Raw genomic sequence first — 56,447 nt, forward strand, 5'->3', positions numbered from 1 at the left:
AGCGCCGGTTCCGGCCCCCGGCGCAGGGGCCGGTCGTGCAGCGCCGGTTCCGGCCCCCGGCGCAGGGGCCGGTCGTGCAGCGCCGGTTCCGGCTTGTCGTGGCCGGTCGCACCCCGATCACCGCCATGGTCAGCGGTGAAGGGACGGCGACCGTGGGGCTGTCAGGCGCGCGGCGGAGCCGTATGTCGGCACGGCACGGCGCCCGTTGGGGCGGCCCCGCCGCGCGCCCTCACCGCGTCCGCTCCGTGCGTGGCATCGCCTGTAACGGGGTGCCCCGTCGCCCTCCTCGGACTGCGACATCCGACGCATATGCCTAAAGTGCGGGTAATCGCACCAGTTCACCCCAGTCCCGTCCCGTCAAGCGTCATCCGCACCCGCAGGACACCCCAGGGGGACCACGCCGTGACCCACTCTCCGTCGCCCCGCCGGCCGCAGGCCCGTATTCCCGGTCCGCAGCAGCCGCCACCGCCGTACCCCCGTATCCGCGCCGGCCTGTGGAAGCGCTGCCTCGGCGGTGGGCTCGCCCTGTGGGCGCTGACCGCGGTGGTGACGTACACGACGAAGAACACCACGCTGCTGCCGACGCTCATCCTGCTCGGCAGCTTTCTCGTCCCGGTCACCTTCGTGCTGTGGGCGTACGAGCGGCACGGCCGCGACCTCGGCGTCAGCGCGATCCTCGGCTGCTTCCTGACCGGCGGCACGCTCGGCGTGCTGGGCGCCTCCGTCATGGAGTACTACCTGGTCCACCCCTCCTGGGTGATGTTCGTGGCCGTCGGCCTGATCGAGGAGGCGGTGAAGCTCGGCGCGCTGATGTTCGTGCTGCGCCGGCTGCCCGGCATCCGGGGCATACGGGCCGGGCTGGTGCTCGGCGCCGCCGTCGGCTTCGGCTTCGCGGCCCTGGAGAGCGCCGGCTACGCCTTCAACGCGGCGGTCTCCACCGAGGGCATCGACCTGCGAGCGCTGATCGAGACGGAGATACTGCGCGGAGTGCCGGCCCCCTTCGGGCACGGCCTGTGGACGGCGATCGCCGGCGGTGCCCTGCTCTCCCGCCGCCGCCCGAACGGCCGCTTCCGCCTCACCCGCCCGGTCGTGGGCACCTGTCTCGGTGTGGCCCTGCTGCACGCCCTGTGGGACTCCACGCACGGCATCGCGATCTGGCTGGTGGCGCAACTGGCGGGTACCGGACTGGAGAGGCAGTTGTTCGCCGAGGGGTACATCCCGCGCCCCACCGCGACACAGGAGCACCTCTTCACACTGTTCTCGGTCGGACTGCTGGTACTCGTCTCGCTGCTCGGCATCGCCTGGGTCGGCTCGCTGGCGCGCCGGGACTCCTCTTGGAGAAATACCCCCTAGGGGTATAGTGTGAAAACAGTGGGGTTCCCTCGCGGGCCCCACCGGCCCCACACGCCTCCACGAGGAGAACGACATGACCGCCCAGACCGACACCCCCGGTTCCGTGACCGCCGTCTACAAGGTGACCGGCATGAGCTGCGGACACTGCGAGGGTTCCGTCTCCGCCGAGATCGCCGAACTGCCCGGCGTCAGCTCGGTGAAGGCCGTCGCGGCCAGCGGTGAGGTCACGGTCGTCTCCGCGGCCCCGCTCGACGAGGAGGCGGTCCGCACCGCCGTCGACGAGGCGGGCTTCGAGCTCGTCGGCCGTATCTGAGGTCAAGGGCACGAGCAGCACGAGCAGTACGTACGACGGAAACGCATCTCTCCGCCGGGCCGTGCCGACCAGCTGATACTGGATCCGTGCGGTCCAAATCCGTTGTCTGGAGTCCGGACATGACCAGCACCACCACCGCAGAGACACAGATAGCCGAGCCGGCCACCACCCCGGCGGCCGAGGTCGAGCTCCTCATCGGCGGTATGACCTGCGCCTCCTGTGCCGCCCGGGTCGAGAAGAAGCTCAACCGCATGGACGGCGTCACCGCCACCGTGAACTACGCGACCGAGAAGGCGAGGGTGACATACCCCGAGGGGGTACATGTCGCCGATCTGATCGCCACCGTCGTGAAGACCGGGTACACCGCCGAGGAGCCCGCGCCGCCCCAGCCGGAGCCTGAACAGGAAGCCCGGCCCGAGCGAGATCCCGAACTCGCCGCCCTCCGCCGGCGCCTGCTCGTCTCCGCCCTGCTGGCCGCGCCGGTCGTGCTGCTCGCCATGGTTCCGGCGTGGCAGTTCGACAACTGGCAGTGGCTGTCCCTGACGCTCGCCGCTCCGGTCGTCGTCTGGGGCGGCCTGCCGTTCCACCGGGCCGCCTGGACCAACGCCCGGCACGGCGCGGCCACCATGGACACCCTGGTCTCGGTCGGCACGCTGGCCGCGTTCGGCTGGTCGCTGTGGGCGCTCTTCTTCGGAGACGCGGGCATGCCCGGCATGCACGACGAGTTCCGGTTCACCGTCTCGCGGATGGACGGCGGCACGGGGGGCGGTATCGGGGGCGCGTCCACGATCTACCTCGAAGTCGCCTCCGGGGTCGTCGCGCTGATCCTGCTCGGCCGCTATCTGGAGGCCCGCTCCAAGCGGCGCGCGGGGGCCGCCCTGCGGGCGCTGATGGAGCTGGGCGCCAAGGATGTGGCGGTGCTGCGGGGCGGGCGCGAGGTGCGGGTTCCGGTGGCGTCCCTTGCGGCCGGCGACCGGTTCGTCGTACGGCCCGGGGAGAAGATCGCGACCGACGGGACCGTGGTCGAGGGTGCCTCCGCCGTGGACGCGTCCATGCTGACCGGCGAGTCCGTGCCGGTGGACGTGAGCGTCGGCGACGCCGTCACGGGCGCGACCGTCAACGCGGGCGGCCGGCTGGTCGTCGAGGCCGGCCGGGTCGGGGCCGACACCCGGCTCGCGCGGATGGCGAAGCTGGTGGAGGACGCGCAGAACGGCAAGGCCGAGGTGCAGCGGCTGGCCGACCGGATATCCGCCGTCTTCGTCCCCGCCGTCATCCTGATCGCGCTCGGCACCTTCGGGATCTGGCTGGGCTTCACCGGTGACACGGCCGCCGCGTTCACGGCCGCCGTCGCCGTCCTGATCATCGCCTGCCCGTGCGCCCTGGGCCTGGCCACGCCGACCGCGCTGATGGTCGGCACCGGGCGGGGCGCGCAGCTCGGCATCCTCATCAAGGGCCCGGAGGTGCTGGAGTCCACGCGCCGGGTCGACACCGTCGTACTCGACAAGACCGGGACGGTGACCACCGGGCGGATGAGCCTCCAGGAGGTGTACGTCGCCGAAGGCGCCGACAAGGACGAGGTGCTGCGGCTCGCGGGCGCACTCGAACACGCCTCCGAACATCCGGTGGCACGGGCGATCGCCGCGGGGGCCGAGGCGCGGGTCGGGGCCCTGCCGCCGGCCGAGCACTTCGAGAACGTACCCGGGCAGGGCGTACGCGGGCGCGTGGACGGCCGCGAGGTGGCTGTGGGGCGCCTCTTCGACGCCGTACCGGAGGAGTTGGCCGCCGCCCGTTCCCGGGCCGAGCGGGAGGGTCGTACGGCGGTCCTGGCCGGCTGGGACGGGCAGGCGCGCGGTGTCCTCGCCGTCGCCGACACGGTCAAGGAGACCAGCGCCGAGGCGGTACGCGAACTGCGCGCGCTCGGGCTGACGCCGGTGCTGCTGACCGGGGACAACCGGGCGGTGGCCGAGTCGGTCGCCCGGGCGACCGGGATCGACGAGGTCATCGCCGAGGTGCTGCCCGAGGAGAAGGTGGACGTCGTACGACGGCTGCAGCGCGAGGGGCGCACGGTCGCCATGGTCGGCGACGGCGTCAACGACGCGGCCGCACTGGCCGCCGCCGATCTGGGGCTCGCGATGGGCACGGGGACGGACGCGGCGATCGAGGCCGGCGATCTGACCCTGGTGCGCGGCGATCTGCGGGTGGCGGCGGACGCGATCCGGCTCTCCCGGCGGACTCTCGCCACCATCAAGGGCAACCTCGTGTGGGCCTTCGGCTACAACGTGGCCGCGCTCCCACTGGCCGCCGCCGGGCTGCTCAATCCGATGATCGCGGGGGCAGCGATGGCCTTCTCGTCCGTGTTCGTGGTGACCAACAGCCTGCGGCTGCGCACCTTCCGCTGAAGTTACCGCCGGTTCGCGGCAGCGGATGCGGAAGTCCCCCTGGAGTCCAACGCGCACCTCACATAAGCTCTTCACAAGGCTCGCGCATCATCCTTACGCTTGAGCTCCGATCGCCGTATCGGGGCTCTTGCGCATCTAACGGACATATGCAAGAGACCCAGATCACAGTGATGCGAACGTAACCATCGAAGGGGTTCGAAGGTCTAAGTTGGCGATGTCAGACCAGCGTCTTGGGGGGCGCTGACCTGGCATCTGAGGATGTCTTGGGGGACTTCCTCAGAGATGCGTTGCCGGGACACGTACGACGGGAAGCTTTGAGCGGCCCTCCCGTGCTGTGCGGGTCCCGGCAGATCGCACGGCATCACTGGAGCACGACATGCAGTACGACGTGTAGTACGGCGAGTTCTGCTCGTTGTGCTCAAAGCAGCGAATTCAGGCGCTGCCACACCGAGCGCCCGGCCGGATCCCGTGGGGGGAATCCGCACCGGGACACGGGAAGGCGCCCTGGTCGCCGGCCCGTGGGGGGACCGGCGCTCCAGGGCGCCTTCTGTTATGCCCGTGCGGCGGGGGCACCGACGAGACGGCGCCCCCTGACCGGTGACCGGCTGGTGTCAGCGCTCCTCGACCGGCACGAAGTCGCGCTCGACGACGCCCGTGTAGATCTGGCGCGGGCGGCCGATGCGGGAGCCCGGCTCCTTGATCATTTCCTGCCACTGGGCGATCCAGCCCGGCAGCCGGCCGAGGGCGAACAGGACCGTGAACATCTCGGTCGGGAAGCCCATGGCGCGGTAGATCAGGCCGGTGTAGAAGTCGACGTTCGGGTAGAGGTTGCGCGAGACGAAGTAGTCGTCGGAGAGCGCGTGCTCCTCCAGCTTCAGGGCGATGTCCAGCAGCTCGTCGGACTTGCCCAGGGCGGAGAGGACATCGTGGGCGGCAGCCTTGATGATCTTGGCGCGCGGGTCGAAGCTCTTGTAGACCCGGTGGCCGAAGCCCATCAGACGGACGCCGTCCTCCTTGTTCTTCACCTTGCGGATGAAGGAGTCGACATCGCCGCCGTTCGCCTGGATACCCTCCAGCATCTCCAGGACGGACTGGTTGGCGCCGCCGTGCAGGGGTCCCCAGAGGGCGGAGATACCGGCGGAGATCGACGCGAACATGTTCGCCTGCGACGAGCCGACCAGACGGACCGTCGACGTCGAACAGTTCTGCTCGTGGTCGGCGTGCAGGATCAGCAGCTTGTCGAGCGCCGAGACGACGACCGGGTCGAGCTCGTAGTCCTGCGCCGGCACCGAGAACGTCATGCGCAGGAAGTTCTCCACGTAGGAGAGGTCGTTGCGCGGGTAGACGAACGGGTGGCCGACCGACTTCTTGTACGCGTACGCGGCGATCGTCGGAAGCTTGGCGAGCAGCCGGATGGTGGAGAGATCGCGCTGCTTCGCGTCGAACGGGTTGTGGCTGTCCTGATAGAAGGTGGACAGCGCCGAGACGACCGACGACAGCATGGCCATCGGGTGGGCGTCGCGCGGGAAGCCCCGGTAGAAGTTCTTGACGTCCTCGTGCAGCAGGGTGTGCCGCGTGATCTCGTTCTTGAACGTGGTGAGCTCGTCGACGGTCGGCAGCTCACCGTTGATCAGCAGATACGCCACCTCCAGGAAGGTGGAGCGCTCCGCCAGCTGCTCGATCGGGTAGCCGCGGTACCGAAGGATGCCCGCCTCGCCGTCGAGGTAAGTAATGGCAGATTTGTAGGCGGCAGTGTTGCCGTATCCGCTGTCCAGGGTCACCAGACCGGTCTGGGCGCGGAGCTTCCCGATGTCGAAGCCCTTGTCGCCGACGGTGCTGTCAACCACCGGGTAGGTGTACTCGCCGTCGCCGTACCGCAGTACTACAGAGTTGTCGCTCACGTCTTCCCTCACCGACGTAGTGCCTCATCTTCGAGGTGCCCTGACTGTCTCTACCATCCCCCATTTGGCTCAGGAGAGTGCACTCGGGGTCGACCATTAGGCCCATCGGCGGCACTCAGTGCCGCCAACCCGCTCATCCTGCCCCGTTGTTTCCCCATCTGGAAGTGCTCTGTGACCTTCACGACTCATTTGATCGATCATTTTTTGTGATGGACCTGGAGGAGTCCTCCACGGCCCGCCTATAGGCCGTCGCGGAGCCGTCGCGGAGCCGGAAGTCCAGTGCCGTACAGCGCCGACCGGCCGACACCGTGCGCACCGCCTGACCGATCGCCTTGCGTGAACCGACGAGAACGACCAGCTGCTTGGCCCGGGTGACCGCCGTGTAGATGAGATTCCGTTGGAGCATCATCCAGGCTCCGGTGGTGACCGGGATCACCACGGCGGGATATTCACTTCCCTGCGAACGGTGGATGGTCACCGCGTAGGCATGGGCCAGTTCGTCCAGTTCGTCGAACTCGTACGGAACCTCCTCGTCCTCGTCGGTCAGCACCGTGAGGCGCTGGTCGACCGGGTCGAGCGAGGTGACCACGCCCACGGTGCCGTTGAAGACCCCGTTCTCGCCCTTCTCGTAGTTGTTGCGAATCTGGGTGACCTTGTCGCCGACCCGGAAGACCCGCCCGCCCAACCGCTTCTCGGCGAGGTCGGGCCGGCCGGGCGTGATGGCCTGCTGAAGGAGCCCGTTGAGCACGCCCGCTCCCGCCGGCCCCCGGTGCATGGGCGCGAGCACCTGCACATCCCGCCGGGGATCGAGCCCGAACTTGGCCGGAATCCGACGGGCGGCGACGTCGACGGTGAGCCGCCCCGCCTCCTCGGTCTCGTCTTCCACGAAGAGGAAGAAGTCCTTCATGCCGTCGGTGACCGGGTGCTGCCCCGCGTTGATCCGGTGCGCGTTGGTCACCACCCCCGACTGCTGGGCCTGCCGGAAGACCCGGGTGAGACGGACGGCGGGGACGGGGCTGTCCTCGGCGAGCAGATCGCGGAGCACCTCCCCCGCCCCAACGCTGGGCAACTGGTCGACGTCCCCGACGAAGAGCAGGTGCGCACCGGGAGGTACGGCCTTCACCAGCTTGTTGGCGAGGAGGAGATCGAGCATCGACGCCTCGTCGACCACGACCAGGTCGGCATCGAGCGGCCGGTCCCGGTCGTAGGCCGCGTCACCCCCGGGCTTCAGCTCCAGCAGGCGGTGCACGGTGGAGGCCTCGGCGCCGGTCAGCTCGGCGAGCCGCTTGGCGGCACGGCCGGTGGGGGCGGCGAGCACCACCTTGGCCCGCCTGGCCCGGGCCAGCTCCACGATCGACCTGACGGTGAACGACTTGCCGCAGCCAGGGCCGCCGGTCAGCACGGCGACCTTCTCGGTCAGCGCGAGCCTGACGGCGGCCTCCTGCTCGGGGGCGAGGTCGGCGCCGGTCCGGTCCTTCAGCCAGGCGAGCGCCTTGTCCCAGGCGACGTTCCGGAACGACGGCATACGGTCGTCGCCGGTCCGGAGCAGCCGCAACAGCTGTGAGGCGAGCGCCACTTCGGCCCGATGGAAGGGAACGAGGTAGACGGCGGTGACAGGTTCGGCGTCGGGGGTGGGCCCGGGCAGCTTCTCCCGTACGACACCCGGGTCCTCCCCCTCCTCGGGCGGTGCGGCCAGCTCGGCGAGGCAGTCGATGACCAGGCCGGTGTCGACCTGGAGCAGCTTGACCGCGTCCGCGATCAGCCGCTCCTCGGGGAGATAGCAGTGCCCCTGGTCGGCGGACTGGGACAGGGCGTACTGCAGCCCCGCCTTGACCCGCTCCGGACTGTCATGGGGAATCCCGACGGACTGGGCGATCTTGTCGGCGGTGAGGAACCCGATGCCCCACACGTCGGCGGCGAGCCGGTAGGGCTGGTTCTTCACGACGGAGATCGAGGCGTCCCCGTACTTCTTGTAGATGCGGACCGCAATGGACGTGGACACCTCGACGGTCTGCAGGAACAGCATCACCTCCTTGATCGCCTTCTGCTCCTCCCAGGCGTCGGCGATCTTCTTGGTGCGCTTGGGACCGAGGCCGGGGACCTCGATCAGCCGCTTCGGCTCCTCCTCGATGATCCGGAGGGTGTCCATGCCGAAGTGCTGGGTGATCCGATCGGCGAAGACCGGCCCGATGCCCTTGACGAGACCCGAGCCGAGGTAACGCCGGATGCCCTGGACGGTGGCCGGCAGCACGGTCGTGTAGTTCTCGACGGTGAACTGCTTGCCGTACTGGGGATGCGACCCCCACCGCCCCTCCATCCGCAGCGACTCCCCCACCTGGGCGCCGAGCAGCGCGCCGACGACGGTGAGGAGGTCACCGGCGCCTCTGCCGGTGTCGACACGGGCGACCGTGTACCCGTTCTCCTCATTGGCGTAGGTGATGCGTTCGAGCACGCCTTCGACGGTGGCGAGTCGTCGTTCGCCGGTGGGGGTCCCCGTCTGCTGAGCCATGAACCGACGGTACCGGTGGGGTGTGACAGTGGAGGCGGGCGGGGGAAAGGACCTGCGGGTGCGAGTCGGCCGTAGCCAGGGCCGCCTCTCCAGCCAGGGCCCACCTGACGCTCGGGCGCCGACAGGGGTCCTCCCCCCTGTTTACCTACCCGGCCCGGTGGTGGGAGGCCGCCTTCAGAGCGTCGAGGAAGGTGGTGAAGGCGGGGGTGGGGAAGGTGAGGGTGGCTCGGGTGGGGGTTTTGGAGTCGCGGATGGCGATACGGGTTGGGCTGGTGGCGATCTCCACGCAGTCATTGCCGTCACCTTCGCCGGAGTACGACGACTTTCGCCAAGTGTCCATGGGGTGCCTCACAGCTCCTTCGCCAGCTTGTGGATGAAGTCACGCGACCGATCGGGCTTGAGTGATACAGCCTCGACCCTACGGAAGCGCGTTCGATAGACGTTGAGCTGAGCCTCGGAATCGATAAAGAGTGAGCCATGGGGCGCGTCGCGCACGACCGTGTCCAGCTTGGGCACGGGGCCGCCAACATAGGTCATGGTGCTTGAAGCCGTGGCGAAGCCATCCAGGTCGAAGGGGATGACACGCAAGGTGATGTGATCAGCTTCCGAGAACTCAGCGAGTTGCACGAGTTGAGCTCGGGATACAGCACGGTCACCGACCCTGATGCGCAGGGCCGACTCATGCATCACCAACTTGTACGGGATGGTGATCTGCTGACGCCGCATGCGGTGGCGGACACGCAACTCAAGTTCATCAGGGGTTGGTTCAGGCAGCCTGGCAGAGAAGACTGCGCGCGCGTAGCCCTCGGTCTGCAGCAGGCCCGGCACATACAGGATGGCCACCTCGTGCCGGAATGAACCATTGTGATCCAACTCGGAGAGGTCGAGAAACGAGGTGGGCAACTGCCCCCGATACTCCTCCCACCAGCCCTTGGTCCGGTCAGTAGCCATCGCCACCAAGGCGTCGACCAATTCCTCGTCCGTGCACATGTAGTGGACCGCGAGTCGGCGCAGTCGCTTCTCGCTCACACCCGTGAGCCCGGCCTCGATCTGACTGATCTGAGCGGAACCCACCCCGAGCAGAGCCGCCGCCTCACGGGCCGTGAGGCCTGCCGCTTCGCGAAGCCTGCGCAACTCGACCGCCAGCCGCATCTGACGCGCCGTTGGCTGCTGTCTCAACACCATCGCACGGCTCTCCCAACACACCTGAGTACGCAACCCGTTCGGGGTCAGGTTACGCGACCGGCTTGCGAAACTTAAAAACATAGGTCTACCGTCGGTGACGCAACGCACACGCAGCGGAAGTGCACCGCTCCCTCCTGCCATGACGGCTGCGGCAATGCCACCGCGCGTGAAATTCCCCCACCAGCACCGGAGTTGATGACGCATGCCCGAAGCCTGGGAGTACACGCTCACCATCCCCAACGACCTCCGTGCCGTCACCGTCAGCCGTCACACCCTCCGGCTGGTCCTCACCGCGCACGGACTCGTCCGCTTCCTCGAGGTCGCCGAGTTGCTCGCGACCGAGCTGGTCTCCAACGCCGTACGGCATACGAAGGGCCCCGCCGCCCTACGGGTTCGCTGGTCACCTCCCGGCACCCTGCGGATCGGCGCGTGGGACGCGGACCCCGAACCGCCCGAGCCGCCCGTTCCGTTGGAGGGGCTCGGGGAGCTGGAGGAGGGGCGGGGGCTGGCGTTGGTGCGGGCATGCTCGGATCTGTGGGGCTGGCAGCCGCTGTCCAGATTCGGCAACCGGGGCAAGTACGTGTGGTTCGAACTGGCCGCGGCGTAGCCAGGCCTCAGGGCGAGGTCATTGAATTGAGGTGCTCGCGCCAGGCGGCCGTCACACTTGCCGGGATCTTCGTCGTCAGGCCGCCTTCCTTGGTGAAGGCGAGCCACCGGTTGTAGGCGCCGCCACCGCAGCCGTCGGACTGGTGTGTGAGCTCCACGTCGGTGGCGGCGTCGATCTCGGGGCTGCGGCTTCCCTTCGGGGTGACCCGGAAGCGGACCGTGCCGCTGTCAGGGTCGACGTCGGTGGGGAGGGGGAGGCTCACCCGCGTGATGGCTTCCTGCTTGAGCTCCCCCTTGACGCACTTGCCGCGTGCGCACAGCTCGTAGGAGGCACCCACGAGGTCGGTGTAGCCCCGGTGGAGGAACATCACGCCGACCCCGGACGTGACACCGACGCCGCCGCACGCTCCGGGCGTGGAGCCGCCGCCGCACGCCGAGGCCGTCACCACGACGGCGATCACGGCGGCTCCGACTCCCAGCCGCGCGGTGTGTCTCACCACTACCTGCCCCACTACTTGCCCCTCCCCGGTGGCCAGCGTCAGGTCCTACTCCGGGTCCCAGGCCAGGAGCAGGTCGAAGATACGGCGGTCGCCGTCGAGCTTCAGGGAGTCCACCGGGATACGGCCGTACAGGGCCTGGACCAGCTCGCCGGCCGTGCCCCGGAGGGAGGCGTCGGCGTGGGGCATCGTGCCGGTCTCGGGGAGGGAGGCGGTGCGGGCGCCGTCGGCGGAGAGCCAGAGGCGCCAGGAGCGGCCCTCGGTGGCGTGGTAGTCGACGGTGGCGGGCTCGTGCGGCCAGGCGTCCGTCGTCGCGCAGCAGGTGGACAGGAACTCGTCGACACCGTCGAGTGCCACCTCGTCCGGCAGTGACTGCGGTTCGCCCAGGGTGAGTTGGGCGTCGTAGGTGTGCATCGCGATCTCCTGGAGCTGGTGCCGGGCGGCGGCACCGCAGGTCTGGGGCGACTGCGAGGTCCCCCACCACGTCCAGCAACCGCGATCCGGGCCGGCCTCCCGCAGCGCGTCCAGTAGCTGCTGCGCGGATGCGGTCCACCAGTCCAGCAGGGCATCGCGCTCCTGGGGCGCAGCCGGGGCGTCCCATACGGACTTGGCCGGGGGAGCGTCGGCAGGCCCCGCGGCGGCGATGGAGGCCCACTTGCGGCGCCCCTGACCCTGGTGCCGCACCAGATCGAACAACGTCCAGTCGGGGCAGCTCGGCACCTGCACGTCGAGGCTGGCGCGGCGGCGACCGCGGCGCGGAAGGCGGCCGACCGCTCGTCGATCAGCCGCAGCAGGTCCGGGAACTCCAGAGCCTTCTCCACCCGGGCTGTCTATCACCGTGTCCCTACAACCGAACAGGGAATTTCCTGGCGCCGTGCCTCTCTTCGGGCTTCCGGAGGAGTGTCGGAAGTCTGTCGGCGGTGACCTTGATCTGTCGGTGGTCTGTCGGTGGAGGTTGCGACCTTGGGCGGGTCGGTGCTCCCCCGTGAGCACGCCGCCCCCGAGCGCAAGGAGCCTTTCATCGTGTCTTCCACATCTCAGAGCCAGCCGTGGAACGTTCACCGGCTGCCGTCCGCCGAGGGCAGGGTCTTCCTGGTCACCGGGGGTAACGCCGGGATCGGCTACTTCGTCGCGGAGCAGCTCGCCGCCACCGGCGCCCTCGTCGTGCTCGGCAGCCGGAACGCCGCGAAGGCCGACGCCGCCATGGCCTCGATCCGCTCGCGCGTCCCCGGCGCGCAGGTGCGGCACCTTCAACTGGACCTCGCCGACCTGCCGTCCCTGAAGACCGCCGTGGACAGGCTGGACCTGGATCACCTCGACGCGGTGGTCCACAACGCAGGCGTCGCGTTCGACGACCCGCCTCGCCGAGAGACCGAGGACGGCCACGAGCTGATGTTCGGCATCAACCACCTCGGCCACTTCGCACTCACCCAGTGGCTGGCCCCCCTGCTGTCCGCGGCGCCGGCGGGCCGCATCGTGACGGTGGGAAGTTTCGCGGCACGCTCCGAGCGGCTGGACCTGGACGATCTGCAGTCGACCCGGGACTACCGGCCCAAGCGCACCTACGGCCGATCGAAGCTGGCGCAGATGTGCTTCGGCTTCGAACTCGATCGCCGCCTGCTCGCCGTCGGCAGCACGGTGCTCAGTGTGGTGGCCCACCCCGGCGGCGCACTGGACTCCCTCACCCCGTCCCGCCCGCCGGTGCACGTGACAACCCCCGGCGAGCGACTGCGCGCCCTGCCCGCCGGGCTCTTGGTGCAGGGCAAGGACGCCGGGGCATGGCCCATCGTCCGTGCCGTCCTCGACCCGGAGGTGCGGGGAGGGCAGCTGTGGGGGCCGAGGGTCTTCGGCCTGCGCGGCACACCACGGCGTGAGACCGCCCTCTCCCATATGACCGACCCGGCCGTCGCCGCCCGCCTGTGGGCCGCCAGCGGTGAGCTGACCGGCACCGATCCGCACCTCGGCTTCCGGTAGGCGCGCAGCCGCGCCCAGGGCAGCCACGAGCAGGCCTGCGAACGTCTCGACCCTCACGAGTGAGACATCCCCGGCAGCGGTGATCTACGCGCTGCCGCCGGGTGTGAGAGGTCAGCTCAGCTCCGGCAGGCGCATTCGGCGGCGCTCTTGGCCGCGCTGACAGTGGTGGACGGGTCGGTTGTCTGCTCGGCCGGAGTGCAGCACGCGGTGACACCGCAGCAGGAGTCGTCCACCGCAGGCGTCGCGACGGGATCCGGGACGGTGGCGGTGGCGGTGGCCGGCTTGCCGGCGCGGACGACGGCGGAGTGCATGCCGTCGGCGACCGGGTGGGTCGGGGTGATCTCGATGTCCGTGAAGCCGGCCGCTTCCAGACCCGCGCGGTATTCGGTGAAGGACAGCGCTCCAGCGATGCAGCCGACGTAGTCGCCGCGTTCGGCGCGCTGTTCGGGGGTGAGAGTGTCGTCGGCGACGACGTCGGACACCCCGATGCGGCCGCCGGGCCTGAGGACGCGGAAGGTCTCGGCGAAGACGGCGGGCTTGTCGACGGACAGGTTGATCACGCAGTTGGAGATGACGACGTCGATCGCGTTCGCGGGAAGCGGGATCGCCTCGATCGTGCCCTTGAGGAACTCGACGTTCGTGGCGCCCGCCCTCCCCGCGTTGGCCAGGGCCAGCGCGAGCATCTCCTCGGTCATGTCCAGTCCGTACGCCTTGCCGGAAGGGCCGACGCGTCGGGCGGACAGCAGGACGTCGATGCCGCCACCGGAGCCGAGGTCCAGGACGCGCTCACCCTCGCGGAGTTCGGCGACGGCGGTGGGGTTGCCGCAGCCGAGCGAGGCAGCGACCGCCTCGGCGGGCAGAGCTTCGCGCTCGTCGGCGGCGTACAGGGCCGAGCCGAAGTTCTCGTCGACCTCGACCGGCTCGGTCCCGCAACAGGCGGTGCCACCCTCGCTGACCTTCACTGCCGCCGCCGCGTATCGCTGACGAACGGTTTCCCGAAGGCCGGTGGACTGCTCGCTCATGACTCACTCCCCAGTGGCGGGGCACGGCAAGGCCCCGGAACGGCTTGTATTGACGTCCATTGATTCAACCTTGCGCCCTGGATAGAAGAACGTCAACATAGAGGTATGTCGAAGCAAGAACTTGAGGTGATCGGCCAGGACGCCGCCTGCTGCCCGGGCCTGTCCGCCGCGCCGCTGGACGAGGACCGGGCGGCCGACCTGGCGAAGGTCTTCAAGGCCCTGGGCGATCCCGTCCGCCTGCGCCTGATGTCGATGATCGCCTCGCGTGAAGAAGGCGGCGAGGTCTGCGTGTGCGAGCTGACCCCGGCCTTCGACCTGTCCCAGCCGACGATCTCCCACCACCTCAAGCAGCTGCGACAGGCCGGACTCATCGACTGCGAGCGGCGTGGCACGTGGGTGTACTACTGGGTGCTGCCCGGCGTACTGGACCGGCTTGCCGCGTTTCTGACCACCCCGCGGAGTGCCGGAGCCGACGCGTGAAAGCCCCGCTCGGCCGCCGCGTCGCCGCGGAGGTGATCGGGACCGGGCTGCTGGTGGCGGTGGTGGTCGGCTCCGGCATCCAAGCCACCGAGCTGTCGCACGACGGCGGCGTGCAACTGCTCGCCAACTCCCTCACCACCGTGTTCGGCCTGGGCGTGTTGATCACTGTGTTCGGTCCGGTCTCCGGCGCGCACTTCAACCCGGCCGTCACCCTCGCCGTCTGGTTCACCGAACGCCACGCCCCGGACGGGTTCACACCGCGGGACGTCGCTGCGTATGTGCCTGCCCAGATCGCGGGGGCGATCGGCGGCGCGGTCCTGGCCGACGCGATGTTCGGCGAGCCGCTGGTGAGGTTCTCCACCCATGACCGCTCCGCCGGGCACCTGTGGCTGGGCGAGGTCGTCGCCACGGCCGGGTTGATCCTGCTGGTCTTCGGCCTCGCCCGGATCGGCCGCGCCGCACTCGCCCCGATCGCGGTGGCCTCCTACATCGGGGCCGCCTACTGGTTCACCTCCTCCACCTCGTTCGCGAACCCGGCGGTGACCGTCGGCCGGGCCTTCACCGACACCTTCGCCGGGATCGCACCCGTCTCCGTCGCCCCGTTCGTCGCCGCCCAGCTGCTCGGCGCTGCGCTCGGGCTCGGCACCGTGACCGCCGTCCACGGCGCGCAAGCCGCCCCGGCTCGCCCCGCGATCAGCAAACCCGAACCCGTCTCCTCCTGATCACGCCCCACGGAAGTCACCCACCATGAGCACTTCTTCCTCGCGCCCGTCGGTGCTGTTCGTCTGCGTCCACAACGCCGGCCGCTCCCAGATGGCCGCCGCCTTCCTCACCCATCTCGCGGGCGACCGCATCGAGGTCCGCTCGGCCGGCTCGGCCCCCGCCGACACCGTCAACCCGGCCGTGGTCAAGGCGATGAGCGAGGTCGGCATCGACATCTCCGCCGAGACCCCGAAGATCCTCACCGTGGAGGCCGTCCAGGCGTCCGACGTCGTGATCACCATGGGGTGCGGCGACGCCTGCCCCGTCTTCCCCGGCAAGCGGTACCTCGACTGGCAACTCGACGACCCCGCCGGGCAAGGCGTCGAGGCCGTCCGAGCCATCCGCGACACGATCGAGACGCGCGTTCGCGAACTGATCTCAGAAGTGGCGCCCGACTGACGACCGGCCCGCTTTCGCTCGACAACGCGGTTCGGGACCAGACGTCTCGCCGCAGTCGTCACGGAAGAACCGAGCATCGGCCTCCTTGGCGGACCCCGTCCGCCAAGGAGGTTCTTTTCATGCCGCCCGGGTGGCGGGATCGGCGCCGGGCGGTGAAGGTGGGCGGCGGGGGACCCAAGGCGCAGGAAGGCTGGAGATGCCCGAGATCACCACTCCGTACCCGACCGGCACCCCGTGCTGGGTCGATCTGATGGCGCAGGACCAGCAGGCCGCGCTGGACTTCTACCGTGACCTGTTCGGCTGGCAGGGCGAGGCCGGCCCGGGTGAGTACGGCGGGTACGCGGTCTGCACGCTGCGGGGCAAGCCGGTGGCCGGTATCGGTCCTTCCATGGGGCCCGAGGGGCAGCCGGAGGCGCCGACCGTGTGGACCACCTATCTGGCCAGCACCGACGCGCAGGCCACCCAGGACACGATCGTCTCGGCGGGCGGCACCCTGCTGGCCCCGGTGATGGACGTCGGCTCCCTGGGCCGGATGCTGATCGCCGCCGACCCGCAGGGCGCCGTGTTCGGGGTGTGGCAGCCGGGCGAGTTCCACGGCGCCGGGCTGGTCAACGAGCCGGGCACGCTGATCTGGAACGAGCTGAACACCAGCGACGTACCCGGCGCCACCGGCTTCTACGGCGAGGTCTTCGGGATCGAGATCCAGCCGATGGAGGGCGCCGAGGGGAACTACTGGATGCTGAACGTCGGCGGCAAGGGCGTCGGCGGCGCCACCCGGCTCGGCGATGACCGGCCCGGCGTCCCGCACTGGCTGACGTACTTCGCGGTGGACGACGTCGACTCCACCGTGGACGCCCTGGTCAAGCGGAACGGAACGGTCCTCGCACCGCCGTTCGAGATGATGGCCGGCCGGATGTCGGTGGTCGCCGACCCCCAGGGCGCGGCCTTCGCGGTCTTCAAGCCGAAGCCGATGTAAGGCGACCTTGTAAAGGACGCGGTGCTGGCCTACCCGCCCGGCGAGGTGACGGTGGGGCGGGAGGCGATCCGCGCGCTGTGGGAGAAGGTGCTGGCGGGCGGTCCTCGCTTCGAGCCGGAACAACCCCTGCCGACGTCGGTCAGCGGCGACATCGCCCTCACGTCGACCCCGCCGAAGGACGGGACCGGTGCGCGGGCGCAGGTCGTCAGGCGCCAGTCCGACGGTAGCCGGCTGCGCCTGCTCGACCAGCCCGAGTTCGCGCGGACGCCGGGCGGTTCGGGGGCGTAGCCGGAATAGCCGTGAGAGCGCCCCGCGTTGGGGGATCATGACGACGAACGCGCCGCGCCCCGAGGTACTGCGATACACCGCTTTCTCCAGCCGCCCCGAGGGTGGGAACCCCGCCGGTGTCGTACTGGACGCCAGTGGCCTGGACGACGCCGGCATGCTGGCCGTCGCCGCGGACCTCGGGTATTCGGAGTCCGCTTTCCTGACCGCCTCTTCGGAGGAACGGGCCTACACCATCCGTTACTTCAGCCCGAAGGCCGAGGTGCCGTTCTGCGGGCACGCCACCATCGCGACCGCGATCGCGCTCGCCGAGCGGATCGGCCCCGGAGAGCTGGTGTTCGCCACGCGCGCCGGCACCGTGCCGGTGGAGGTGACCGAGGCGGGCGGGACGGTCACCGCCACGCTCACCAGCGTCGAGCCGCACGTCGAGGAGATCGCCGACGCCGACCTCGCGGAGGCGCTCGCCGCGCTCCGCTGGCCGGAAGCCGACCTCGACCCGGACTTCCCGCCCCGGATCGCGTTCGCCGGTGCCCGCCATCTCGTTCTCGCGGCGGCGACGCGGGCACGCCTCGCGGACCTGGCGTACGACTTCGCACGCCTCGAAGCCCTGATGCACCGCCTGGACCTGACCACGCTCCAGTTGGTGTGGCGGGAGTCGGCCACCGTGTTCCACGTCCGCGACCCGTTCCCCGTCGGGGGCGTCGTCGAGGACCCGGCGACCGGTGCCGCTGCCGCCGCGTTCGGTGCGTACGCCCGTGAGCTGGGCCTGGTCGCCGAGGACGCCGTCCTCACCCTGCACCAGGGCGAGGACCTGGGCCGTCCCGGCGAACTCACGGTGACGCTGCACGCGGGTGACCCGCGCGTCCGCGTCAGCGGCACGGGGACTCGCATCAGCTGAAGCGACCAGTACCGGTAGCCGAGCCGCGCGCCGGAGACTCCCGGCGGCGGCGCACGATGCCGCGTACGTAGGCCAGCAGGAAGAACAGGTACACGGCGGCCACCGTGATCGCCCAGGCGAGGGAGAGCTTCCCGCCGATGATCACGGACACCTCCAGAAGCGCGACGAACAACAAGGTCGCGCCTTCGCGCACTTCGCTACGGGTCATCTTCGAGGCCCCATCTGCTCCACCTGCGCCGTCTACTCAGCCTGCGGCTCCGCCCTGCTCACCTTGCCCGCCTTGCCTGTGGGGGCTCACCGCCCGGCGGCCCGGCAAGAGTCACGATTCGATTTCGGCCACCTCCACCCCCTTGCCCCACCCCCGTGTAATCGATTCCAATCCTCGGTACGCAGTGCGTGTAATCGATTCCATGAGTTCCACGAGGAGGTGGAGCGGCGATGGCGAGCATCAAGGACGTGGCCGCCGAGGCGGGCGTTTCCGTCGCCACGGTGTCCCGTGTCCTGAACGACCATCCGTCGGTCAGCGCCGACGCCCGTGCCCGTGTGCTGGCCGCCGTCGAGACGCTGGGCTACCGCCCGAACGCCGTCGCCCGTTCGCTGCGCACCGACCAGACCCGCACCCTCGGCCTGGTCATCAGCGACGTACTCAACCCGTACTTCACGGAGCTGGCCCGCTCGGTCGAGGAAGAGGCCCGCGCGCTCGGCTACAGCGTGATCATCGGCAACGCAGACGAGCGGCCCGAGCTGCAGGACCACCACGTACGGACGCTGCTCGACCGCCGTATCGACGGACTGCTCGTCTCCCCCACCGACGGCGGCTCCCCGCTGATGCTGGAGGCGGCGCGCGGCGGGACGCCGATGGTGTTCGTCGACCGCTGGATCCCCGGCGTCGACGTGCCGGTGGTGCGGGCGGACGGACGGGCCGCCATACGGGATCTGGTCGCGCATCTGCACGGGCTGGGGCACCGGCGGCTCGCGATCATCGCGGGGCCTGCCGCCACGACCACCGGCAGTGAGCGTGTGCAGGCCTTCCGGGAGGCCCTCGCCGAGTACGGCGTACCCCTCCCCGACGCCTACACAGGCCAGGGCGACTTCCAGGTCGAGAGCGGGCGGCGGGTCACCGAGGGGTTCCTCGACCTGCCCGAGCCGCCCGAGGTCGTCTTCGCCGCCGACAACCTGATGGCGCTCGGCGCACTCGACGCCGTACGCGCGCGCGGCCTGCGGGTGCCGGACGACATCGCGCTCGCCGCGTTCGACGACATCCGGTGGTTCGTACACACCGATCCGCCGGTCACCGCGATCGCCCAGCCGACGGGCGAGTTGGGGCGTGCCGCCGTACGCGCACTGATCGACCGTATCGAGGGGCGGCCTCCGCAGTCCGTCACCCTCCCCGCCCGGCTCGTCGTACGCCGCTCGTGCGGCGCGAACCCCGGCGACAACCAGACCCCTGTGCAAAGGAGCACATCGTGAGCGACCCGGAAGAGTTGCTGCGTATCGAGGGCATACGGAAGTCCTTCCCAGGCGTGGTCGCGCTCGACGGCGTCGACTTCGATCTGCGCCGGGGCGAGGTGCACGTACTCCTCGGTGAGAACGGCGCGGGCAAGAGCACCCTCATCAAGATGCTCTCCGGCGCCTACACGCCCGACGAGGGGCGGATCCTGGCCGGCGGCGAGGAGGTGCGCATCCATGGTGCGCAGGACTCCGAGCGCCTCGGGATCGCCACCATCTACCAGGAGTTCAACCTCGTACCCGATCTCACGGTCGCCGAGAACATCTTCCTGGGCCGGCAGCCGCGCCGCCTCGGGATGATCGACCGGAAGAGGATGGAAGCCGACGCGGAGGTGCTGCTCGCGCGCGTGGGTGTGAACGTGTCGCCCCGCGCGCGGGTGCGCGAACTCGGTATCGCCCGCCTCCAGATGGTCGAGATCGCCAAGGCACTCAGCCTGAACGCGCGCGTGCTCATCATGGACGAGCCGACCGCCGTGCTCACCTCGGAGGAGGTGGAGAAGCTCTTCACGATCGTGCGGCAGCTGCGCGAGGACGGGGTCGGGATCGTCTTCATCACCCACCACCTGGAGGAGATCGCCGCGATCGGGGACCGGGTGACCGTCATCCGGGACGGGAAGTCGGTCGGGCAGGTGGCCGCCGACACCCCGGAGGACGAGCTGGTACGGCTCATGGTCGGGCGGTCCATCGAGCAGCAGTACCCGCGCGAGCGGGCCGAGACCGGTGCCGCGCTGCTGTCCGTGGAAGGGCTCACCCGGGACGGCGTCTTCCACGACGTGAGCTTCGAGGTGCACGCCGGTGAGGTCGTCGGCATCGCGGGCCTTGTGGGCGCCGGCCGTACCGAGGTCGTGCGCGCGGTGTTCGGCGCCGATCCGTACGACAAGGGAGCCGTCAAGGTCTCGGGAAGCGTGCTCAGGCGGTCCGACGTCAACGCGGCCATGGCCGCCGGGATCGGGCTCGTCCCCGAGGACCGCAAGGGGCAGGGGCTGGTCCTCGACGCCTCCGTGGAGGAGAACCTCGGCCTTGTGACCCTGCGCCGGGCGACCCGGGCCGGGATCGTCGACCTCAAGGCGCAGCATGTCGCCGCCGAGCGGATCGCCGGGCAGCTGGGCGTGCGGATGGCCGGGCTCGGTCAGCATGTGCGCACGCTCTCCGGCGGCAACCAGCAGAAGGTCGTCATCGGCAAGTGGCTCCTCGCCGATACCAAGGTGCTGATCCTCGACGAGCCGACGCGCGGTATCGACGTCGGCGCCAAGGTCGAGATCTACCAGCTGATCAACGAGCTGACGGCCGCCGGGGCCGCCGTACTGATGATCTCCAGCGATCTTCCCGAGGTCCTCGGGATGAGCGACCGGGTGCTGGTGATGGCCCAGGGGCGGATCGCGGGCGAACTGGCCGCGGACGAGGCCACCCAGGACTCCGTGATGGCACTCGCCGTCAGCAACCCCACCACAACCGACAAGGAGGCCGCTCGTGGCCACTGACACGCTCAAGAGCACATCGGGCGCCGGTGGCGGCGCCGCGGCGGTCCGCCGGCTGCTCCTCGACAACGGCGCGCTCACCGCGCTGATCGTCCTCGTCATCGCCATGTCGGCGCTGTCGGGCGACTTCCTCACCACCGACAACCTGCTGAACGTCGGCGTCCAGGCGGCCGTGACGGCCATCCTCGCCTTCGGCGCGACCTTCGTGATCGTCGCGGCGGGCATCGACCTGTCGGTCGGCTCGGTGGCGGCCCTGTCGGCCACCGTGCTGGCGTGGACCGCGACCCAGCACGGGGTCCCGGTCGTCATAGCGGTGGTGCTGGCGGTCCTGACCGGTGTCGCGGCCGGTCTCGTCAACGGCTTCCTCATCGCGTACGGCAAGCTGCCGCCGTTCATCGCGACGCTCGCGATGCTTTCGGTGGGCCGGGGTCTGGCGCTGGTGATCTCCGGGGGCTCGCCGATCGCCTTCCCGGACTCGGTCTCGCATCTCGGCGACACGCTCGGCGGCTGGCTGCCGGTACCGGTGCTGGTCATGGTCGCCATGGGGCTGATCGCCGCCTTCGTCCTCGGCCGGACGTACATCGGGCGCTCGATGTACGCGATCGGCGGCAACGAGGAGGCCGCCCGGCTGTCCGGACTGCGGGTGTCCAAGCAGAAGCTCGCCATCTACGCGCTGTCCGGGCTGTTCGCGGCCGTCGCCGGCATCGTGCTCGCCGCCCGGCTGTCCTCCGCCCAGCCGCAGGCCGCCAACGGCTACGAACTGGACGCCATCGCCGCGGTCGTGATCGGCGGTGCCTCCCTGGCCGGCGGCACCGGCAAGGCGTCCGGCACGCTGATCGGCGCGCTGATCCTCGCGGTGCTGCGCAACGGGCTCAACCTGCTCAACGTGTCCGCTTTCTGGCAGCAGGTGGTCATCGGCGTCGTCATCGCGCTCGCGGTGCTCCTCGACACCGTGCGCCGCAAGGCCGGGGCGACTCCCCTGGCCGCCGGAACCGGCGGGAACAAGGGCAAGCAGGCCGGGACCTACGCGCTCGCGGCGGTCGTCACCGTGGCGCTGGTGGCCGCGACCTCCCTCCTGCACACCGGCTCCTCCTCGAGCAACCCGAAGATCGGTCTGTCCCTGTCCACCCTCAACAACCCGTTCTTCGTGCAGATCCGCTCCGGCGCCCAGGCCGAGGCCAGGAAGCTGGGCGTGGACCTGACCGTCACGGACGCCCAGAACGACGCCTCGCAGCAGGCCAACCAACTGCAGAACTTCACCACTTCGGGACTGGGCGCGATCATCGTCAACCCGGTGGACTCGGACGCGGCGAGCAACTCCGTGAAGGCCGCCGACAAGGCCGGCATCCCGGTCGTCGCCGTCGACCGGGGCGTCAACAACGCCAAGACCGAGGCCCTGATCGCCTCCGACAACGTCACCGGCGGTGAGCTGGCCGCCAAGACGGTCGCCGGGAAGCTCGGCGGCCACGGCAAGATCGTGATCCTGCAGGGCCAGGCCGGCACCTCCGCCGCCCGCGAGCGGGCGCAGGGCTTCGCCAACGGCCTCAAGGCCTACCCCGGGATCCAGGTGGTGGCCCAGCAGCCCGCCGACTTCGACCGCACCAAGGGCCTCGACGTGATGTCGAACCTGCTCCAGGCCCACCCCGACGTCCAGGGCGTCATCGCCGCCAACGACGAGATGGCCCTCGGCGCGATCAAGGCGCTGGGCTCCAAGGCCGGCACGTCGGTGTCCGTGGTCGGCTTCGACGGCACCCCGGACGGCCTGACCGCGGTCAAGAACGGCACGCTGTACGCGTCGGTCGCCCAGCAGCCGAGCCAGCTCGGGAAGATCGCCGTGGACAACGCGCTCAAGGCCATCCAGGACAAGAAGGTCGAGTCGACGATCAAGGTACCGGTGAAGGTGGTCACCAAGGACAACGTGGCCGGCTTCTCGGGCTGAGCCACCAAGGAGGCGGCCGGGCGGTTCAATTGAGGCCCGGCCGCCTCAACTCATTCCTACAGGGAGTCAATCGATGTACGACTACGACCTCCTGGTCGTGGGATCGGCCAACGCCGACCTGGTGATCGGGGTCGACCGGCGTCCGGCCGCCGGTGAGACCGTGCTCGGCGGCGACCTCGCCACGCACCCCGGCGGCAAGGGCGCCAACCAGGCGGTCGCGGCCGCCCGGCTCGGTGCCCGCACCGCCCTGCTGGCCCGGGTCGGCGACGACGCCCACGGCAGGCTGCTGCTCGACTCACAGCGGGCCGCCGGGGTGGACACGGTGGGCCTGCTGGTGGGCGGGGCGCCGACGGGCGTCGCGCTGATCACCGTGGACCCCTCGGGAGACAACAGCATCGTGGTCTCCCCCGGCGCGAACGGCCGTCTCGCACCGGCGGACGTACGGGCCGCGGTCAGCCTCTTCCACGCCTCCCGGGCGGTCTCCGCGCAGCTGGAGATCCCGCTGGAGACGGTGGTGGAGGTGGTACGGAACCTGGCCCCCGGCAGCCGGTTCGTGCTCAACCCGTCGCCGCCGCGGCCCCTTCCGGGTGAGGTCCTCGCAGCCTGCGACCCGCTGATCGTGAACGAGCACGAGGCGAAGGTGATTCTCGGCGCGGCGTGCGTGAGCGAGGAACCGGCCGACTGGGCGCGGCTCCTGCTCGCCAAGGGCCCGAGGTCGGTGGTGGTGACGCTGGGCGCGGAGGGCGCGCTGGTCGCCGACGGTCACGGGGTCGAGTCCGTCCCGTCCGTGAAGGTGGACGCGGTGGACACCACGGGCGCCGGGGACGCGTTCACGGCGGCCCTCGCGGTACGGCTGGGGGCGGGCGCGTCGCTGGTGGAGGCGGCTCGGTTCGCGGCCCGCGTGGGGGCAGCGGCGGTGACGAGGCGGGGCGCGCAGGAGTCGTACCCGACGATGACGGAGGTCGAGGCCCTGTGAAGAGGGCGGGGATCCTCAACCGTCATCTCTCCGGCGCGCTCGCCGAGTTGGGGCACGGGCACGAGGTGCTGGTCTGCGACGCCGGGATGCCGATCCCGCGGGGGCCGCGGGTCGTGGACCTCGCCTTCCGGGCCGGGGTTCCGTCCTTCGCGGAGGTGCTGGAGGGGCTGCTGTCCGAGCTGGTCGTGGAGGGCGCGACGGCGGCGACCGAGATACGCGGGGCCAATCCGGCCGCCGCCAGGCTGCTGGACGGGCACTTTCCCGACCTGGCCCTGGTCCCGCACGAACGCCTGAAGGAACTGTCGGGGGACGCCCACCTGGTCGTCCGCACGGGCGAGGCCCGGCCGTACGCGAACGTGCTGCTGCGGTGCGGGGTGTTCTTCTAGCACATACGGAGCACCGGACTCCCCCTCTGCACCTGGGACTTTTCATCCCCGTGAAACGTGATGGCCAGCCTGTGCCCCGGTTGGCAATATCGCCCACACGTACGAACAGTCCGAGAAAGAGGGAGTTCACATGAGATCCTTCCGTTTAGCCGCGGCGCTCGCCGCCACCGCCCTGGCCGCCTTCATCGGCCTCACCCTTCCCGGCAGCGCGGCCGCCGCCGACGGGCACTCCGCCGCCCCGGCCGCCAAGCCGGCCGCCGCCGCCCCGCAGGCGGTACAGGGGAAGACCGCCTCCACCGCGGTCTCCCCGCAGGCCATCGGGGACTGCCCGAGCACCTACTTCTGCTTCTGGGCCAACTCGGGCTACGGCGACGGGCCGGGCAAGTTCTCCGGCGCCAACACCAACTGGGGTGCCTACTCGCACTCCAGCTGCTCCACCGGGACATGGAGCGACTGCGCCTCCTCGGGGTACAACCACGGCACGAGTGGCCTGGGTGTCGAGGTGTGGCGCGACATCAACTACTCCGGGCTGTCCGCCTGCCTGCCCAAGGACTGGTCCAACAGCAACTTCGCGAACCTCGTCTGGCCCGGCACCTCGACCAGCTTCAACGACTCGATCAGCAGCAACTACTGGACCTCCGGCTGCTGACCGGGCCCTGACCGGCCACTGGATGACGGGCGATCACCCATGACAGAGCTCCCGCACCGCCGTACCGGACAGGCACCGCCACATCTGCCGCCCCTGCTGATCCTCCTTGTGACCCTGGTCTGCGTCGCCGCGAGCGCGTGCAGCGGACCGGGCACGGCCGACTCGGCCGAGGCGGCGTCGGCGGTGCGGGAGTCCGGTCATGCCACCGCCGTCCTCACCAACGACGCCACCGCGCTGCGTCAGCGCTGGCAGCTCTTCGGCGCCTCGCAGATCCTCACCCGGCGCTGCATGCGTGACCGGGGACTGCGCTTCCTGGTCACGAGCGCGGGCCCGCGGCCACCCGGCGGGGCGACCACGGCCGAGTCGATCGGTTCCCGCTCGGCCCCCGGCTACGGCGTCTCCACGGCGCTGGGCGACCTGAACAACGGCCCCACGGCCCAGGACCGTTACGTCCGCTCCCTGACCACCGCCGAACAGAGCCGCTACACCGCCGCCCTCGACGGCCCCGCGGGCCAGGTGGCGCCGCTGTCGCTGCCCAGCGGGGCGAGCGGGACCTACGCCACGGGCGGCTGCACGGCCCGGGCCCGGGCCGAGTTGTACGGCACCGTACGGGCCGCCCTGGAGGACACCCTCGTACCGCAGGACGTCGACCAGCTCCTCCAGCGGTACCTGGCCACCGCCCCCGCCTACCAGAAGGCCCTGGAACGCTGGCAGCGCTGTATGGCGGACGCCGGCCAGCCGGTGAAGACGCCCGCCGCGCTGATCGATTCGCTGCGGGCCGAGGCCGTCCGGGGAGCGAGCGCCGCGAAGCTGGCTCCGGAGCAGCGCGCCGCCGCGACGGCCGATCAGCACTGTGACGGTGTGAGCGGCCTGCGCCGCACGTTCGCCAGCCAGCGTGAGGTCTTCCTGCGACAGCAGCCGGCCCGCACCCGGGCCCGCCTGGAGGAGGTCTGGCAGCACCGCCAGGATGCCCTGACGCGGGCCGCAGCCCTGCTCGGCCAGGAGGCCCGGGGCTCACTCGGGTGACGCCCCGGCGTCGCTCGCCGGTCTGAGCAGCGCGGCGCCGAGTGGCGTGAGGGTGTGCAGCACCGTGTTGTGGTGGCGGTGGCTGAAGACCAGGCCGGCCTCGCGCAGCACGGAGGTGTGGTGGGAGGCCGTGGGCACCGACACACCCAGGACCCCGGCCAGTTCGGAGGTGGTCGCGCCCAGTGCGAGGGACCGCAGCACGGCCGCGCGGGTACGGCCGAGTAGCGCGGCGAGCGAGACCTCGGGCGGGCGTTCGGGGGCGGGCGCGCGGCGGCCGTGCACGGGATAGACCAGCACCGGCTGAAGGGTGTCGTCGGCCATCGAGATCGGTGACTGCCAGCAGAAGTAGGACGGGATCAGGCGCAGCCCGCGGCCGTCCAGGCGCAGGTCCCGGTCCTCCACGTAGTCGACGTGGAGGACCGGCGGGTGCCAGCGGACGGCGGGTGACAGGCCGGCGAGCAGCCCGTCGAGCCCGGTGGCGAGGGCGTCCCGGCCCCGCAGGGCGCGTTCCGCGGCGACCGTGGCGTGAATGCGGCTCTCGTGGGGCGCGATGACCGCTTCGTGGTAGGCGCGCAGGAGTCCGACGAAGTCCTCGCGGGTGGCGCGTTCCCGGAGCCGGAGCGCCCAGTCGGGGGCGCCGGAGATCCGGTCCAGCGTCCGTATTTCGAGGTCGACCCGGTCGGACGGGGTGTCGACGATCGCCGCGAGCCCGCGGTCCAGGCCGTCGGCGGCCTCGTGCGGGGTGAGGAAGTCGGGCAGGTAGCGCGCCCGGGGCAGCACCGGGACCAGCAGCCGTCGGACGGCCGCGCCGAGCTGGGTGCCGACCATGGTGGCGCGGGTCTCCCGGTACCAGTCGGCGTACGCCCAGCGGCCCCGCGAGGTCTGTAATCGGTGCAGGCTGCAGGTGATCTCCCAGAGCGGGTCGGGGGCGCTCGCCACCCGGACACGGGCCAGATCCTGAGGCGTGAAGTGAATACGCAGCACGAGAACCGCCCCCCGAGTCGGACAAGTCGTCCCGTTCAGCAGCAGCCTGGGGCACGCGGCCCCCACGAACAACACATGAACCGGCCGGACGCCCCGAGAGGGGCCGGGCATGCTTCGAGGGGGCCCGATCCGTCGATCGAACCCCCTCGGCCTACCCCCTCCGGTCAGAACCCCCGCGATCCCCCCGGATCCCCCTCCGAAAGTCCTGACGCGAGGTACGACCGGCCGGGTGGGGGGATGGTTGTACGGAGTGCGGGAAATTTTTCCAACGTACCGTCAGTTCTCCAGCCGGACCGGCATCAGGAGCGAGAAGGCGCCCTCGTCGTCAGGTCGGCGGATCGTGACCGGTGCCGTGGGCGCGCCGAACTCCAGAATCAGTCGATCGCGGGCCCCGGCGGCCAGCGCGGCCAGCAGGAACTCACGGTTGACGGCGACGCGGTTCGGGTCTTCGTCACCGTCAGCGCAGAGGGTCACCGCGCCGCCGTCCTCCACCCTGAGCACGCTGAGGTCGTGTGCCCCGGCCTCCCCGGAGCGGACAGGACCGGTCTCCAGAGCCTCCCGGAAGGCCGCCACCTCGACGACCGTGCGGCGTTCGCCGGCCTGGGGCAGGAGACGACGGTAGTCGGGGAAGTCGTGGTCGAGACACCGACCGGCCGCCTGCCTGTCCCCGGCCTGCAGTGTCACGCGGTCACCGTCGAGAGAGAATCGCACAGGTCCCTCGCCGTCCAACAGCGCACGCATCGCGTCGGCGAGCGGAGTGGGCACGACGACCTGCACTCGGCTCCCGTCGTGCCCGGCGATACCGGCCTGCGCGACCGCCATTCGGTACCGGTCGGTGGCCACGGCATGAAGACTCTCGCCCTCGATGTCGAACAGAACCCCGCCGAGCATCGGCAGCTCGGGGTCGGTGCTCGCCGCGAAACGAACCGTGTCCAGCACGGCTGCCAGCTCCGGCGCGGCGACGGACAGGCGGACGGTGGCGATGCGGAGCGAGGTCATGACATTCTCCCGGTGATCGAGTAGTGCTCGGAGCGCGGAGAACTCACTGCGGGCATCGGACAGCCCCTGTTCGAGACGGCGCAGGTGCGCCTTGAGCAGTTTCCGGACCAGATCGGTGTCCGCGCCGGACCAACTGGCCAGCACCAGCCGGATGTCCGCCAGCGGCATCCCGGCCCGGCGCAAGCAGGCCAGCAGCCGGGCCTCTTCGAGCTGCTCGGGCTCGTACCAGCGGTAACCGCTCACCGGATCCACCCAGGCCGGGACCAGCACACCGGCACGGTCGTAGAACCGCAGGGCGCTTACGCCCAGGCCACTGTCGCGGGCCATCTCTCCGATGCTGCGCATGCCGTTCTCCACACCCGGCACTCTGGGCCCTGCACAAGGTCGAGAGTCAACCGTTCCTGCGGGAGTTTGCCAGCGTCGGCCAACTCGCCCTAAACCAAGCCGGTGGGGGCCTGGTGACCTCGCGAACGGTCTTCGAGGTCGGGGAACAGCACGAGCTGGTCACTTCGGCGCGGTCGGGTCTTGCCGCCCCGGTGGGGCGTGCCCGCTGTCCTGGGTGGGCCCGTGGCCCCGCGCGACCTGGGTAGAGACACGGCCTGGCCGGTAGCTCTCCGCCGTCCGATCCTCTGGTCGGGTGCGGTCACACCTGGCCGACGCCGGATCCTGTGTCCCAGGCCACGCCGTCCGATCGCCACAGCAGCACCGTGGTGCCGGGTGACTTTGGTCTTGGTCTGCTGCTGGAGCGGGCTCTTCCAGTACTTCTCGCCCCAGATCGAGGTGTAGGCGGGGTCGACGGCGATGACGGCCAGGTTCTGGTGGTGGGCCATGGAGCGCAGTCGTTCGCGGAAGCGTGCGGTGGGGATGCCTGCGACCGTGCGGCGGAAGGTCTTGCCCCGGCGGCCGCGTCCCATGATCTCCCGGCCGGTGGCGCGTGCGTCGGCGAAGCCCAGGTTCTCGATCACGATGGCGGCGCAGCCGTGCTCCTGAGCGAAGGCGATGAGCCGGGTGATCGCGGCCCGCAGGCGCCCATCCCGGGTGGCGGTGGGGCCGGTCAGCTCCAGCGGGATCGTGTGGGGCTCGCCGCTGGGGTTGCCGTGCGGGTCGAGGACGATGGCAGCGAGGTGGTCGGCGTTGAGGTCGACGGCGAGCAACTTCGCGCCGGACGCCCGGATCTCCTCCGGGCTGGGGGGTGTGGTGGTGAGGGTGGACCAGGAAGCGTCCAGGAACCAGCGGTCGCGGGCCGGGTCATGGACGATGTCGTAGCGCACGGCCCGGTGCGCGCCAACCCGGTCCAGCCACTCCTGACGGCGGTGGTGGAAGGTGACCGTGGGGGAAAGCCGGTAACGGCCGCGCGGGGCGTTGGCCAAATGACGCAAAGGTTCCGGTAGCACCACCGTGACCGAACCGTCCACGGGGTCAGCAGTGATGGTGTAGTTGCCATACGGAGCGCCAGACTCCCCGTCGGCGGTCAGAAACAACCGGGCAGCAGTCCACCGTTTCCGCCAGTCGACTTCGGTGAGACCGGCCTCGGCGAGGCGGTGACGAACCCTGGCCATCCGGCGGCCGCCCACTGTGACCGACGGGCGGCTCTGCTCGATCCGCTGCTCCACCACCGACAGCCGTGCTTGAAGCTTGCTCAGATGCCGCAGCTTCTGCCAGCGCTCACCCTGGTTGGCATATCCGCGCACCCGGCCATGCCTCTGCCCGCATGCCACCGCCAATCGCTGCCCGATCTTCCGGATCCGGCGCCGGAGACCGGCCCGCTCATCCATCAGGCAGCGCATCGACAGCTGGTACTGGTCCTCCGACGCCCGGGTCATCGCGCCCGCCCACCGCGACGAGGACGCCGCCGTCAGCCGCTTCTTCCGCCCAGCGCGCCCGGTCTGCTTCGCCGGGACGTTCCCGGTCCGCACCCGTGCGGCCAGATCCTGCCGCTGGAGACGGCCCAGATGCTCGCCGACCACTGTCAGGACCTTCACATCCGACGCCGTCAGGCCCTTCAGCCGGTCCCGGATCCGCGCCCCCGACGGAGCGGCCACCGTGAACGGGGCGGCCATCGCGCGCAGCTCACGCTTCCTCCCCCGCCTGCGCGCCACCAGCCACCCCTCCCTCAGCCGTATCGAACGAATCCGCCACCGCCGATCATGCGTTCCGCACACGCGCAACACCCTGAGAAGCAGCCCCGTTCACCCCAACGAGCGACACCCGGACCAACCACGACCAAGAACCGAATCAGCAGTCACCAACCCGGCCAAGGTCAGTAACCACGCGGCAACCGTGCGCCCCTGCTCTCGGCGACACGCTTGACGTCCCTCAGCGATTCGCTCAGCCGCCGGGCCAGGTAGCGGAGTTCATCACCGCTCAGCCGCTGCTCGGCGAGGAGTTCGGCCGCGTGGTCGAGCAGGTCGCCCGCCATGCCGAGGTGCATGCTCTCGATCTGGTCGGCGAGCCGGGAGACGTATCCCGTCCCGTCACCCACGAGATAACCGGGTTTGCCGTCCGCACCGGTCCAGGGAAGCAGGCGCCCGCTCATACGTAGATCTCCACATGGTCGAGATAGGGACGGACGAGCGGACTGTCCTCGCCTCGCAAGGGAGCTTCGCCCCTGCGGTACGCCGTCGGGCGGCCGACGTACGGGCACGAGTACGGATGCGTGTACGCGAGCGGTACGACCGGCCTACGGCGCCGTCGTCCGCGAGCGGGCAGGAAGAGCCGGAGCAACGGCTCGACCAGCCGGGCCAGGAGATACGTCATGCCAACCTGCCTTCTCATCTGCGGTGACTTCGCTGTGTGGCGACTCCCTCACAGAGTGGGGTCGGGGTGGCTACGCTTCTAGAGGCGGGGACTTGACAGAGCCTTTGTCAGGAACGGGAGTTGGCTGCATGAACGAGCGCCAGAAGCCTCGGACACAACGGGAGAAGTACGGAGAGGAGCTGAGGCTGCGGCGGATGACGGCCGGTCTCACTCAGGAGGAACTGGGCGAGCTGGTCGTGTGCTCGCCCACACTGATCAGCCACTTCGAGGCGGGGAGGCGGCTGCCGAAGCCGGACGACGCGCGCCGGATCGACCGAGCCCTGAAGACGGACGGGTTCTTCGAGCGGTGGCTGGAGGATCTGGAGTCGAAGTACACCGATCACTTCGCCGCGGTCGCCGAACTGGAGCAACAGGCCACACTGATCAACCAGTTCGCGCTCTCGCTGGTTCCCGGTGTACTCCAGACCGACGACTACGCGCGCGCCCTCTTCTGCGCCTACCGGCCGAACTACACCCCTGAGGAACTTGACGAGTTCGTTGTCATCCGAACAAAACGCCGCCGCATCCTCGACGGGCCGTCGCAACCTGTCGTCTGGACCTTGCTCGATGAGGCCGTCCTCCGTCGCCGTGTTGGCGGACCACAGGCCATGGCGGAACAGCTGCACAAGATCGCGGACATGGCGGAGGCAGGGCGGCTGCGCCTGCACGTTCTGCCGTACGGCGTGGGGGCACACGCTCTCATGCAAAGCCTGCTCACCCTCATGACCTTCGACGACTCCGCGCCGCTCGCCTACGTCGAGGGCTTCCTGACCGGCAACCTGATGGATGATCCGGCCCTGGTGAGCGCCTCTCAGACCGCCTACGCTCTGGCCCTGAGCGACGCGTTGTCGCACCAGGAGTCACTGGCCCTTGTCAGGGCGGCAGCAGAGGAACACGTACATGGTCAGCAGTGAGCACACCGTCCCCAACGCGTCCGCCCTCACCGGGTGGTACAAGTCCAGCTACAGCGGCGGCGACCAGGGTGAATGCCTCGAAATAGCCCGTGGCCACGCCGTCGTACCCGTCCGCGACAGCAAGGCGGGGTCCACCGGTCCGGCGCTGCTCTTCTCGTCCGACGGCTGGGCCGCGTTCGTCGGGGCCGTGCGGGACGGGCGCATCAGTAGCTGAGGCCCCGGAAGTACAGAAACGCGGACCGCAGTTCGGAATCGCGGAGGAGGTCGAGGACCTCCTCCTCCCCCGCGAACAGGGCATCGGCCGCCGGATGGCCGGACTGGTGGAACATGGCGGCCAGGACGTCGATGAGGGGGCGGTTCCAGGCGACCCGGACGATCTCCTTCGCCTTGTCACGTTGCCCCTTGTCCATGGCTATACGCCACAGTTCGATGGAGTGCCTGGCCGTCGCGTAGGCGTCCGTGCGTCCCTTGACCAGGACCGCTCTCGCGTTGAGGCCGAACACCTCGATACAGGCCCGTCCCCGGTCGGTCAGGCCCCGGTACGTTCCGAGCGGGAGCACCAGCCATAGGTGGTCCAAGGGGTCCTCGGCCGTCGGGTCGACGAGCAGGGGGCTGCCGTCGGTCGCGATGGGAAAGCGGTTCCGCTTCTGGTTGCTGTTGCAGAACGAGCAGGCGAGCAGATGGTTGAGCCAGTCGAAGGTACGCAGCGGAGCGAGGCTCTTCGGCTCGAAGTGGTCGATGTCGGTGCCCTGGCCGTCACCGCAGTACATGCAGCGTTCGCGGCCGGGAGCCATCTCCGCAAGCCCCGCGACGAGTGCGGGGCGGACCTGTCGGCGATTCGCCCAGAGTGCCTTCGCCCGGTCCTTGCGTTCCTTCTCCGTGGCCTGCTGCCGGATGTCGTCGGTGTAGTCCTTCAACCGTTCCGTCGTGGCCGCCGGCAGGACGGCACGCCGAAGGCGGATCACTCCTCCGCATCCTTCACGCCCTCAGCGATCTCCGCCGCCAGCCGCTGGAGGTGCGCGCTCACCTCATCCACGCGGGCCGACGGCGAGCTGGCGAGCCGCTCCTTCAGTTCTCGGTAGCGGGCGAGCGACTCGGAGGACGAGGCCCCGTCGTAGATCTCCGCCTCCAGTTCCACGAACTCGGCCCTCACCTGCTCGGCCCGCTCGGAGTAGGGCGTGTCGAGACCGAAGAGGTCGGAGAGCACGGCGTCGTCGCCGCTGCCGTACACCACCCGGTCGTAAAGGTCCTGGCCGACGACCTCGGGCGGGCGCGCTTCGTTTACTCCGGGCAGCCTGATCAGGCCGCCGGGATCCGCCGCCTGGCAGATGTAGGGGCTGTGCGTCGTGACGATGAACTGGATGCGGGGGAAGTGGCCGGTCAGCCAGGGGCCGATCCGGCGTTGCCAGGAGACGTGCAGATGGGCATCGATCTCGTCGATGATGACGACGCCGGGTGTCATCAGCGCGATCGATCCACCTCTGGACTCCCAGAGGTCGGACTCCCACAGGTGGTCGCCGAACACGTCGTGGAGCTGCTTGAGGATGTCTACGACAAGCGCCGCCACCGTGCGGAACCCATCGCTCATCTCCCGCAGTGGGAAGCGGCTGTCGTGCCGCTCGACCCACAGGCCCTCGGAGTCGACGTCGTTGATCCGGTAGCCGTCCGGCAGCAGTCCGTCGCGAAGCAGCGCCAGCGCGAACGCTTTCAGTCCCTGAGCGCCCCCTCTGCCTTCCAGCGCGCGCAGATGCTGCTCGATCAGCCAGGCGACCCCTTCGGCAAGTGAGGCGTCCTCATGGAAGAGACTCGCGTGCCTGGCTACGGGCCCGGACGCCAGCATCAGCCGCTGCACCTCGCCCGAGCCGCCGGCCATCCGCCGGAACGGCCCGTAGGCCGCGGAGAACCAGCCCGCTGGGTTGTCCGCCCACGGACCACGGCGGGCGATACTCGTCTGCGCCTTGGTGTACCTGATCTCGTCGAGCCCGGGCAGGGCGCCCCGGCGGATCGGAACCCGGCCTGCGAAGCCGTCGCGGGGCGTCTTCCAGCGAAGCCCGGCCCGGAAGGCGCCAGCAGGCGGGCGGCCCTGGGAGAACCGGTCGTGCTGCGCGTCCCGGCTGATCTCGACCTCGACCTGACCCGCTGTACTCTGTTCGGTCACCCAGTTCTCGAACACCGGCACCAGGCTGCGGGCCACCCCCGGCCCACTGAGCGCAAGGGCCATGGCCCGCAGCAGTGTCGTCTTGCCCGCGCCGTTGCGCCCGGCGAGCACCGTCCACCCGGCGTGACTGCCGTCGGGGCGGGTCAGGGTGAGATCGACCGCGCGGGGGCCGTGGAAGGACTTGATGTCGTTCACGAGGATCCGGCTGACGTACATGGGCGTCGGCGTCCGTTCGTTCGGGTGTCGCCCCCGATCCTAGGGCCGTGGCCTGCCCCTCGGCCCAGGAAGCGGGCAGGCCACCGACCCGTCAGTCCGCCGTGTGCGCCACGAAGCGGTGCACGGTCTCCGCGAGCACCTCGCGGCCGTCCCTGGCCCACAGCCCCTCGTTGAACAGCTCGACCTCGATGGGACCGGTGTAGCCCGCCGCCTCCACGTACCCCTTCCACTCCCGCATGTCGATCGCACCGTCGCCGATCTGGCCGCGGCCGTTGAGCACGCCCTCGGGCAACGGTGTGGTCCAGTCCGCGAGCTGGAAGGTGTGGATACGACCGCCCGCACCGGCGCGGGCGATCTGTGCGGGCGCCTGGTCGTCCCACCAGATGTGGTACGTGTCGACGGTGACGCCGACCTGGTGGGCGGGGAAGCGTTCCGCGAGGTCCAGGGCCTGGGTGAGGGTGGAGACCACACAGCGGTCGGAGGCGTACATCGGGTGCAGCGCCTCGATGGCCAGCCGGACCCCGTGCCGCTCCGCGTAGGGGCCCAGCTCCCCCAGCGCGTCCGCGATCCGCTCCCGCGCCCCGTGGAGGTCCCGGGAGCCCGCAGGCAGGCCACCGGAGACCAGTACGAGGGTGTCCGTGCCGAGGGTCGCCGCCTCCTCGACCGCCCGCCGGTTGTCGGCGAGGGCCGCCGCCCGCGCCTCGGGGTCGATCGCCGTGAGGAAGCCGCCCCGGCACAGGGTGGTGACGGTCAGGCCCGCCTCGCGGACCAGCTTGGCGGTCGCGTCGACGCCGTACGCCTGGACCGGCTCGCGCCACAGGCCGACGCCGGGCACGCCCAGCTTCAGGCAGGCGTCGGCGAGTTCGGGCAGCGACAGCTGCTTCACCGTCATCTGGTTGATCGAGAAGCGGGACAGATCGCCGGTCACTGGGTCACTCCGTACAGGGCGAGGAGGGTCTTCATCCGGTCCTCGGCCAGCTTCGGGTCCGGGAACAGGCCCAGGCCGTCGGCGAGTTCGTAGGCGCGGGCGAGGTGCGGCAGGGAACGGGCCGACTGGAGGCCGCCGACCATGGCGAAGTGTGCCTGGTGGCCGGCGAGCCAGGCCAGGAACACCACGCCCGTCTTGTAGAAGCGGGTGGGGGTCTGGAAGAGGTGGCGGGAGAGTTCCACGGTCGGGTCGAGCAGCGCGCGGAAGCCCACCGTGTCGCCCGTGTCCAGGATCCGTACCGCCTCCGCCGCCAGCGGGCCCAGCGGGTCGAAGACGCCGAGCAGGGCGTGGCTGAAACCCTGGTCGTCGCCGGCGATCAGCTCGGGGTAGTTGAAGTCGTCGCCGGTGTAGCAGCGGACGCCCTGCGGGAGGCGGCGCCTGAGGTCGATCTCCCGCTGCGCGTCCAGCAGGGAGACCTTGATGCCGTCGACCTTGTCGGGGTGGGCGGCGATGACCTCCAGGAAGGTGCCGGTCGCCGCGTCCAGGTCGCTCGACCCCCAGTAGCCGGCCAGCGCCGGGTCGAACATCGGGCCGAGCCAGTGCAGGACCACCGGCTCGGCTGCCTGGCGGAGGAGGTGGCCGTAGACGTCCAGGTAGTCCTCGGGGCCGGAGGCCGCGGCGGCGAGCGCCCGGGAGGCCATCAGGACGGCCTGGGCGCCCGACTCCTCGACGACCGCGAGCTGCTCCTCGTACGCGGCCCGGATCCCGGCGAGCGTGCCCCCGGTGATCTGGTCGGTGCCCACCCCGCAGGCGATCCGGCCGCCGACCGCCTTCGCCTCGGCGGCGCTGCGGCGGATCAGCTCGGCCGCGCCCGCCCAGTCGAGGCCCATGCCGCGCTGGGCGGTGTCCATCGCCTCGGCGACACCGAGGCCGTGGGACCACAGGTGGCGGCGGAAGGCGAGGGTGGCGTCCCAGTCGACGGCGGCGGGCGAGTCCGGGGAGACGTCGGCGAACGGGTCGGCGACGACATGGGCCGCCGAGAAGACCGTGCGGGAGGCGAAGGGGGTGCCGGGGGTGACGGCGAGCGGCTCGCCGCGCGGCTCGTAGGTCCGCAGTTCCCCTTCGGCGCCGGGCAGTTGGATGGTCACAGCGCGATCTCCGGTACGTCGATACGGCGGCCCTCCGCCGAGGACCTCAGGCCCAGCTCGGCGAGCTGCACACCGCGGGCGCCGGCCAGCAGGTCCCAGTGGTAGGGGGTGTCGGCGTAGACGTGCTTGAGGAAGAGTTCCCACTGGGCCTTGAAGCCGTTGTCGAACTCGCCGTTGTCCGGGACCTCCTGCCACTGGTCGCGGAAGACCTCGGTGGCCGGGATGTCCGGGTTCCAGACCGGCTTGGGGGTCGCGGACCGGTGCTGGGCACGGCACTTGCGCAGGCCCGCGACGGCGGAGCCCTCGGTGCCGTCGACCTGGAACTCGACCAGTTCGTCACGGTTGACGCGGACCGCCCAGGAGGAGTTGATCTGGGCGACGGCGCCGCCGTCGAGTTCGAAGATGCCGTAGGCGGCGTCGTCGGCGGTGGCGTCGTAGGGCTTGCCGGTCTCGTCCCAGCGCTGCGGGATGTGGGTGGTGGCGATGGCCTGGACGGACTTCACCCGGCCGAACAGCTCGTGCAGCACGTACTCCCAGTGCGGGAACATGTCGACGACGATGCCGCCGCCGTCCTCCGCGCGGTAGTTCCAGGACGGGCGCTGCGCGGGCTGCCAGTCGCCCTCGAAGACCCAGTAGCCGAACTCGCCGCGGATGGACAGGATCCGGCCGAAAAAGCCGCCGTCGATGAGCCGCTTCAGCTTCAGCAGGCCGGGCAGGAAGATCTTGTCCTGGACGACGCCGTGCTTGACGCCCTTCGCGTTCGCCAGCCGGGCCAGCTCCAGGGCGCCCTCCAGACCGGTCGCCGTCGGCTTCTCGGTGTAGATGTGCTTTCCGGCCACGACGGCCTGCCGGATGGCCTCCTCGCGGGCGGAGGTGACCTGGGAGTCGAAGTAGATGTCGACGGTCGGGTCGGCGAGCACGGAGTCCAGGTCGGTGGAGATGTGTTCGTCGGACAGGCCGTGCCGGTCGGCGATCCCGCGGAGCGCGTGCTCCCGGCGGCCGACGAGGATCGGTTCCGGCCACAGCACGGTGCCGTCGCCGAGGTCGAGACCGCCCTGCTCGCGCAGCGCCAGGATCGAGCGGACGAGGTGCTGGCGGTAGCCCATGCGCCCGGTCACGCCGTTCATGGCGATACGCACCGTCTTGCGTGTCACGTGAATCCCTTCGTCCGCATGCGTCTCAGCAACGCAGCAAGCGCTTTCTATATGGTCTGAAGCTAGCCTTTCACCACTGGTCTGTACAAGACCGTGATGGGGTCGAGTTGTTCGAGGGGGCGAACAACGGGAGTGAATGGCCTTATGGTCTGCACGGCAAGGGGGCTTCCTTTGATCAGGCTGTGTACGACGGCGTACGAAGAGACGCGCGACCGGAGGACGACGAGATGACGGTGACCCTGGCGGACGTGGCGGCCCGCGCCCAGGTCTCGCCCGCGACGGTGTCGCGCGTACTGAACGGCAACTACCCCGTGGCGGCGTCCACGCGGGAGCGGGTGCTGCGGGCGGTGGACGAGCTGGACTACGTCCTCAACGGGCCCGCGAGCGCGCTCGCGGCGGCCACCTCCGACCTGGTCGGCATCCTCGTCAACGACATCGCCGACCCGTTCTTCGGGATCATGGCGAGCGCCATCCAGGCCGAGATCGGCGGGCCGGGCGGGCGCGCGGGCGGCGAGCGGCTGGCGGTGGTCTGCAACACCGGGGGGTCGCCGGAGCGGGAACTGACCTATCTGACCCTGCTGCAACGGCAGCGGGCGGCGGCGGTGATACTGACCGGCGGGGCCGTGGAGGACGCGCCGCACGCGGCGGCGGTGGCGGCGAAGCTGCGGAAGCTGGTGGACGCGGGGACCCGCGTGGTGCTGTGCGGGCGGCCGCCCGCGCCGGACACCGACGCGGTGGCCCTGACCTTCGACAACCGCGGGGGCGGCCGGCAGCTGACCGAGCACCTCATCGGCCTGGGCCACCGGCGGCTGGGCTACATCGCGGGTCCGGAGGAGCGGACGACCACCCGGCACCGTCTGGAGGGCCACCGGGAGGCCCTGGCCGCGGCCGGCATCGAGGAGGACCCGCGCTGGACCGTGCACGGGCGCTACGACCGGCGGGCGGGGTACGAGGCGACGCTCGAACTACTGCGCCGCGACCCGTCGCTGACGGCGGTGGTGGCCGCGAACGACTCGGTGGCGCTGGGGGCGTGCGCCGCGCTGCGGGAGTCGGGACTGCGGATCCCGGCGGACGTGTCGGTGGCCGGCTTCGACGACCTCCCGTTCAGCATCGACGCGGTGCCTTCGCTGACGACGGTACGGCTGCCGCTGGCGGAGGCGGGGGCACGGGCCGGCCGCATCGCCATGGGCCGCGAGGAGCCCCCGCCGGGCGGCATCGCGACGGTCCGGGGGGAGCTGATGGTACGGGGGTCTTCGGGGGTGCCGCGGGGCTGAGGGGGCGGCCGGCAGGAACGGTTCCGCAGACTTCTCCCATGGCGGCCGCCGCGGCCGTCGGGTCAGCGGGGGCCGGTACCGGTCCCTACGCCGGTCTCAGCGCTTGCCCCGTACGGACCGCCCCAACAGCGGCAGCGGTGCCTCGCCCCTCTTCCGGTCGCGGTACCAGCGCTTCCCCGTGTCGTAGGCCCGTCGGGCGTGCCGTACCGGTGCCAGTTGGGCGGCGAGGTGGGCCTGGTAGCGCCAGGGGGCCTGGCGGCCCTGGCGGACCGCCATCGCGTAGGCGAAGTCGACAGGATCGCGGTCCAGGTAGTCGTCGAGGTGCTCGAACCAGGCCATGCTGGTGCGCGCCGCCGCCTGGACGGGGTGCAGTTCCGCGCGGCGGCGCTTGTCGTACTCGCGCAGCGCGGTCCGAGGATCCGGGAACTCCTTCAGGGCGGAGGCCAGTACGATCGCGTCGATCATGGCGAGCCGGGTGCCGGATCCCAGGGTGAAGTGGGTGGTGTGGGCGGAGTCGCCGGCCAGCACGACGGGCGGCCCGGCGTCGGTCCCGTCGACCCAGGTCTTGTTGCTGATGTGCGTGAACCGCTGCCACTTCGCCGGCGCACCGCGTGATCTGCTGATCAGGGAGTGGCCGTCCAGGGCGCGGTGGAAGATCTTCTCCAGCAGGGGTACGGCGTCCTCCTCGTCGATCGTGTCGAGGCCGAGGCCCTGCCAGGTCTCGGGGGAGCACTCCACGATGCAGGTGCTGATCCCCTTGAACGACGGATAGGCGTGGAACCAGATCCAGCCGGCCTCGGTCTCCTCGAAGGCGAACACGAAGCTGTCGAACTGCCGGTCGGTACCGAGCCAGATGTAGGGGTTGCGGCCGGTCTCCATGCGCGGGCCGAAGTGCTCGGCGCGGCTCTGCCGGAGCCGGCTGCCCGCACCGTCGACGGCCAGGACCAGGTCGGCGTCGGGCAGGTCGGCGGGGTCGGCGAGGCGCTCGCCCTGCCGTACGTCCACGCCGAGGGACCGGGCGCGCCGGGTCAGGACGCCGAGTAGGGCCGCGCGGCCCATGCTGTAGCCGTAGCCGCCGAAGTACGCGGTGCCGACGTACCGGTTGCCGCGCACGTGGATGTCCTGCTGCTGCCAGAGCACGGAGCCGGCGCTCACCGCCCGTGCGCTCTCGGGGTCGTTGCGGTACAGGACGTCCAGCAGATCGTTCCAGTAGACGACGCCCCAGCCGTAGGTGGCCTCCGGCGGGTCCGCCTCCACAACGATGATCTCGTGCCCGGCGTCCCGCAGCTTCGCCGAGATCGAGAAGTACAGCCCGGCCGGGCCTCCGCCCACACAGACGATCCTCATCCGGACACCGCCTCCACTGCCCCGGGGCCGGGGGCCCGCAGGGGATTTGATGCATGGATCCGGGTGCCCGTAGACGGGCACCCGGATCCATCCTTTGCTCTCAGGGAGCGTCAACCACTGTGGCCTGACTCAGTCTCCCCAGTCGCCCCCGCCCCAGCCCCAGCCATAGTCGTTGTAGCCGCCGTAGCCGCCGTGGTCTCCGCGGTCGCCGCCGTAGCCGCCGTAGCCGCCGTGGTCTCCGCGGTCGCCGCCGTAGCCGCCATGGTCGCCGCCGTAGCCGCCATGGTCGCCTCCGCCACCGTGGTCGCCTCCGCCGCCGTGGTCGCCGCCGCCACCATGGTCGCCGCCGCCACCATGTCCGCCGCCGCCGTGGCCGCCTCCGCCGCCGTCGTCCTGGTAAGTGACGACGTGGTCAGGTGCGGAGCTGGTGGCTGCGCTGGCGACTCCGGCTCCGGCGAGCGCCAGGATGGGTGCCGAGATCGCAGCGATGGCCGCCCTCTTCATACGTGTGCTGTGCGCGCGCATGGTTTCGCCCCTCTCCGAGGGTGTGGTGTTTACGGCGGCCGCAGAAGGGGCCGCCCTGCGTGCGCTACAGAGCCTGCGCGCAGCTCTGAGCGCGTCCGCCGCCCCTGATGCCGGTTCTCCGCACCGCACGGGCTCTCCGGCGGACCACGCCATATCCGAGATTGAAAACGGACATTAGTGACGTTCGTGTATAAACCTACGGCGCGGGCGACACGAAGTCAAAAGCAGTACAGAAGCCGGGCAACGAGAACAAGCAAAGCCCGCGGGACCGCCGTTCGGACCGACGCCTTCCGGCCGGACGGGGTGGCGGGATAGCCTCGGAGGCACGGCATCTCTGACTCAGTCAACCATCGGGGTCCAGCCATGACCGTCCAGGACATCCGTGCCTTCAACCGCTTCTACACCCACGTCATCGGCGCCCTCGACTACGGCCGCCACCTCTACGCCCCGTACACCCTCACCGAGGCCCGGGTGCTGTACGAGCTCGCGCACTCCGCCGACACCGACGCGGCCGACCTGCGGGCCGAGCTCGCACTGGACGCCGGGTACTTGAGCCGGATCCTCAACAAGTTCGAGGAGGCCGGGCTGATCGAGCGCTCACCCTCGGAGAAGGACCCCCGGCGCCGGCGGGTGTCGCTCACCGCGGGCGGCCTGTCCGCCGCCGAGCTGCTCGACGAGCGGGCCCGGGAGACGGTCGGCTCGCTGCTGGGGACTGTCGACCCCGGTGAGCGGCCACGGCTGGCCGAGGCCATGCGCACCATCCGTACGATCCTGGGCGACGCGCACGCCCCCGACGGCGCCGGCGAGGTCGTGCTGCGCGAACCGCACCCCGGCGACCTGGGCTGGATCGTGCAGCGCAACGCCGCGCTGTATGCCGCCGAGTACGGCTGGAACACCGACTACGAGGGCCTGGTGGCGCGGATCGTCGCCGACTACGCCGAGGACCACGACCCGCATCTGGAGCGGACCTGGATCGCCGAGTGGGCCGGGCGGCCGGTGGGCTGTGTGATGTGCGTACGGGACGACGCCCCGGGCACCGCACGGCTGCGGCTGCTGCTCGTCGAGCCGGAGGCCCGGGGGCTCGGCATCGGGGACCGGCTGGTCGGCGCCGTGATCGGCTTCGCGCGAGGGGTCGGCTACCGGGAGCTGGTGCTGTGGACCAACGACGTCCTCGCCGCCGCCCGCCGTCTCTACCAGCGGCACGGCTTCGTCCTCACCGCCGAGACACCTCACCGCTCCTTCGGCAGGGATCTGGTCGGGCAGGACTGGCGACTGGATCTGCACGGAACCGGCGAGTGAGAAGTAGGTTGGTGAGCATGAGGTTCGCCTTCTCCACCCTCGGGGTTCCCGGTCTGCCGGTGTCGGACGTGCTGGCGCTCGCCACCGCCCACGGCTATCACGGCGTCGAGCTGCGCGCCCATCCGGAGGAACCGGTGCATCCCGGCCTCGGCCCGGCCGCGCGGGCGGACGTGGCCGCCGAGTTCAAGGCGGCCGGGGTGGAGGTCCTGGGCGTCGCCGGGTACGCGCGCGTCGCGGCCCCCGGCGAGGACGCCCCGGTCCTCGACGAGGTGCGCCAACTCCTCCAGCTGGCCCACGACTTGGGCGCCCCCTTCGTCCGGGTCTTCCCCGGCGCCGATCCGGCACTGCCCACCGCCGAGTCCGACGCGATCGCCGCGCGGCGGCTCGGCACGGTCGCCGAGGACGCCTCCGCGCTCGGTGTCCGGGTCCTGCTGGAGACACACGACTCGCACCGCACCGGCGCCGACGCGATCCGCGTGCTCGGTCCGGTCGGCCACCGCATGGTCGGATCCGTCTGGGACGTCATGCACACCTGGCTGGGCGGCGAGCAGCCCGCGGAGACCTACGCGGCCCTCGCCCCGCACCTCGGCTATGTCCAGGTCAAGGACATCGCCTCGGCCGAGGACACCACACCGCTGCCGCTCGGCGCCGGGATACTGCCGCTCTCCGACTGCGTGGAGGTGCTCTCCCGGCACGGCTGGGACGGCTGGCTGTGCTGGGAGTACGAGAAGCGCTGGTACGAGGCGGCGGCCCCGCTGCCCGGCCTGCTGACGGCGGGCCGGGAGCACCTGGCACGGCTGCTCAACGAGTCGGCGTGAGCACGGTTCGTCGGCTCAGCGTGGGGCGGTGAACCTCGCCACCCGGTCTTCCAGTCGCTTACGGCACTGCGGCCACTCCGCCGCCGTGACGGAGAAGATCGCGGAGTCGCGGAGCCGGCCGTCCTCGCCCGGCACCCAGGAGCGGGACCAGTTGCGCAGGACGCCCTCGAAGCGGGCGCCGACAGCGGCGACGGCGGCACGGGAGCGCTCGTTACGGGCGTCGGTCTTGAGGTCGACGCGGGAGACACCCCAGCTGTCGAAGGCGTGCCGGAGGAGGAGGTACTTGGCTTCCGCGTTCACCCCGGTGCCCTGCGCGGAGGCGGCCAGCCAGGTGAACCCGATCTCCACCGCGTCCAGTTGGTCCTCGGCGAGCCAGCACCGGGGATCCCAGAACGCCGTCACACCCACGGCCCGCCCGGTCGCCAGGGACACCTGCGCGTACGGCGCGAGCCGACCCGTCGCCGCGCGAGCGAGCTGGGCGTCGACGTAGACGTCGACCTCCTCGGCCCGGGGGACCCACGTGAACGCGTAGCTCCCCCGGTCCTCCTCCGCCGCCACCGCCAGATCGTCCGCGTGCCGGTGCTCCAGGGGTTCCAGGCGCACCAACTCGCCCGCCAGTACCGGTCCTTGCAAGCTATAGGTCACACCCGGAGTCTCGCCTACCCGATCACGCGCCGTCGAACGGAATTCCCCACCCTGCGGCCAGCTCCCCGAACGCCTCGTGGAAGCCAGGGAACGTCTTCTTCACGCACCCGGGGTCGTCGAAGGAGATCCCCGGCATGCGCAGGCCGGTCACCGCGAGGGACATGACGATGCGGTGGTCGCCGAAGGTCCTGATCTCGGCCGGGGCCGGAGTGCCGGGCCGGATCTCGATCCAGTCCTCGCCGGTGGCGACCTCGACGCCCAGCCGGCGCAGGTTCTCCGCGCAGGCGTCGAGCAGGTCGCACTCCTTCACCCGGGTGTTGGCCACGTCCTCGATCCGCACGGGACCGTCCGCGAACGGGGCGATCGCCGCGAGGGTGGGCATGGTGTCGGAGATGTCCCGCATGTTGACGGTGAGGCCGTGGAGCCGCCCAGTGCCGCGGACGGTCGTCCGGTCCGCGGCGATGCCGCATGTCGACACAGCCCCGCGCCCCTTCCAGGGCGCTTCACTGACGTACCTTCAATCCCTCCGCTCCCGACTTCCCGAAGTCGGGAACCCGGCCTCCGCCCCGTCCGTCCAACCCTCAGGCTGTCGGAAGAGTCTCCGTGGTGCGGTGTCGGCCCTCGCTGCTGGCTGCGATCGCTGACCCACCCTCTCCGCCGCACCACGGCCGCCGGCCCGCCGCCATCGACGTGCCCCCCTCCAATGCGCCGATGGCGGCCCCTTTCTGGTCGGGGCCTGCGGTGCGTCAGCCCGAAGACGCGGGGTGTGGCACGCGCTCCCCCAGAGGGGGGACCCCCAGCCGCGTTGTCGTCACTCGCCGACGTCCCCCAGTCTTCGGCCGGGGGTGCCCCCACCGCGTCGCCCGCCGCGATGGGGGTGCCCCCGCGCGAGCTTGTTCGAGCGTGGGGGAGGCTGATGTCCACGCCTCCTCCGCCTTGCAGCCGTACGCACCACACCCCGCTCACGTCCGCCGAACGGGTGCCGTTCCTGTCCTTCAGGCTGACGCACCGGGCAGGCCCTGTGCATTCCCTTGACGGAAAGAAACTTCCCGAATATTGGTGTGCCTACGGAAGTTTCCTTCAGCCGGTTCTCCACCGGAAGGAGCGCACGTGCCCTCCAGACGCACCGTCCTCGCCGCGACCGCGGGCGTCACCGCGGGACTGACCGTCGGCCACAGCGCGTACGCCTTCGGCTCCGACGACAAGAGCTCCGACGACGCGAAGCTCCGCTCCCTCATCTCCCGTATGAGCCTTGAGGAGAAGGTCGGCCAGCTGTTCGTGATGCGGGTCTACGGCCACTCCGCCACCACCCCCGACCAGGCCGACATCGACGCCAACCTCAAGGAGATCGGCGTCCGTACCGCCGCCGAGCTGATCGCCCGGTACCGCGTCGGCGGGATCATCTACTTCACCTGGGCGCACAACACCCGGGATCCGCGGCAGATCGCCGAACTGTCCAACGGGATCCAGCGGGCCTCGCTGGAGCAGCCGCGCGGCCTCCCCGTCCTCGTCGCCACCGACCAGGAGCACGGCGCCGTCTGCCGGATCGGCAGGCCCGCCGCGCTCTTCCCGGGTGCGATGGCCATGGGAGCGGGCGGCTCACGCGCCGACGCCCGTACCCTCGGCCGGGTCTCCGGCGCGGAGTTGCGGGCGATGGGCGTCCGTCAGGACTACTCCCCCGACGCCGACGTCAACGTGAACCCGGCCAACCCCATCATCGGCGTACGGTCCTTCGGTGCCGACCCGGACGCGGTCGGCGCGCTTGTCGCCGCCGAGGTGCAGGGCTACCAGGACGCCGGGGTCGCGGCCACCGCCAAGCACTTCCCGGGGCACGGCGACACCTCCGTGGACAGCCACTTCGGCTTCCCGGTCATCACGCACAGCCGGGAGCTGTGGGAGAAGCTGGACGCGGTCCCGTTCCGGGCGGCGGTCAAGACGGGCATCGACTCGATCATGACCGCGCACATCCAGTTCCCGGCGCTGGACGGCTCCGGCGACCCGGCCACCCTCTCCCACCCCGTCCTCACCGGCATCCTGCGCGGCGAACTCGGCTACGACGGGGTCGTGGTGACCGACTCGCTGGGGATGGAGGGCGTGCGCACCAAGTACGGCGACGACCGCGTGCCCGTGCTCGCCCTGAAGGCCGGCGTCGACCAGCTCCTCAACCCGCCCACCCTGGACGTGGCCTGGAACGCCGTCCTGAAGGCCGTACAGAACGGGGAGCTGACCGAGGCGCGCCTTGACGAGTCGATCGTGCGGATCCTGCGGCTGAAGTCCCGGCTGGGGCTGCTCGACCGGCCGTACGTCAACGCCAAGGAGGTCGGCCGGGTGGTGGGCACGGCCCGGCACCTCGCCACCGCCGACCGGATCGCCGAGCGCACCACCACCCTGCTGGTCAACGAGGGCGGGCTGCTCCCGCTGTCCCGCCGCACGCACGGCAAGGTGCTGGTGGTGGGCGCCGACCCGGCCTCCCCGTCCGGTACGACGGGCCCGCCCACCGGCGTGCTCGCCTCCGCCCTCACCGAACTCGGCTTCGCCGCGAGCGCGTTGTCCACCGGTACGGCACCCTCCGCGGCGACGATCGACAAGGCGGTCGCGGCGGCGCAGGGGGTGGACGCGGTGGTGGTCGGGACGTACAACGTGACGGCGGGCAGCGGACAGCAGCGGCTGGTGGAGCAGCTCGTGGCGACCGGCCGGCCGGTGGTGGCGGTGGCCGTGCGCAATCCGTACGACATCGCCCAACTGCCCACCGTGAAGGCCTGTCTGGCGTCCTACTCCTGGACGGACGTCGAACTGCGGGCCGCGGCGCGGGTGATCGCCGGGCGGGTCGCGCCGCGCGGCAGGCTGCCGGTGCCGGTGCAGCGGGCGGACGATCCGGCGCAGGTGCTGTACCCGATCGGCCATGGGCTGACGTATGAGACGTACGTAATGGATCGGGCGTAATACCCCCAACAGGCGGAAAGCCTCCCGCACAGCTGGCGTGGGCCGTGGTCACGGGCCACGCTGGCAGGGGGTGGGTATGAGGAGCAGACGTCTTTCGGGGGTGCTGGTGACGCTCGCCGTCGCCCTGCTGTCGTCAGGGTGCCGGCCGTCCTCGCCAGGGGAGCCGGCGGGCAGCGCGCGGTCGACGGCGAGCCAGACGGTGTCCGGGTACGGTGCGCGGTTTCTCGCGGTCGGCGAGTGCAGCTCGTTCGGGACCGCCAGTTTCACCGAGGTGCCCTGCACGAGCGAACGGGCGGCGGCCCGGGTCGTCGCCCGGTACGACGGCGGCATCGCCGCCGGACCGGCGTGCCCGGCCACCACCGACTTCGTGCTGCACATCGGCGCCCAGCGCACCAGCGGCGACGAGGGCGGTGACGGAACGATCCCGCAGGGCTATGCCTGTATGCGCAACCTGGAGCCGCCGCACCCCGGGGACCCCGGCGGGGGCGGCGGACCGCGCACGATCGTCGGCGACTGTGTCTACGGCTCGGGCCACGGCCAGGTCCGGGAGACCGCCTGTGACGGCTCGGGGAAGCGGAAACCGCAGTACAAGGTGGTGCGGGCGGTGACCGCGCGGGCCCGGTGCCCGGCGTCGACGGCCCTGTACGTCCAGCTCGGCGGCGAACGGCCGGTGGGCTGCGCCCGCCACGTGTGAACGCTCCATACCGGCAAGGGTGAGGGCCCGGCGGGTGCTGCCGGTCAGCTGTCCTGTGCGGGCTCGGCGTCGGCGCCGCCGGTGAGTGCGGCCGCGGTCAACGTGAGGTGGCGGGTCAGGACCTCGGCCGCCGTGTCGGCGTCGCGGCCTTCCAGATACCCTGCCAGATGTCCAGTTTGGACCAGTCGGCCGGGACGGGACGGGACGGGCTGAAGAAGCGGTACTCCATGGAGACCTGGTTGCCGTCCACGATCTGGGTCGGCTCGCGGCGGCTCGGTGCCGTGGAGACGTTGTAGCCGCCGGTGTAGAAGACCGTCGGCCGGCTGACGTCCTTGTGCAGCACGGTGATCCGCTGCTGGAAGGTGCCGCGGTCCGGGTGGCGGTGGTCGACCGGCTGGGCGTAGTTCAGGACGAAGTAGCGGTACCCGGCGTACGGCTTCTCCTGGATCAGGCTCATGCCCGGTATCGCCAGCAGCTGGTCCTTGATGTCGGTGGCCGTCGGCTCGGCGGCGGTGGCCGCCCTCGCCGTGCTCAACGTGCCTATGAGCACCGTGAGCGCCAGCAGCCATCCGAGCGCCTTGCGCATGCGCACTCCCCTGGAATCTGTGTGACAGATGTGCGCCGGAAGCTATCGGAGCAACTGCCGTCACACCAAGGGGGATTGAGCGGACGTAAGGGCGTTCAGCACAGAATCCAGCCGGAACTCGCCGAGCTCCGGCCGACCGCACCCTTCACCCACACGCACCGATGCCCGGCGTGCACGGTCACCGGGCCCGCGTGGTACCTGTACTTGCCCTTGTCGACGACCGGACGGTTGCCGCGGGCCTGGACGCTGACGGACATCACGCGCTTGCCGCCGGACTCCTTGGGGAGCGTGATCGCGCAGACGTAACCGCCCTGCCGGTAGATGTGCACGGTGCCGGTGGCGAAGGGCAGGGTCCGCACCTCGCGTCCGGCGCAGTCGGCCGCCGTCACGGCCTGGGCCTCGGCCGGTGCCACGAGGGCGAGCGCCCCGGAGGCGGCCAGCACGGCCGCGCCGAGCGCGAGCCCCCGGCGTATGACACCTCTGTCCACAGTCGTCCCCTCCCGTACCGCAACCGCGCACCAGCCATGACCGTACTGATGTACGGACGCCCGACATATGTCGGATGGTTGCACGTCCGTCAGGAACGCGAGTCCGCCCCCCTGCGATGTGTTGATCGGCCGCGTGCCCGCTTCGAGCCGGAATCCAGGAGCAGGCGTGCCACAAGAGCGGTCAGCGGGTCGCGCCCACCGGTTCCTCCGGCTCCTCTGCCTGGCCGATGAAGGTGCGCCACAGGTCGGCGTAACGGCCGTCGCGGGCGAGGAGTTCGTCGTGGGTGCCGTCCTCGGCGACCCGGCCGTGGTCCATGACCACCACCCGGTCGGCGCGGGCGGCGGTGGTCAGCCGGTGGGCGACCACGAGCGTCGTACGACGGCCCGCCAGCCGGTCCGTCGCCAGGTTGACCTGGGCCTCCGTCGCCAGGTCCAGGGCCGCCGTCGCCTCGTCGAGGAGGAGGACGTCGGGGTCGACGAGTTCCGCGCGGGCCAGGGCGATCAGCTGGCGCTGGCCCGCCGAGAGGTTGCGGCCGCGCTCGGCCACCTCGTGGAGGTAGCCGCCCTCGAGGGTGGCGATCATCTCGTGGGCGCCGACCGCACGGGCCGCCGCCTCCACCTCGGCGTCGGTCGCGTCCGGGCGGCCGTAGGCGATGGCGTCCCGGACGGTCCCCTGGAAGAGGTACGCCTCCTGCGGAACGACCCCGAGGCGATGGCGGTACGAGGTGAGGTCCAGGGTGCGCAGATCCGTGCCGTCGACCGTCACCCGGCCGCCCGTCGGGTCGTAGAACCGTGCGACCAGCTTGACCAGCGTCGACTTGCCGGCGCCGGTCTCGCCGACGAAGGCGACCGTCTGCCCGGCGGGGATGGTCAGGTCGATGCCGCTCAGGGCCGCGTCGCCGTCTTCGGCGGCGCCGTACGCGAAGTGCACGTCCTCGAAGACGATCTCGCCCCGGAGTTCGGGCACCTCCAGCGGCTGGTCCGCCGCCCGCGTCGACGTCTGCTCGCGGAGCAGTTCCTGGATACGGCCGAGGGAGACGGTCGCCTGCTGGTAGCCGTCGAAGACCTGGGAGAGCTGCTGGACGGGCGCGAAGAACAGGTCGATGTAGAGGAGGTAGGCGACCAGCGCACCGGTGGTGAGCGTCGCCGCCTCCACCCGGTGGGCGCCCGCCACCAGCACACTCGCCGCGGCCACCGACGACAGCAGCTGGACGAACGGAAAGTAGACCGATATCAGCCACTGGCCGCGGATGCGGGCCTTGCGGTAGCTCTCGCTGCGCTCGGTGAAACGGCGGCCGCTGTCCCGCTCGCGCCGGAAGGCCTGCACGATCCGCAGGCCCGACACGGACTCCTGGAGGTCGGCGTTGACCACCGACACCCGCTCACGGGCGAGTTCGTACGCCTTCACGCTCGCCCGGCGGAAGAAGAAGGTCGCGACGATCAGCGGGGGCAGGGTGGCGAAGACGACCAGCGCGAGCTGGACGTCGATCACCAGCAGGACGACCATGATGCCGAAGAAGGTGACGACGGAGACGAAGGCGGTGACCAGCCCGGTCTGGAGGAAGCTCGACAGGGCGTCGACGTCGGTCGTCATCCGCGTCATGATCCGGCCGGTCAACTCCCGCTCGTAGTAGTCGAGTCCGAGCCGCTGGAGCTGGGCGAAGATCTTCAGCCGGAGGGAGTAGAGGACGCGTTCGCCGGTACGGCCGGTCATCCGGGTCTCGCCGACCTGGGCCGCCCACTGGGCGAGCACCGCGACCAGCCCCAGCAGCGAGGCCGCCCAGACCGCGCCGAGCGCCGTCTTGGTGACGCCCTGGTCGATGCCGTGCCGGATCAGCACGGGCAGCAGCAGGCCCATGCCCGCGTCCACGGCGACCAGGGCGAGGCTGACGAGAAGGGGGCGCCCGAAGCCGCGCAGCAGCCGGCGCAGACCGTAGGAGTCCTCGGGGCGTACGGCCCGGGCCTCGTCTATGCCGGGGGTGTCGGTGGCCGGGGGCAGCGCGTCGACCTGGGCGAGGAGTTCGGGGGTGGCCGGGGTGCCGGCGAGGGCGAGGTCCCTGGGCGTACGGTCGCCGGTCCACAGGCGCGGGGTCACTCCTCGCTCGGCGTCGAACTCCGCGTCCAGTTCGTCCCGGACGGTCGTGTCCTCCTGCGGGACGGCGGGGAGGGCGTGGCCCGGGGAGACACCGCCCAGCTCGTCGGGGTCGGTGAGCAGCCGCCGGTAGAGGGGGGACCGCTCCTGGAGTTCCTCGTGGGTGCCGATGTCGGCGAGGCGGCCGCCGTCGAGTACGGCGATGCGGTCGGCGAGGTTGAGGGTGGAGCGGCGGTGCGCGATGAGGAGGGTGGTGCGGCCGCGCATCACGTGTTTGAGCGCCTCGTGGATCTCGTGCTCCACGCGGGCGTCGACCGCCGAGGTGGCGTCGTCGAGGACGAGCAGCCGGGGGTCGGTGAGCAGGGCGCGGGCGAGGGCGACGCGCTGGCGCTGGCCGCCGGAGAGAGTGAGGCCCTGCTCGCCGACCTTGGTGCCGTAGCCCTCGGGCAGCTCGGTGATGAAACGGTCGGCCTGGGCGGCGCGGGCGGCTTCCTGGATCTCCTCGTCGGTCGCGTCGGGGCGGCCGTAGGCGATGTTGTTGCGGACCGTGTCGGAGAAGAGGAAGGAGTCCTCCGGAACCAGGCCGATGGCCGCCCGCAGCGAGTCGGAGGTCAGCTCGCGGACGTCGTGGCCGCCGACCAGGACGGCACCGTGGGTGACGTCGTAGAAGCGCGGCAGGAGCAGGGAGACCGTGGACTTGCCGGAGCCGGAGGAGCCGACGACGGCGAGGGTCTCGCCCGGCCGGATCTCGAAGCTCAGCCCCTTGAGGACCGGGCGCTCATGGTCGTACCCGAAGGACACGTCGTCGAACTCGACGGTCGCGGGCGCGTCGGCGGGCAGGGTCCTGGTCCCCTCCCGCAGGGTCGGCTCGGTGTCGATCAGCTCCAGGACGCGTTCGGTGCCGGCGCGGGCCTGCTGGCCGACGGTGAGGACGACGGCGAGCATCCGGACCGGGCCGACCAGCTGGGCGAGGTAGGAGGAGAAGGCCACGAAGGTGCCGAGGGTGATGTGACCGCGGACGGCCAGCCAGCCGCCGAGGGCCAGCATGGCGACCTGGCCGAGAGCCGGGACGGACTGCAGGGCCGGGGTGAACCTGCTGTTCAGCCGTATGGTGCGCAGCCGGCCCGCGAACAGCTTCCGCCCGACCTCCCGGAGCTTGCCGGTCTCCTGCTCCTCCTGCCCGAAGCCCTTCACCACGCGTACGCCGCTCACGGCGCCGTCGACCACGCCGGCGACGGCGGCGGCCTGGGCCTGGGCGTACCAGGTGGCGGGGTGGAGCTTGCTGCGGCTGCGCCTGGCGATCCAGTACAGGGCCGGGGCGACGGCGAGGGCGACCAGGGTGAGCGGCAGCGACAGCCAGGCCATGATCCCGAGGGAGATCAGGAAGAGAAGGACGTTGCCGATGGTCATCGGCAGCATGAAGAGCAGGCCCTGGATCAGCTGGAGGTCGCTGGTGGCGCGGCCGACCACCTGGCCGGTGGACAGCTCGTCCTGCCGCCGTCCGTCGAGCCGGGTGATGGTGTCGTACATCTCGGTCCGCAGGTCGTGCTGGACGTCGAGGGCGAGCCGTCCGCCGTAGTAACGGCGGACGTAGGTGGCCGCGTAGACGAGGACGGCGGCGCCGATCAGGGCGGCGGCCCAGGGGCCCATGGACCGGCTGTGATCGCCGATCACGTCGTCGATGATCACCTTGGTGATCAGGGGCACGAGGGCCAGTACGGCCATGCCGGCCAGCGAGGACCCGAGCGCGAGTACGACGTCCTTGGGGTGCCGCCAGGCGTACCCTGCCAGCCTGCGCGCCCAGCCCTGTCGCTCCCCCTGTTGCGCTGCCACGCGACCGCCCTCCGTTCGCCCTGCTCTTCCGCATGACAACAACGCGGACGGAACCGGATTTCATCCCTCCGCAACAAATCCGGGCCCTGGGGACGAGGGGGGCTGGAGATCCGAGGGGATCCCGTAAGCGGCGACGAGTCCTGCGGCGTCCGTCGGTCGTACTGTCGAACCCCTGCCGCGGAGGACTTCCGATGCGCAGCGTGATGTATTCGACGTGACGTATTCGATGGGCGTCTCACTTGACGGCTACGTCGTCGGGCCCGACTACGGCTTCGACTGGACGGCGCCCGACGAGGAGGTCTTCCGCTTCGTCACCGACGAGATTCGAGAGGTCGGCGTCCACCTGCTGGGGCGACGGCTGTACGAGACGATGCCGTACTGGGAGACCGCCGACCAGGATCCCTCGCTCGACGGCCCGATGCTCGAGTGGGCCGCGCTCTGGAAGCCGCTCTGCAAGGTGGTGTTCTCCACCACGCTCTCGGCGGTGCGGGGCAATGCCCGCCTGGCCTCCGGCGGCCTGGCGGAGGAGATCGAGCGGTTGCGAGCAGAGCCCGAGGAGGGCGACATCGCGATCGGCGGCGCGGCTCTCGCCGCCGAGGCGGCAGCGCTGGGCCTGATCGACGAGTACCGGGCCAGGATCTACCCGGTGCTGGTCGGCGGAGGCATTCCGTTCTTTCCCCGGCGCGAGCGCCGGGTGGACCTCGAACTCGTCGAGACCCGCACCTTCGGCTCAAAGGTCGTCCACCTCCGCTACCGCGTGGCGCGCTAGGACGGGGCTGCGTGGGCCGAACAGCTGACGGCGGCTGATAACGACTCGTCAAACCCTCCCCCGCCCGTACAACCATTCGTGCGAACTCACGCGTCAATCCGGTCATGACTCACCGGATATCCAGACGCGCCAGGGTGCTGGCGACGATTGTCGGCGGGGCCGCGTTCACCGCGGGGGTGGCCGCACCCGCCTCGGCAGCCGCTCCCACCATCAGCTGCACGTCCGCGAAGGCGGGCCTGGCCGCGAAGCTGAAGAAGGACATCACCGCGGCGATGGCGAACCGCAAGGGGACCATCGCCGTCGGACTCTACGACCGTTCCACGAAGACGACTTGCACGCTCCGCGACACCACGCACTACGACTCGGCCAGCACCGTGAAGGTGACGGTGCTCGCCACGCTGCTGTGGGACGCCAAGAAGCACAACCGCTATCTGACGACCACCGAGCAGTCGCTGGCCAAGGCCATGATCACCAAGTCGGACAACGACGCGACCAGCAAGCTGTGGAAGCAGTTGGGCCTGACGAAGATCAAGGCGTTCCTGACGGCCGCCGGGATGACCCAGACCACCCCGGGCGCCAACGGCTACTGGGGCCTCACCCAGATCGACGTGCACGACGAGCAGCGGCTGCTCGCCATGATCACCGCCAAGAACACGGTCCTGAGCGACAACTCACGGGCGTACATCCAGAAACTGATGGGGCAGGTCATCTCGTCCCAGCGCTGGGGCACCCCGTACGGCGTCCCGTCCGGGGTCTCCGTGCACGTCAAGAACGGCTGGCTGCAGCGCTCCACGCACGGCTGGCGGGTGCACAGCCTCGGCACCTTCAAGGGCGGCGGCCACGACTACATGATGTCCGTGCTCACCCACGACAACAGCACCATGAACTACGGGATCACCACGATCCAGGGCATCGCAAAGGTCGTTCACAAGGACCTGGCCGAGAGCTGACCCCGGTCCGATCTTTCATTGACGGGCCTCCCGCCCGTCACCGGATCCCCATACGGTGACGGCCATGCGCCTGCGAACCGTACTCGCCACCGTCACCGCCGGCCTGGCGGCGGCCACCTGTCTGTCCGCCGCCGGGCCGGCCGTCGCCTCGGCCAAGTCCGCCCCGGTCAACGCCTGTTCGTCCTCGGTCTCCATCGACGGCTTCTCCGACGCCCTCGACAAGACGACCTTCGACGGCACCTTCGTCGGCAACTTCTCCGCCCTCGCCCTGGACCGGCACGGCTCCCTCGCCGCCCTCTCCGACCGGTCCTCCCTCTTCGACCTCGACGCGAAGACGCTCGCGCCGAAGAAGGTCGTCCAGCTCGCCGACGAGAACGGCACCGCGCTGGACTCCGAGGGTCTGGTCGTGGACCGCGACGGCACCCGGCTCATCACCTCCGAGACCGAGCCGTCGATCCGCCGCTACTCGGTGGACGGCAAGATCCTCGACCGGCTCCCCGTGCCGTCGTCGCTGCTGGTCTCCCCGGCCGGCCGGGCCACCACCAACCAGACCTTCGAGGGCCTGACCCTCCTCAACGGTGGCCGCACCCTGCTGGCCTCCATGGAGTACGCCCTCTCCGGCGACACCGCCGGGATCGTCCGCTTCCAGACCTGGCAGCGCACCAAGGGCGACCACTTCAGGCTGTCGGCCCAGTACGCCTACCGCACCGACGACCCGATCCTCGGCGTCCCCGAGGTCCAGGCGCTGCCCGACGGCCGCCTCCTCGTCCTGGAGCGCGGCTTCACCGCCGGCGTCGGCAACACCGTCCGCCTCTTCCTGGCCGACCCGCGGCACGCCACGGACACCAGCGGCATCAAGAACCTCACCGGACAGGCCGACGTCCGCCTGGTCAAGAAGACGCTGCTCACGGACATCGCGACCTGCCCGACCCTGGGCGCCACGGCCAAGCAGCCGCAGCCCAGCCCGCTCCTCGACAACATCGAGGGCATGGTGGTCACGGGCCGCTCGAAGGGCGCGTACAAGGTCCTCCTGGTCAGCGACGACAACCAGAACGCGGCCCAGACGACACGGTTCTACCGGCTGTCGGTCCGCACACACTGAGACAGCGGCCACGGAGGGCGGTCGTATCCGAGGATCACCGGCCGCCCTCTTACCCACATCTCATCCACCCACAGCCTGCGCCCAGGATCGGCACAGCCCTCACCCATCGGCCGTCTGCATGGTGGGATGGTGACATCTGCCACCGATCCCGTCCCCCACACGCCCGTGTCCCCCGACTGGGGCCCGCCCACGGCGTCCCCCACGGCCACCCCCGCGGCTCCCCTGCCGGACAAGGCACCACGCTGGTCGCCGCCCGCGCTGATCGCGATCCTGATCCTGGCGGCGGTGCTCTACTCCTGGAACCTCTCCGGTTCCAGCCTGAACACCTTCTACAGCGGCGCCATCTGGGCCGGTACGAAGAGCTGGAAGGCCTGGTTCTTCGGCTCGCTGGACCCGGGCAACTTCCTGACCGTCGACAAACCGCCGTTCGCGACCATGGTCATGAGCCTGTCGTGCCGGATCTTCGGCTTCGGCACCTGGCAGATGATGCTGCCGCAGGTCGCGGCCGGCCTCGCCACGATCTGGATCCTGCACACGAACGTGAAGCGGATCTGGGGCCACGGCGCGGCGACCGTCGCCGCGCTGGTGCTCGCGCTCACCCCGATCACCGTCGCGATCAACCGCGACAACAACCCCGACACGATCCTGGTCTTCCTGATGGTGGCGGGCGCGGCGCTCGCGTTCCGCGCCACCCGTGACGAGAAGCTGCTCCCGCTGCTCGGCTCGGCGGCCTGCTTCGGCCTCGCCTTCAACACCAAGCTGCTCGCGGGCTGGATCGCGCTCCCGGCCGTCTTCGCGCTCTACCTGTACGCGTCGAAGGCCCCCTGGGTGAAGCGGATCGTCAACCTCGCGCTCGCCGCGGTCGTGCTGGCCGTCTCCAGCTTCTGGTGGGCGATCGCCGTCTCCCTGGTCCCGGCCTCCGACCGCCCGTACATCGGCGGCTCCACGGACGGCTCGGCCTGGGACCTGATCATGGGGTACGACGGTCTCGGCCGCGTCTTCGGCGGCGAGGGCAACGGCGGCGGGGGTGGTGGCGGCGGGGGCGGCGGGGGCGGCGGCTTCTCCGGCTCCGCCGGTCTCGGCCGGATGTTCAACGACATCCTCGGCGGCCAGATCTCCTGGCTGCTCCCCTTCTCCGCGATCGCCCTGGTCGGCGGCCTGGTGCTGTGCGGCCGCGCCCCGCGCACCGACCTCCGCCGGATGGCACTGGTCCTGTGGGGCGGCTGGACCCTGCTGCACTACGTGATCTTCGCGACCGCGCAGGGCACCATGCACCCGTACTACACGACCGCGCTGGCCCCCGGCATCGCGGCGCTGTGCGGCGGCGGTGGCGTGATGCTGCTGCACGCGTTCCGCACCGACAAACGGTGGCTCTGGGTCCTCCCGGCCGCCTTCGGCGTGACCGGCATCTGGGCGATCGTCCTCCTCCGTCGCGCCTCGGGCTGGAACACCTGGCTGTGGCCGACGATCGGCGTGCTGACGGTGGCCGGCATCGTCGGCATGATCCTCTTCAGGTCCGGCAACCGGGCCCGGCTGCTCACGGCCTCGGTGGCGGCAGCGGTGATCGCGGCGCTGGCCGGTCCGACGGCGTACGCGGCGGCGGACCCGCTCGGCGGCTCGGGCGGCGGTGGCATGGGCGGTACGAACCCGACGGCCGGTCCCTCGACGGGCAGCGGTGGCTTCGGCGGTGGCAGCGGCAACCGGGGCGGCTTCCCGGGCGGCCGGAACGCCGAGGCCGGCGGCGAGATGGGCGGCGGCTTCCCCGGCGGCACGAACGGTGAGGCGCCGAGCGGCGGTACGGGCGCGACCGGCGGTACCGGCGGTATGAGCGGCCAGGCGCCCGGCGGCAACCAGCAGGGTGGCGGTCTCCCCGGCGGCACGAACGGCGAGATGCCGGGCGGTGCGGCCGGCGGTACCGGCGGCACCCCACCGAACGGCACGGGCACAACCGGCAGCACCGGTGAGGCAGGCGGCGCCGCCGGTCAGCGAGGCGGCTTCGGCGGCGGTGGCGGCGGTATGGGTGGCGGCGTGAGCAGCGACCTGATCGCGTATCTGAAGAAGCACATGGACGGCGCCACCTGGCTGCTCGCGGTCTCCAACTCCCAGTCCGCGGCCCAGATCGAGCTGAGTGCGCGGGAGCCCGTGATCTCCATGTGGGGCTTCACCGGATCCGACAAGGCGATGACCGTCGCCAAGCTGAAGGAACTGGTGAAGGCGGGCAAGCTGCACTACATCCAGCTCGGCGGGGGCGGAATGGGCGGCA

General features: G+C 70.7%; 50 protein-coding genes and 4 pseudogenes (1 of these 54 cut by a window edge). 29 read left to right on the forward strand and 25 right to left on the reverse strand.

The window, feature by feature from the left end; genetic code table 11:
- Positions 1–402: 402 nt before the first annotated feature.
- From ABTY98_RS11610 to ABTY98_RS11620, 3 genes are all read left to right on the forward strand, one after another.
- Positions 403–1,353 (forward strand): PrsW family intramembrane metalloprotease, encoded by a 951-nt coding sequence (locus tag ABTY98_RS11610; protein ID WP_352220681.1) that lies wholly within the window; start codon positions 403–405, stop codon positions 1,351–1,353.
- Positions 1,354–1,426: 73 nt separating this feature from the next.
- Positions 1,427–1,666 (forward strand): heavy-metal-associated domain-containing protein, encoded by a 240-nt coding sequence (locus ABTY98_RS11615; protein WP_352220682.1) that lies wholly within the window; start codon positions 1,427–1,429, stop codon positions 1,664–1,666.
- 119 nt (positions 1,667–1,785) lie between these two features.
- Complete coding sequence (locus ABTY98_RS11620) at positions 1,786–4,065, forward strand: heavy metal translocating P-type ATPase (protein ID WP_352220683.1); 2,280 nt, start codon at positions 1,786–1,788, stop codon at positions 4,063–4,065.
- Positions 4,066–4,676: 611 nt separating this feature from the next.
- Here ABTY98_RS11620 and ABTY98_RS11625 read toward each other — a convergent pair.
- The 4 genes from ABTY98_RS11625 to ABTY98_RS11640 form a co-directional block, all read right to left on the reverse strand.
- On the reverse strand, positions 4,677–5,966 hold the full coding sequence (locus ABTY98_RS11625; RefSeq protein WP_352220684.1) for a citrate synthase: 1,290 nt from the start codon (positions 5,964–5,966) through the stop codon (positions 4,677–4,679).
- Positions 5,967–6,144: 178 nt separating this feature from the next.
- Positions 6,145–8,475: an SF1B family DNA helicase RecD2 gene (recD2, locus tag ABTY98_RS11630; RefSeq protein WP_352220685.1), complete on the reverse strand. Its 2,331-nt coding sequence runs from the start codon at positions 8,473–8,475 to the stop codon at positions 6,145–6,147.
- A gap of 145 nt (positions 8,476–8,620) precedes the next feature.
- Complete coding sequence (locus tag ABTY98_RS11635) at positions 8,621–8,815, reverse strand: DUF397 domain-containing protein (RefSeq protein WP_352220686.1); 195 nt, start codon at positions 8,813–8,815, stop codon at positions 8,621–8,623.
- A gap of 8 nt (positions 8,816–8,823) precedes the next feature.
- Positions 8,824–9,660: a helix-turn-helix domain-containing protein gene (locus ABTY98_RS11640; RefSeq protein ID WP_352220687.1), complete on the reverse strand. Its 837-nt coding sequence runs from the start codon at positions 9,658–9,660 to the stop codon at positions 8,824–8,826.
- Between the two features lie 202 nt (positions 9,661–9,862).
- Between ABTY98_RS11640 and ABTY98_RS11645 the strand changes: the two genes are divergently transcribed.
- Complete coding sequence (locus ABTY98_RS11645; RefSeq protein ID WP_352220688.1) at positions 9,863–10,267, forward strand: ATP-binding protein; 405 nt, start codon at positions 9,863–9,865, stop codon at positions 10,265–10,267.
- Between the two features lie 7 nt (positions 10,268–10,274).
- On the opposite strand, the gene ABTY98_RS11650 is transcribed toward ABTY98_RS11645, so the two are convergent.
- The gene (locus tag ABTY98_RS11650) at positions 10,275–10,763 is read right to left on the reverse strand and encodes a hypothetical protein (protein WP_352220689.1); all 489 of its coding nucleotides are present in this window, start codon (positions 10,761–10,763) and stop codon (positions 10,275–10,277) included.
- A gap of 48 nt (positions 10,764–10,811) precedes the next feature.
- Positions 10,812–11,584, reverse strand: a pseudogene (locus tag ABTY98_RS11655) (maleylpyruvate isomerase family mycothiol-dependent enzyme).
- A gap of 202 nt (positions 11,585–11,786) precedes the next feature.
- Here ABTY98_RS11655 and ABTY98_RS11660 point away from each other — a divergent pair.
- Entirely contained in the window at positions 11,787–12,737 is a 951-nt protein-coding gene (locus ABTY98_RS11660) for an SDR family NAD(P)-dependent oxidoreductase (RefSeq protein WP_352220690.1), read from the forward strand.
- A 116-nt stretch (positions 12,738–12,853) separates the two neighbouring features.
- Here ABTY98_RS11660 and arsM read toward each other — a convergent pair whose 3' ends face one another.
- A complete protein-coding gene (gene arsM, locus ABTY98_RS11665; RefSeq protein WP_352220691.1) occupies positions 12,854–13,759 on the reverse strand; it encodes an arsenite methyltransferase in 906 nt (301 codons plus the stop codon).
- Positions 13,760–13,864: 105 nt separating this feature from the next.
- Here arsM and ABTY98_RS11670 point away from each other — a divergent pair, with 105 nt between their 5' ends.
- The 6 genes and pseudogenes from ABTY98_RS11670 to ABTY98_RS11695 all read left to right on the forward strand — a co-directional run bounded on the left by ABTY98_RS11670 (position 13,865) and on the right by ABTY98_RS11695 (position 17,559).
- Positions 13,865–14,239, forward strand: a complete 375-nt coding sequence (locus ABTY98_RS11670; RefSeq protein ID WP_352220692.1) for an ArsR/SmtB family transcription factor — start codon at positions 13,865–13,867, stop codon at positions 14,237–14,239.
- Positions 14,236–14,961 (forward strand): MIP/aquaporin family protein, encoded by a 726-nt coding sequence (locus ABTY98_RS11675; RefSeq protein ID WP_352220693.1) that lies wholly within the window; start codon positions 14,236–14,238, stop codon positions 14,959–14,961. Before ABTY98_RS11670 ends, ABTY98_RS11675 begins: the two co-directional genes overlap by 4 nt.
- A gap of 25 nt (positions 14,962–14,986) precedes the next feature.
- Complete coding sequence (locus ABTY98_RS11680; RefSeq protein ID WP_352220694.1) at positions 14,987–15,400, forward strand: arsenate reductase ArsC; 414 nt, start codon at positions 14,987–14,989, stop codon at positions 15,398–15,400.
- Positions 15,401–15,596: 196 nt separating this feature from the next.
- On the forward strand, positions 15,597–16,376 hold the full coding sequence (locus ABTY98_RS11685; RefSeq protein ID WP_352220695.1) for a VOC family protein: 780 nt from the start codon (positions 15,597–15,599) through the stop codon (positions 16,374–16,376).
- A 12-nt stretch (positions 16,377–16,388) separates the two neighbouring features.
- Positions 16,389–16,664 (forward strand): annotated as a pseudogene (locus tag ABTY98_RS11690) (YybH family protein); the annotation flags it as partial.
- 37 nt (positions 16,665–16,701) lie between these two features.
- Complete coding sequence (locus ABTY98_RS11695; protein WP_352220696.1) at positions 16,702–17,559, forward strand: PhzF family phenazine biosynthesis protein; 858 nt, start codon at positions 16,702–16,704, stop codon at positions 17,557–17,559.
- Here ABTY98_RS11695 and ABTY98_RS11700 read toward each other — a convergent pair.
- Positions 17,552–17,767: a hypothetical protein gene (locus ABTY98_RS11700; RefSeq protein ID WP_352220697.1), complete on the reverse strand. Its 216-nt coding sequence runs from the start codon at positions 17,765–17,767 to the stop codon at positions 17,552–17,554. The genes ABTY98_RS11695 and ABTY98_RS11700 overlap by 8 nt on opposite strands.
- Before the next feature lie 230 nt (positions 17,768–17,997).
- Here ABTY98_RS11700 and ABTY98_RS11705 point away from each other — a divergent pair, with 230 nt between their 5' ends.
- The 7 genes from ABTY98_RS11705 (at position 17,998) to ABTY98_RS11735 (ending at position 25,522) form a co-directional block, all read left to right on the forward strand.
- Positions 17,998–19,029, forward strand: a complete 1,032-nt coding sequence (locus ABTY98_RS11705; protein ID WP_352220698.1) for a LacI family DNA-binding transcriptional regulator — start codon at positions 17,998–18,000, stop codon at positions 19,027–19,029.
- On the forward strand, positions 19,026–20,549 hold the full coding sequence (locus ABTY98_RS11710) for a sugar ABC transporter ATP-binding protein (RefSeq protein ID WP_352220699.1): 1,524 nt from the start codon (positions 19,026–19,028) through the stop codon (positions 20,547–20,549). Before ABTY98_RS11705 ends, ABTY98_RS11710 begins: the two co-directional genes overlap by 4 nt.
- Positions 20,539–22,485, forward strand: coding sequence for an ABC transporter permease/substrate-binding protein (locus tag ABTY98_RS11715; protein WP_352220700.1), 1,947 nt, complete (start codon positions 20,539–20,541; stop codon positions 22,483–22,485). The genes ABTY98_RS11710 and ABTY98_RS11715 overlap by 11 nt, the downstream gene beginning before the upstream one ends.
- A gap of 73 nt (positions 22,486–22,558) precedes the next feature.
- Positions 22,559–23,461, forward strand: a complete 903-nt coding sequence (locus ABTY98_RS11720) for a ribokinase (protein ID WP_352220701.1) — start codon at positions 22,559–22,561, stop codon at positions 23,459–23,461.
- Positions 23,458–23,847, forward strand: coding sequence for a D-ribose pyranase (gene rbsD, locus ABTY98_RS11725; protein WP_352220702.1), 390 nt, complete (start codon positions 23,458–23,460; stop codon positions 23,845–23,847). The genes ABTY98_RS11720 and rbsD overlap by 4 nt, the downstream gene beginning before the upstream one ends.
- Before the next feature lie 130 nt (positions 23,848–23,977).
- The gene (locus ABTY98_RS11730) at positions 23,978–24,496 is read left to right on the forward strand and encodes a peptidase inhibitor family I36 protein (RefSeq protein ID WP_352220703.1); all 519 of its coding nucleotides are present in this window, start codon (positions 23,978–23,980) and stop codon (positions 24,494–24,496) included.
- Between the two features lie 39 nt (positions 24,497–24,535).
- On the forward strand, positions 24,536–25,522 hold the full coding sequence (locus ABTY98_RS11735; RefSeq protein WP_352220704.1) for a hypothetical protein: 987 nt from the start codon (positions 24,536–24,538) through the stop codon (positions 25,520–25,522).
- Here ABTY98_RS11735 and ABTY98_RS11740 read toward each other — a convergent pair.
- From ABTY98_RS11740 to ABTY98_RS11760, 5 genes are all read right to left on the reverse strand, one after another.
- Positions 25,511–26,506, reverse strand: a complete 996-nt coding sequence (locus ABTY98_RS11740) for an ArsR/SmtB family transcription factor (protein ID WP_352220705.1) — start codon at positions 26,504–26,506, stop codon at positions 25,511–25,513. The two genes, ABTY98_RS11735 and ABTY98_RS11740, sit on opposite strands and share 12 nt — an antisense overlap.
- A gap of 276 nt (positions 26,507–26,782) precedes the next feature.
- Complete coding sequence (locus ABTY98_RS11745) at positions 26,783–27,850, reverse strand: DNA polymerase III subunit beta family protein (RefSeq protein ID WP_352220706.1); 1,068 nt, start codon at positions 27,848–27,850, stop codon at positions 26,783–26,785.
- An 89-nt stretch (positions 27,851–27,939) separates the two neighbouring features.
- On the reverse strand, positions 27,940–29,604 hold the full coding sequence (locus ABTY98_RS11750) for a hypothetical protein (RefSeq protein ID WP_352220707.1): 1,665 nt from the start codon (positions 29,602–29,604) through the stop codon (positions 27,940–27,942).
- 161 nt (positions 29,605–29,765) lie between these two features.
- Positions 29,766–30,041, reverse strand: a complete 276-nt coding sequence (locus ABTY98_RS11755; RefSeq protein WP_352220708.1) for a hypothetical protein — start codon at positions 30,039–30,041, stop codon at positions 29,766–29,768.
- Entirely contained in the window at positions 30,038–30,262 is a 225-nt protein-coding gene (locus ABTY98_RS11760; protein WP_352220709.1) for a hypothetical protein, read from the reverse strand. Before ABTY98_RS11760 ends, ABTY98_RS11755 begins: the two co-directional genes overlap by 4 nt.
- 128 nt (positions 30,263–30,390) lie before the next feature.
- Between ABTY98_RS11760 and ABTY98_RS11765 the strand changes: the two genes are divergently transcribed.
- A complete protein-coding gene (locus ABTY98_RS11765; RefSeq protein WP_352220710.1) occupies positions 30,391–31,215 on the forward strand; it encodes a helix-turn-helix domain-containing protein in 825 nt (274 codons plus the stop codon).
- A complete protein-coding gene (locus ABTY98_RS11770) occupies positions 31,202–31,429 on the forward strand; it encodes a DUF397 domain-containing protein (RefSeq protein WP_352220711.1) in 228 nt (75 codons plus the stop codon). The genes ABTY98_RS11765 and ABTY98_RS11770 overlap by 14 nt, the downstream gene beginning before the upstream one ends.
- Here ABTY98_RS11770 and ABTY98_RS11775 read toward each other — a convergent pair.
- The 5 genes from ABTY98_RS11775 to ABTY98_RS11795 form a co-directional block, all read right to left on the reverse strand.
- Positions 31,419–32,180 carry an HNH endonuclease family protein gene (locus ABTY98_RS11775; protein ID WP_352220712.1) on the reverse strand — a complete coding sequence of 254 codons (762 nt, stop codon included), beginning with the start codon at positions 32,178–32,180 and terminating at the stop codon, positions 31,419–31,421. The two genes, ABTY98_RS11770 and ABTY98_RS11775, sit on opposite strands and share 11 nt — an antisense overlap.
- Complete coding sequence (locus ABTY98_RS11780; RefSeq protein WP_352220713.1) at positions 32,177–33,589, reverse strand: AAA family ATPase; 1,413 nt, start codon at positions 33,587–33,589, stop codon at positions 32,177–32,179. Before ABTY98_RS11780 ends, ABTY98_RS11775 begins: the two co-directional genes overlap by 4 nt.
- 91 nt (positions 33,590–33,680) lie before the next feature.
- On the reverse strand, positions 33,681–34,481 hold the full coding sequence (locus ABTY98_RS11785) for a sugar phosphate isomerase/epimerase family protein (protein ID WP_352220782.1): 801 nt from the start codon (positions 34,479–34,481) through the stop codon (positions 33,681–33,683).
- 32 nt (positions 34,482–34,513) lie between these two features.
- A complete protein-coding gene (locus ABTY98_RS11790; protein WP_352220714.1) occupies positions 34,514–35,665 on the reverse strand; it encodes a dihydrodipicolinate synthase family protein in 1,152 nt (383 codons plus the stop codon).
- The gene (locus tag ABTY98_RS11795) at positions 35,662–36,819 is read right to left on the reverse strand and encodes a Gfo/Idh/MocA family protein (RefSeq protein WP_352220715.1); all 1,158 of its coding nucleotides are present in this window, start codon (positions 36,817–36,819) and stop codon (positions 35,662–35,664) included. Before ABTY98_RS11795 ends, ABTY98_RS11790 begins: the two co-directional genes overlap by 4 nt.
- A 227-nt stretch (positions 36,820–37,046) precedes the next feature.
- Here ABTY98_RS11795 and ABTY98_RS11800 point away from each other — a divergent pair, with 227 nt between their 5' ends.
- Positions 37,047–38,093 (forward strand): LacI family DNA-binding transcriptional regulator, encoded by a 1,047-nt coding sequence (locus ABTY98_RS11800; RefSeq protein ID WP_352220716.1) that lies wholly within the window; start codon positions 37,047–37,049, stop codon positions 38,091–38,093.
- Between the two features lie 96 nt (positions 38,094–38,189).
- On the opposite strand, the gene ABTY98_RS11805 is transcribed toward ABTY98_RS11800, so the two are convergent.
- Positions 38,190–39,440 carry an FAD-dependent monooxygenase gene (locus tag ABTY98_RS11805; RefSeq protein WP_352220717.1) on the reverse strand — a complete coding sequence of 417 codons (1,251 nt, stop codon included), beginning with the start codon at positions 39,438–39,440 and terminating at the stop codon, positions 38,190–38,192.
- 129 nt (positions 39,441–39,569) lie between these two features.
- On the reverse strand, positions 39,570–39,965 hold the full coding sequence (locus tag ABTY98_RS11810; RefSeq protein WP_352220718.1) for a hypothetical protein: 396 nt from the start codon (positions 39,963–39,965) through the stop codon (positions 39,570–39,572).
- Positions 39,966–40,328: 363 nt separating this feature from the next.
- Here ABTY98_RS11810 and ABTY98_RS11815 point away from each other — a divergent pair, with 363 nt between their 5' ends.
- Together ABTY98_RS11815 and ABTY98_RS11820 are read left to right on the forward strand one after the other, a co-directional pair.
- A complete protein-coding gene (locus ABTY98_RS11815; RefSeq protein ID WP_352220719.1) occupies positions 40,329–41,264 on the forward strand; it encodes a bifunctional helix-turn-helix transcriptional regulator/GNAT family N-acetyltransferase in 936 nt (311 codons plus the stop codon).
- A gap of 17 nt (positions 41,265–41,281) precedes the next feature.
- Complete coding sequence (locus ABTY98_RS11820; protein ID WP_352220720.1) at positions 41,282–42,082, forward strand: sugar phosphate isomerase/epimerase family protein; 801 nt, start codon at positions 41,282–41,284, stop codon at positions 42,080–42,082.
- A 15-nt stretch (positions 42,083–42,097) separates the two neighbouring features.
- On the opposite strand, the gene ABTY98_RS11825 is transcribed toward ABTY98_RS11820, so the two are convergent.
- Positions 42,098–42,727, reverse strand: a complete 630-nt coding sequence (locus tag ABTY98_RS11825; RefSeq protein ID WP_352220721.1) for a GNAT family N-acetyltransferase — start codon at positions 42,725–42,727, stop codon at positions 42,098–42,100.
- A gap of 22 nt (positions 42,728–42,749) precedes the next feature.
- Positions 42,750–43,190, reverse strand: a pseudogene (locus ABTY98_RS11830) (carboxyvinyltransferase); the annotation flags it as partial.
- A 647-nt stretch (positions 43,191–43,837) separates the two neighbouring features.
- Here ABTY98_RS11830 and ABTY98_RS11835 point away from each other — a divergent pair.
- Together ABTY98_RS11835 and ABTY98_RS11840 are read left to right on the forward strand one after the other, a co-directional pair.
- Complete coding sequence (locus ABTY98_RS11835) at positions 43,838–45,670, forward strand: glycoside hydrolase family 3 protein (RefSeq protein WP_352220722.1); 1,833 nt, start codon at positions 43,838–43,840, stop codon at positions 45,668–45,670.
- Between the two features lie 76 nt (positions 45,671–45,746).
- Complete coding sequence (locus ABTY98_RS11840; protein WP_352220723.1) at positions 45,747–46,364, forward strand: hypothetical protein; 618 nt, start codon at positions 45,747–45,749, stop codon at positions 46,362–46,364.
- Positions 46,365–46,524: 160 nt separating this feature from the next.
- Here ABTY98_RS11840 and ABTY98_RS11845 read toward each other — a convergent pair.
- From ABTY98_RS11845 to ABTY98_RS11855, 3 genes and pseudogenes are all read right to left on the reverse strand, one after another.
- Positions 46,525–46,950, reverse strand: a pseudogene (locus tag ABTY98_RS11845) (aminopeptidase); the annotation flags it as partial.
- A gap of 95 nt (positions 46,951–47,045) precedes the next feature.
- Positions 47,046–47,438 (reverse strand): hypothetical protein, encoded by a 393-nt coding sequence (locus ABTY98_RS11850; protein ID WP_352220724.1) that lies wholly within the window; start codon positions 47,436–47,438, stop codon positions 47,046–47,048.
- A gap of 181 nt (positions 47,439–47,619) precedes the next feature.
- The gene (locus ABTY98_RS11855; RefSeq protein WP_352220725.1) at positions 47,620–51,363 is read right to left on the reverse strand and encodes an ABC transporter ATP-binding protein; all 3,744 of its coding nucleotides are present in this window, start codon (positions 51,361–51,363) and stop codon (positions 47,620–47,622) included.
- Between the two features lie 226 nt (positions 51,364–51,589).
- Here ABTY98_RS11855 and ABTY98_RS11860 point away from each other — a divergent pair, with 226 nt between their 5' ends.
- From ABTY98_RS11860 to ABTY98_RS11875, 4 genes are all read left to right on the forward strand, one after another.
- On the forward strand, positions 51,590–52,132 hold the full coding sequence (locus tag ABTY98_RS11860; RefSeq protein ID WP_352220783.1) for a dihydrofolate reductase family protein: 543 nt from the start codon (positions 51,590–51,592) through the stop codon (positions 52,130–52,132).
- Positions 52,133–52,236: 104 nt separating this feature from the next.
- Positions 52,237–53,082, forward strand: a complete 846-nt coding sequence (locus ABTY98_RS11865; RefSeq protein WP_352220726.1) for a serine hydrolase — start codon at positions 52,237–52,239, stop codon at positions 53,080–53,082.
- A gap of 64 nt (positions 53,083–53,146) precedes the next feature.
- A complete protein-coding gene (locus ABTY98_RS11870; protein WP_352220727.1) occupies positions 53,147–54,184 on the forward strand; it encodes an esterase-like activity of phytase family protein in 1,038 nt (345 codons plus the stop codon).
- Between the two features lie 129 nt (positions 54,185–54,313).
- A protein-coding gene (locus ABTY98_RS11875) for an ArnT family glycosyltransferase (protein ID WP_352220784.1) crosses the window boundary here: on the forward strand, positions 54,314–56,447 show its 5' portion. The gene runs 185 nt beyond the window's last position; only the first 2,134 of its 2,319 coding nucleotides appear in the window; its start codon is at positions 54,314–54,316; its stop codon lies beyond the right edge, outside the window.

The organism is Streptomyces sp. NPDC096040, from assembly GCF_040303265.1.
GTDB lineage: Bacteria > Actinomycetota > Actinomycetes > Streptomycetales > Streptomycetaceae > Streptomyces.

What these genes read in the sequence shown, in the direction of transcription:
- ABTY98_RS11615 (WP_352220682.1), top strand. Translation starts at nt 1,427, where the DNA reads ATGACCGCCCAGACCGACACCCCCGGTTCCGTGACCGCCGTCTACAAG.
- ABTY98_RS11620 (WP_352220683.1), top strand. Translation starts at nt 1,786, where the DNA reads ATGACCAGCACCACCACCGCAGAGACACAGATAGCCGAGCCGGCCACC.
- recD2 (WP_352220685.1), bottom strand. Translation starts at nt 8,475, where the DNA reads ATGGCTCAGCAGACGGGGACCCCCACCGGCGAACGACGACTCGCCACC.
- ABTY98_RS11635 (WP_352220686.1), bottom strand. Translation starts at nt 8,815, where the DNA reads ATGGACACTTGGCGAAAGTCGTCGTACTCCGGCGAAGGTGACGGCAAT.
- ABTY98_RS11640 (WP_352220687.1), bottom strand. Translation starts at nt 9,660, where the DNA reads ATGGTGTTGAGACAGCAGCCAACGGCGCGTCAGATGCGGCTGGCGGTC.
- ABTY98_RS11645 (WP_352220688.1), top strand. Translation starts at nt 9,863, where the DNA reads ATGCCCGAAGCCTGGGAGTACACGCTCACCATCCCCAACGACCTCCGT.
- arsM (WP_352220691.1), bottom strand. Translation starts at nt 13,759, where the DNA reads ATGAGCGAGCAGTCCACCGGCCTTCGGGAAACCGTTCGTCAGCGATAC.
- ABTY98_RS11670 (WP_352220692.1), top strand. Translation starts at nt 13,865, where the DNA reads ATGTCGAAGCAAGAACTTGAGGTGATCGGCCAGGACGCCGCCTGCTGC.
- ABTY98_RS11680 (WP_352220694.1), top strand. Translation starts at nt 14,987, where the DNA reads ATGAGCACTTCTTCCTCGCGCCCGTCGGTGCTGTTCGTCTGCGTCCAC.
- ABTY98_RS11685 (WP_352220695.1), top strand. Translation starts at nt 15,597, where the DNA reads ATGCCCGAGATCACCACTCCGTACCCGACCGGCACCCCGTGCTGGGTC.
- ABTY98_RS11695 (WP_352220696.1), top strand. Translation starts at nt 16,702, where the DNA reads ATGACGACGAACGCGCCGCGCCCCGAGGTACTGCGATACACCGCTTTC.
- ABTY98_RS11700 (WP_352220697.1), bottom strand. Translation starts at nt 17,767, where the DNA reads ATGACCCGTAGCGAAGTGCGCGAAGGCGCGACCTTGTTGTTCGTCGCG.
- ABTY98_RS11705 (WP_352220698.1), top strand. Translation starts at nt 17,998, where the DNA reads ATGGCGAGCATCAAGGACGTGGCCGCCGAGGCGGGCGTTTCCGTCGCC.
- ABTY98_RS11720 (WP_352220701.1), top strand. Translation starts at nt 22,559, where the DNA reads ATGTACGACTACGACCTCCTGGTCGTGGGATCGGCCAACGCCGACCTG.
- ABTY98_RS11730 (WP_352220703.1), top strand. Translation starts at nt 23,978, where the DNA reads ATGAGATCCTTCCGTTTAGCCGCGGCGCTCGCCGCCACCGCCCTGGCC.
- ABTY98_RS11735 (WP_352220704.1), top strand. Translation starts at nt 24,536, where the DNA reads ATGACAGAGCTCCCGCACCGCCGTACCGGACAGGCACCGCCACATCTG.
- ABTY98_RS11745 (WP_352220706.1), bottom strand. Translation starts at nt 27,850, where the DNA reads ATGCGCAGCATCGGAGAGATGGCCCGCGACAGTGGCCTGGGCGTAAGC.
- ABTY98_RS11755 (WP_352220708.1), bottom strand. Translation starts at nt 30,041, where the DNA reads ATGAGCGGGCGCCTGCTTCCCTGGACCGGTGCGGACGGCAAACCCGGT.
- ABTY98_RS11760 (WP_352220709.1), bottom strand. Translation starts at nt 30,262, where the DNA reads ATGACGTATCTCCTGGCCCGGCTGGTCGAGCCGTTGCTCCGGCTCTTC.
- ABTY98_RS11765 (WP_352220710.1), top strand. Translation starts at nt 30,391, where the DNA reads ATGAACGAGCGCCAGAAGCCTCGGACACAACGGGAGAAGTACGGAGAG.
- ABTY98_RS11770 (WP_352220711.1), top strand. Translation starts at nt 31,202, where the DNA reads ATGGTCAGCAGTGAGCACACCGTCCCCAACGCGTCCGCCCTCACCGGG.
- ABTY98_RS11780 (WP_352220713.1), bottom strand. Translation starts at nt 33,589, where the DNA reads ATGTACGTCAGCCGGATCCTCGTGAACGACATCAAGTCCTTCCACGGC.
- ABTY98_RS11785 (WP_352220782.1), bottom strand. Translation starts at nt 34,481, where the DNA reads ATGACGGTGAAGCAGCTGTCGCTGCCCGAACTCGCCGACGCCTGCCTG.
- ABTY98_RS11800 (WP_352220716.1), top strand. Translation starts at nt 37,047, where the DNA reads ATGACGGTGACCCTGGCGGACGTGGCGGCCCGCGCCCAGGTCTCGCCC.
- ABTY98_RS11805 (WP_352220717.1), bottom strand. Translation starts at nt 39,440, where the DNA reads ATGAGGATCGTCTGTGTGGGCGGAGGCCCGGCCGGGCTGTACTTCTCG.
- ABTY98_RS11810 (WP_352220718.1), bottom strand. Translation starts at nt 39,965, where the DNA reads ATGCGCGCGCACAGCACACGTATGAAGAGGGCGGCCATCGCTGCGATC.
- ABTY98_RS11815 (WP_352220719.1), top strand. Translation starts at nt 40,329, where the DNA reads ATGACCGTCCAGGACATCCGTGCCTTCAACCGCTTCTACACCCACGTC.
- ABTY98_RS11820 (WP_352220720.1), top strand. Translation starts at nt 41,282, where the DNA reads ATGAGGTTCGCCTTCTCCACCCTCGGGGTTCCCGGTCTGCCGGTGTCG.
- ABTY98_RS11840 (WP_352220723.1), top strand. Translation starts at nt 45,747, where the DNA reads ATGAGGAGCAGACGTCTTTCGGGGGTGCTGGTGACGCTCGCCGTCGCC.
- ABTY98_RS11860 (WP_352220783.1), top strand. Translation starts at nt 51,590, where the DNA reads ATGGGCGTCTCACTTGACGGCTACGTCGTCGGGCCCGACTACGGCTTC.
- ABTY98_RS11865 (WP_352220726.1), top strand. Translation starts at nt 52,237, where the DNA reads ATGACTCACCGGATATCCAGACGCGCCAGGGTGCTGGCGACGATTGTC.
- ABTY98_RS11870 (WP_352220727.1), top strand. Translation starts at nt 53,147, where the DNA reads ATGCGCCTGCGAACCGTACTCGCCACCGTCACCGCCGGCCTGGCGGCG.